Origin of the sequence: Pseudomonas sp. NFPP04 (assembly GCF_900113815.1) — a bacterium.
Classification (GTDB): Bacteria; Pseudomonadota; Gammaproteobacteria; order Pseudomonadales; family Pseudomonadaceae; genus Aquipseudomonas; species Aquipseudomonas extremorientalis.
The window spans coordinates 1-55663 of the sequence record NZ_FOQS01000010.1; the positions used below are offsets into that span (position 1 = coordinate 1).

The following is a 55663-nucleotide window of genomic DNA, read 5'->3' on the forward strand; positions in this document are numbered from 1 at the left end:
AGGAGTTCCTCGCCGGTGACCATCGACACCGGGCACCCATTGGTCGCGGTCTTGTCCGAAGATGCCGCCGCATCCCCATTCGGGTTGCGAGCAGAAACCGGCACGTCATCCACAGGCTCCTGCCGAACCAACACGGTTCGCTGGGACTTGTTGCGCACCACCGGCACCGCGTTGGAAACCACCTGATCCCCAGCCTTCAACGGCGCATTCGGAATCACCCGGATCGGCTTCGCGGAGCTACCCAGCAGCAACGGCCTGGCCGCCTCGACATGCGCCTCCAACCGAGGCCCGACCACCTGGTCCGCCAGCATTTGCAGCCATTTACGCACGCGCTCGGACTTGATGTGCCCCAGCACCTGCATACCCAAACGAAGCTGAACCCCCATGCCTCGCGTGGCCCAGATCAGAAACAGATTGATCAGCACCTCGCCGGTCATCTCGCCCAGCAGCTCGTACATCTGCGGCGGCGGCAGCATGCGTACCCAGGCAACCAGGGCCGACAGATAGATAAACATCAGCGGCTCATCGCTGAGCACGAGCAGGCCCTGGGCAATGGTGTCCCTGCCCAGTTTCAACAGTTCATCCAGTTCGGCCTGGGTGACGTACTGCAGCAGTTTCTGGCTATTGCTCTTGAGGTCCGCCAGCAGGTCGTACAGTTGTGTGAAGTTGTCCCATAGGTTGTAGAGCGCCTTGGCCATGCCGCTGGAAAACGCCATGCCTTGCATCGCACTGCGTTCCAAGGATATGGCGTTGGCAAAGTCGCTCCATTGTGGCTTGAAAGTCTTCGCCCACTCATCACGCAGGCCCATTTCCAGCCCCGCGATCACCGACTGATAAGACGCATACAGCGCCTTGATGTGATCCTTGGAAACGTCGGGATAAAAGGTGATCTGGTAGCGCTGATCGCGGGTGCAGTCGCTGACTTCAAGAATGCCGCTGGGGTCGATGGTGTGATGGATCGGCGGGCCCATCGGGCTGCCGTCCGCAGCAATGGCCTGCAGCATCACCGGCGTATTGCCGATAGGCACGAATTGCGTGCTCTCGAACATATGCACCAGGGTCAACGAACCCTGGGCCTTGCAGGTGGCAACCGTGCGATTCGGTTTCTTGGAGGACGCCGGAGCGACGAGGGAAACCTCGTCGCCGACCTTGAACACCTGCTCGACTTCCAGCGCCGAGCCGCTCCAGAAGCTTTCGGCCCACTCGTCAAACGTGTTGAGGCATTCACGCAAGTCACGCAGGACGCCTTCAACGTCCGGCGCCTTGGCATCCATGGGCGCCAGGATGAACCGGGCAATAACTGGAGTCATGAGGCAGCCCCATTGAGTGGGGCACGGCTGGAGAAGTGCATCGGCGGTCCCTCGCGCTGATTGAACAGGCGAGAGACTTTGAAGAGGTTGCCAGGGAAAAGAAGTCGGCGTTATTCGCCGGGAGGGTTAGGACGTTTCGCCAAAACCTCGGGCAAACCGAGGCTTTGTTGTAGGTATGGGATTACGGGTTGAACAGTCCTACAGCTTCAACTGCCCAATCGCCTTGCTCAGTTCACCGGCCAAGGTTGCCAGTTCATTACTGGTCGTCGCCGAATCCACGGTTTGCTGCACGGTGTTCTCGGTCACATCCCGAATGCTCACCACCGCACGGTTCATCTCTTCGGCGACGTGGCTTTGCTGCTCGGCAGCGACGGCGATCTGGGTGTTGCTTTCACGCATCTGCGCCACGGCACTGGTGATTTCGGCGAGGGCCGCGCCGGCTTCCTGGGCTTGCTGCACGCAGTCGTCAGCCTTGAACGAGCTTTCCTGCATGAAGTCCACCGCGTCGCGGGTGCCGGCCTGCAGCGCCGAGACCATGCGGGTGATTTCGTCGGTGGAGCTTTGTACGCGTTTGGCCAGGTTGCGCACTTCGTCGGCAACCACGGCAAAACCCCGGCCCATTTCCCCGGCGCGGGCGGCTTCGATGGCGGCGTTGAGGGCGAGCAGGTTGGTTTGCTCGGCGATGCTATGGATCACGCTGACCACGCCATTGATTTTCTGACTGTCCTCGGCGAGCTTCTGGATCATCTCGGCGGTCTGCTGCACGCCCGTGGAGAGGCCGGCAATCGAGCGTTGTACGCGGGTGACCACTTCCTGGCCGCTGCCCGCCAGGGTGTCGGCGGTCTGGGACAGGTCGCGGGTGGCGCCGGCGTGCTGGGCGATGTGGTAGACGGTGGCGGTCATTTCGTTGATGGCAGTGGCGGCCTGGTCGGTTTCGCTTTGCTGGCCGAGCATGCCGTGCTGCACGTCGTTCATGCTGCTGGCCAACCGTGCGGCGCCATCGTCGAGTTGCTGGGCGGTGCGTGCCACGGTGTTGACGACGCGCTGGTAGCCCGCTTGCATGGCGTTGAAGGCGCTGGCCATCTGGCCAACTTCATCCTTGCAGGCCAACGGCACGCGGGCCGACAGGTCGCCGGTTTTCTCTACGTGCAGCATCACGTCTTTCAGGGTGTTGAGTTGGCTGAGCAGGAAGCGGATCAGCAGTTGCGAGGCGCCGAGCATCGCCAGCATCAGGATCAAGACCGCCACTGCATAGTTGGCGAAGCGTTCTTCGAACACCTGGCTCAGGCTTGGCGCGTAGGCAAGCACGGCGACGTATTGACCGTCAGGGCGGGCGATGACTTCGGCACCCATCAGCGGGTTTTCGCCGAACCACGGCATGTGATTGAGTTCGACCCAGCCCAGGTTGCTGCCAAGGGCTGACAGATCCTGCTCCGCCAGTTGTGGGGCCTGGCCGCGCTTGAACGTCAGCCAGTGCTCGCCCTTGGGCAAAGCTTCGCCAGTCGGCCACGCATTGAACAAGTGTGCCTGCGCCGAAGCCGAAGCCCGGGATGCATCGCTGCGGGACTGTTGCTCAAGCTGCACGGCATAGAGCACCAGCAGCAGGGTGGTAATGAAGGCGACCGCATTGACGGCCCAGAATTTGTACTTCAGCGAGATATTGCTAAGCCAGGCACCCATGGAAGGTTTTCTCTGATAGCGGAAACAGCATTGGCAAGGTGCCATTATTGTGCCGCTATCCAGGAAAACGGTTTTGACATGGGTCAATGCGCCGCATCAATCCACGGCAGGCAGCCCAAAAAAGCGACGGGCGCAGGCCGTGCTGTGGCGTGCCAGATCTTCCACGCTCTCGTTGCGGTGCAGGGCGACTTCGCGCAGCACTTCGGGTAGATACGCGGGCTCGTTGCGACCGTTTTTCGGCTTCGGACGCAAGGTGCGCGGTAGCAGGTAGGGGGCGTCGCTTTCCAGCATCAGACGGCCACGGGGAATTTCCCTGACCAGGGGGTGCAGGTGTGTCCCACGGCGTTCGTCACAGATCCAGCCGGTGATGCCGATGTGCAAGTCGAGGTCGAGGTAGCTGAACAGCGCCTGTTGTTCGCCGGTGAAGCAGTGCACCACGGCGGCAGTGAGGTGGTCGCGGTAGTCCTTGAGGATATCCAACAGGCGCTGGTTGGCGTCACGTTCGTGGAGGAATACCGGCAGTTTCAGCTCGATGGCCAGTACCAGGTGTTCTTCGAGGACTTTTTCCTGCTGCGGGCGCGGTGAAAAATCCCGGTTGAAATCCAGCCCGCATTCTCCGACTGCGCGTACGCGGTTTTCTTTCAGCAACCCGCGCAAACGTGATGCGCTATCGCCGTTCCAGTCACTGGCGGAGTGGGGGTGGATACCCGCCGTGCTGAACAGGCGTTGGCTGCTTTCATCGAGTTTTTCGCACAGCGCCAGGGCCTGTTCGCTGCCCTCGATGCTGGTGCCGGTGAGTACTAATTGTTGCACGCCGGCAGCATAGGCACGCTCGAGCACGGCCTGGTGCTTCTCGTCGAAACTGGGGTTGGTCAGGTTGACGCCGATATCAATGAGTTGCATGGTGCTATCTCCGCCTGCGGCCGGAAAGCATATCAGAGCTGTAGATTTATAAGAAAAACGAAGAACTACAACGAGTTATAGCTGTCTTTGAACGTCGCAAGCGACATTGTGGTTGGCTCGCCGCCTTTCATCATGCCGCCGTTGCGTACCTTGCCAGCGCATAAAGCGCTCTGTTTCTGACCCCCACCGCCTCGTTTTTCGCGAGGGCGTTGGCCAGTATTCTTTCCGGAGAGCGGATGATCCGACCCTCGGCGTTGCTTATGTTGTGCCTGACGATGCTGCTGCCCATGGCGGCGGTTGCGCGTCTGGACGGGCCGCTGGAAGTGACCAAGCCCGGCAAGGTACGTGATTTGGCGGAGATTCGTTCAAGCCGCACGTTGCGCGTATTGGTCAACCAGAGCCGTAACAGCTCCGGTGAGGTGCAAGGCCAGGCCATCGGTGTTGAATACCATCGCCTGCGCGCCTTCGAGCAGTACCTCAATGGCCATGCCCGTGATGGCCAGGAGATCAACCTCAAGATCATTCCCAAGGCCAAGGATCAGTTGCTTGGCGCACTGGCCCGTGGCGAAGGTGATTTGGTGGCGCCCGGTGAACTGCTCGATGTAAAAGCGGCGCACAAGATCAGCACCAGCGACCCGATTGCCAGCGATGTGCCGTTGTGGCTGGTGGGGGTTAAGGGCGAGCGGCGGTTTACCAAGTTGGAACAATTGTCCGGCCGCACCCTGGCGTTGACCACCGGTAGCGCTGCGGCGGATGCCATCAACCAGGTCAATCAAAAACTCGCGCTGCACAAGCAGCCGCCGGTGAAAGTGGAGTGGGTGGACCCGACCCTGGCCGTGGAAGATGTGCTGGAGATGGTCCAGGCCGGTATTTTCCACCTGACTATTGTCGAAAAGCCGATTGCCGAGCGCTGGTCGAAGATCCTGCCCAAGTTGCGTTTCGATAAGCAGGTGGCGATCAGCGAGCCGGGCGACGAATACTGGTTCGTGCGCCAGGATGCCTCGATGCTGCGGGCCAGCATTGATCGATTCCTCAAGACCTATCGAACCCCGTCCGATCAGGATGTGGCATTCCAGCGTATCTACCGTCGCCTTTACCAAGTGCGCAACCCATTGGCCCGCGTCGACCGACAGCGCCTGGAAAAACTGCGCCCGGTCTTGCAGAAACACGCCCGCGAGCAGGGCATGGACTGGTTGAACCTCGCCGCACTGGCCTTCAAGGAATCGGCGCTTGACCCTGGCGCGCGCAACAGCGGCGGCCCTACCGGCTTGATGCAGATCACGCCATCGGCGGCGCAACGCGTGGGGGTCAACAACATCGAAAGTCTCGACAGCAACGTGCAGGCCGGCGCGCGGTACCTGGCAATGATCCGTCGCAAGTTCTTCGCCAGCCCCAAGCTCAACGAGCGCGAGCGCATGGCCTTTGTGCTGGCGGCTTACAACATGGGGCCGGAGCGGGTGCAGGGCATGCGTACTGAAGCTAAGCGGCGGGGGCTCAACCCCAACCAGTGGTTTTTCCAGGTTGAACGCATTGCCATGGAGCAGGTAGGGATGGGCGGCGTCAGCTATGTTAATAGCGTCAACAAGTATTTCTTGGCGTTCGATCGGGAGCGGGAGTCCCTGGAACCGCCAGCGCCGAAAATCGCTTCACGGAAGTAATCGATTTTATCGATATTAATCAGGCATTTTTTCGGCTTTTATCATTGTTTTAACTGATTAATATAGCGGCCAACCAACCCTACTTTGAAAAGGATCTGCACCATGAGCCCACTGATCAACCGTATTCTCTCCACTCGCGCCGGTTACGGCCTGACTATCCTGCGCATTGTGGTAGGCATCATCTTCGCCGCCCACGGTTCGCAAAAGCTTTTTGGCTGGTTTGGCGGCTACGGTCTGGCGGGCACTGCCCAGTGGATGGAAAGCATCGGCCTGGCGCCGGGTACGCTGATGGCGCTGCTGTCGGGCGGTACCGAGTTCTTTGCCGGCCTGGCGTTGATCATCGGTCTGCTGGTTCGCCCTGCGGCATTGGGCCTGACTTTCCTGTCGCTGGTGGCGATCTTCTCGGTGCACATCCATAACGGCCTGTTCATGGCCAACAACGGTTATGAGTTCGCCCTGGCCCTGCTCGGCGGCTCACTGGCGGTACTGCTGGAGGGTGCTGGCAAACTGTCCGCAGACCGCGCCATCGCCCACTGATTGGGCTGCAACACCTTGAATCGGCCCGCCCTGTGCGGGCCTTTTCGTTGCTCGGGATTCTTGACACCGCCCCACCGGCTTCTCTAGGATGCCGCTCATGCGCCGATTTAAACAGCTAATTGCGGGGCGCCATGGGTGATCGTCATCGGTCCCGACAGAAGCGTGTTCCATGCTTCGAAATTCCGCTAAAGCGCTGGTTCGGTGTTGCCTCTCACCTGCCCGCAGACTTTTGAGGCAGAGACACGACACGATGAATGCATTACGCCCCCTGATACGCCTGGCCCCGATCACTGCGGACCTCACTCAACGCAACCCGAAAATTCTTCTTGGCGGCAAGCACCAGCCCACGCTATTGCGTTACCTGGATGGTTGGCCGCGTCGCACTGGCCGACCTTCGGCGTTCCTGATCCAGTTTGTCGAAGATGGCGACTCACTTGCGCGTTTTGCCAGCAACAGCTTTGACCTTGCGGTTATCCAGGCCCCAAGCGCCGACAATGCCACCGAAGTCATCCGCCAGTTGACCCGTATTGCACGACAGGGACTGATAGCCCGTCGCTGAACATTCAGTGAATCATGCCGCCGGCTTGCAACCGGCGTCGGCGCTCTCCAAGAAAGACCATCCAGGCGATCAGGCATAACGTCAGCGGCATGGCAAAGATCGCCACCAGCGTTATCGCCAACTCCAGACGACGCACTTGGGCGTAGGCTTCGCGCTGCAGGGTATTCAGCTCCATGGGTAGGCGCAGTCGTTCCTTGTTGAGTGCTTGCAGCTGGGTATTGGTCTCCACTGCCTGGGTGCCGAGGGTGGTTGTCCATGGGCTCAGCCGTTGCCATTCCTGCTCTGTTCGTTGCAAGCGTCGCTCCAGTTCGCTGGCTTTCGAACGATAGGCCTGTCTTGCGACCTCGCGCATACCCTCCAGCACCGTCGGCATGTCCTGCGTTGCCCTTGGGCGAATCGCGACGAGCATGTCGGGGGCGGACAGGTTATCCAGTGTATTCAGAACAAACAGCGCGTTGCCATCGGGCGCCGCGTCGCTGACCTTATCGGTGAGCATGTCGGTGTCAGCGATGACCACAACATGAATCTGCGCGGCTGTTTGCAACCCGGGCGGCAGGCCCTTGATACCACCGGAAAAGACTGAGTAGCTCGGCCCTTCGATGCGTGCAGCAATGACATGGCGCCGTTCTCGGCTCGAAGCCTCTTCAATCACGGAATCGGACTTTGTTGCGCGAGGGGATTGGTTGGCCTCCAACAGCACGGATTGCTCGGAACTTTGCAGGATCGGAGTGAAGGTTGTGCGGCTTTTGTTCAACTGCACCAGCGCCCCACTGCTCGATACTGTCACCCTGTTGAGGTTCCAGGTGCTGATGTCGTTCAGGTTCATTGCCTGTCGTGGCAAGTTCAGCCTGACTCGATTGGGCATATCTGGCGTCTCCCAGGGCGTGTAGAGAGAGTCGACCATCAGCTTGTCCGTCGGCATCCGGATACCCCAGGCGGCAAGCACCTCGTCCAGTCGGCTATTGGCTGGGAATGGGGTTGAGCGTTGTTCGCTCAACGGGTCGATGAACATCATCAATCTACCGCCCCTCAAGACAAATTGCTCAATCCCATACAAGGTCCGTTCCGGCAGTATCCGTGGCTGTACAACCATCAGCGTTTTGATGTGTTCGGGGATTAGAGCGACATTCGGCTCCAGAGCGACCAGTTCGAATTCTCGCCGCACCGCCTGCAGGAGCCGACCTGCGGATTCGTCCATCGGCAGCCCCGACAGCAGCCCAACAACCGGTCGCTCCGGGTGCTGCAACTTGTAGAGCAGGTGGCTTATTTCATATTCGAGCAAGGGCTCGCGCTCGAGGCTGAAAGAACCGATACGGCGCACGCCATGACCGGGGCTCGTGCTGATGAGACCGAGAAACCCTGTGTTCTCGTCGAGCCCTGACAGCCGTGCCTTATAGGCGTCTTCCGAATAGGGAGCGGGTTCAATCACGTGCAGGTTGATCATGCCCCGAGCCTTCTTTTCGTACTCCTTGAGCAGGTCCTCTATACGTTTGCCATAGCGTTTCACGGCGTAGCTTCGCTTCGGGTCGTTATTTGAATTGAAGTAATACATGTCCACCGGGCTTTCCAGCGTTGCGAGCAGTGGGTATACGGGGGGCGATAAAGTGTGGATTTTTTGTTGAGAAAGATCCCAGCGTATATCAGGAAGTTTACCTATCCACACCAGGTTGAAAGCCAGGAAAAGCAAAAAGGTGACGCAAAGCGTCATACCGGTGCGCAGAGTGGACCGCATTAAGGGGTTCCCTTCTCATCTGTGTTTGTAGTTGAGTGTGACTGTCGTTGCGGTGAGAAAGGCGAGGATCATGCTAATAAAATAAAGTATGTCGCGCAGTGTGAGTTTTCCATCATCGATACTGCTGAATCGCCAGGTAGGGCTGAGGGATGTCAGGCTGTCGATCAGCCATATAGGGGTGTGGTGTTCAAGTGAGTCCAGTACATAAGAAAGGCCACTGGTTGTCAGTAACAAGCCCAGCGTCAATATGAAAATAACAGTGCGGTGATGGACCAGTGCGCAAATAAAACAGCCTGCGGATAAGTAACTGCCTGCCAGCAACCAACTCGCCAGAAATTGCGAGGCAATGACACCGTTGTCGGCGTTGCCCAGATAGTTCGCAATGATCACCAGGGGGAACATCAGAAACAGGGCGGTGCTGGCCACCAGCCAGGCGGCCAGGAATTTTCCGACAACCCATTCCAACGTCGTGATGGGCAGGGTTTTCATCAGGCTGAAAAAACCTGCGTTGGTTTCATCGGACCAAAGTTGAGTGGTCAGGGCGGGAATCAGCAATAAGTAAAGCGAAGGGTGGAACCGGAAAAATACCTGTAAGTCACTGCCGTTTTGTTCCCGCCACGGACTTACGTACAACCCTAATGTCACTGACAGTATGAGGAAAATGGCAATGTTGAGGTAAGTGCTGGGGTAGCGCGCATAGCTGGTGAGTTGACGCCTCAGAATGATGGGCAATAGTCTCAATGGGACGCCTCTTTGGTCAGGTGGTGGACCACATCATTCAGGCGACCTGGCTCCAGGTTCAGTGAGGTGATTTTCCAGCGCCGGCTGGCAATCAGCGTGTTGATATGGGGATATATGGTGTGTCCGGGCATGGCGAGAACCGTCACTGTGCCGGGCGCGTTTCGATGCTCTTCGATGCCTGCCACACCTGGAAGGACAGCCAGTGCCAACAGGTCCAGTGGCGTCTCGGCGGTAAGGGTGACTGCCTGGAAGTGACGCGAGTCGCGCTGTAGATCGGGCAGTGGCGTATCGGCCACCAGGCGACCGTTGGCAATTACCAGGGCGCGTGTACACAGTTCGGACAACTCTTCGCAGTGACGCGAGGCAATGATGACCGTCATTTCTTGCGTCAATGATTGGATAAGTGCCTTGAATGCGTGCTTCTGATCCTGCGCGAGTCCTTCGGTGGGTTCGTCCAGCAGTAACAGGGCAGGGCCATGCAGGATGGCCTGGGCAATCGCGACTTTGCGTTTCCAGGCGATAGAAAGGAGGTCGAGGGGGGCATCGAGCACCGGAAACAACTCCAGTCGTGCGACGGACTGTTCCAGGCGGTCACGTTTTTCGGTACCGCGAAAGCCACGAATGGCAGCAATGAAATCCAGGAACGCCTTGACCGACATCGTTGGATGGCCGAGGTCGTTGGACAGTTGATAGCCGACCAGTTGCCTGGCTTCGAACGGGTGGGTTTGTGTGTTGAAGCCCTGAATATTTATATGACCGCTGGACGGCTGTGTCGAACCGGCAATGACATCGAGCAGGACTGTTTTGGCCGTGTGATCCTGTCCGAACAACCCAAGGCATTCCTGTTGACCGGCACTGAATGAAAAGTCGCTGACAACAGTATTGTTACCCATGTGTTTTGTCAGATTGCTTATTTCGATCATTGTTTTACCGAATAAGTTTGGTATGACGTAGGGAGGTTGAAAAAAGGGTACGGGTTGCTCGCGGTTTTGGGAACGTCGGTCAGCATTAATAAGACAAGTCCTACGTGCAGGGCGGGCGGACCACTGAAACAATGTGTCGTGTTTTGGAGTGTCTAATTTTTGATTGTTTATTTTTTGTTTATATAAGCTTTCTTTCCGAATATTGAGGCCTGATTGCATGATGCTGCTACGTACCCTTGTTCTTGAACGCAATGGTCAAGATGCTCCGGTTAACGGTGCACTGCTCTGTGGGTTTGCTGTCGGTCAGACGGCCTCAAACTTCCTTGTGTATAGCCTGGATGAAGAGATAGAGCCTGGAAGTTCCAGGGTCTATATCGCGGCCTTGCGTAAGAAACTTGATCGTTATTTCCTGGGAAGCGTTGAATCCAAGGAAGACCTGCAGGTGGCATTGCATGTTTTCAAGCAAATACTGACATTAGCCGCTTCGGGCGTTAAACCCGGTAGTGTTACCGAAACCCAAGTGCCTTATCATTTTGTCGATTTGAAAGGTTGCAAGTTGCCACCGGCCAGGCCTGAGGATCATCATTCGGTGATCATCAAGAAAGCGCTGGTGATGAAAGTGATCACCCTGGGCATGTCTGCGCCGACGTTGCCAGCGATCGAAAGTGCTTCAGTGATTGTGCCGTCCATTCGGTTTTCGTCACAAATGATCTCTCCTCCCAAGAGCGCGAGCCCACCCGAGTCGGTCCGCCCTCCGCTGCATGAACAACCGGTTGAGGAGCCCCGGCAGGCACCCTTGAGCACGCCAGTGGACATGGCGCAGGCCGCACCTGCCATTCCACGTGAGCCTGATGCGCCGGTGCCAACGAAGTTCATGTCTTCAGGCGACAACAGTACATTGTTCGAAGTCGATAGCACGCTGACCAACCTTGCCCGTGTCGCTCAAGAATTGACCCAGCAAAAACTCGCTGCAATCGAGCGGGAGACTGCACTTGAGCAGTGGCAGGCGCGGCTGCAACAGGAACAAAACCAACTGGATGAGAAGGTTCGAGAGCTGGAACAGCGCACCACTCAACTGCATGATCAGTCGCTTGCCGTCAGCCAGAGGACCGAAGCCTTGAAGGTGATGACGTCACAGGTGTCGGGCTTGCGGCAAAGCCTGCGGGGCATGTTGCTGGAGCTGGATCGCACGCTCGATAGCTAGACCGGCCTGGCTACTTTCACGGGTTCATTTATCATCAACGCCAGCCGGCCGAACCCAGGGCATGAAACCCAGGCGTATCGGCACCTATGGACACTGCCTGGGGATGCAAGCGTTTGAGTACCAAGCTGATTACCAAAGAAGGCCATGAAGCGCTGAAAAAGGAGCTGGATTACCTGTGGCGCGAAAAGCGCCCGGACACCACGCGCAAAGTGACGTGGGCGGCTTCGCTGGGGGATCGCAGCGAAAACGCCGACTACCAGTACAACAAGAAACTGTTGCGTGAGATTGATCGTCGTGTGCGCTACCTGCGCAAACGCCTGGAAGACATGCGCGTGGTGGAGTACATGCCTGAGCAGGAGGGCAAGGTGTTTTTCGGCGCCTGGGTGGATATTGAAAACGAGCAGGGTGAAACCAAGCGTTTTCGTATTGTCGGTTATGACGAGATTTATGACCGGATGGACTACATCTCCATCGATTCGCCCATGGCCCGTGCGCTGTTGCGCAAGGAGGTGGATGACGAGGCTATCGTGCAGACCCCAAGCGGTGAGGTGTGCTGGTGGATCACCGGGATCGAATATGTGAAGTGAGCAAAATGGGCCCGTATTCTGTAGGGAATCCGGGCCCATCGCATTTCAACCTTCGCGCAACACCGTCAACGGGCTGGCATTCAGCGCGCGGCGGGTGCCAAACACACCGGCACCGCCGATCAGCACGGCACCGATCACCGGTAGCAGCAACAGCCACGGGTGAGGGTGCCAGGCCAGGTCAAATGCGTAGCGGTACAGCACGAACGTCACCAGCTCCGTGCCCAGCGCCGCCAGCAACCCACTGACGGCACCCAGCAAACCGAACTCGATACGCCTGGCCTTGACCAGCAGCTTGCGTTCGGCGCCTAACGCACGCAGCAGCGCGCCTTGGCGAATGCGTTCATCCAGGGTGGCTTGCAGGCCTGAGAACAACACCGCCATCCCTGCCGCCAGTACAAACAGCAACACGTACTCCACCGCCAGGGTCACTTGGGCGAGGATGCTGCGCAATTGCTCCAGCAACGCCTCGACTTGCAGGATGGTTACCGCCGGGAACGCTCGGGACAGGTCGACGATCTGCTGGTCATGCCCGGGCGCCAGATAGAAGCTGGTCAGGTAGGTGGCCGGCAGGTCCTTCAAGGTACCCGGTTGGAAGATCATGAAGAAGTTGGGCTGGAAGTTATCCCAGTTGATGGTGCGCAGGCTGGTGACCCGCGCTTCTCGATTCTCTCCGCCCACGGTGAAGACCAGGTGGTCGTCGAGCTTGAGTTTGAGGCTTTCCGCTACCTTGGCTTCGACGGAGACACCCGGGATTTCATCGGCAGGTTGCGCCGACCACCACGAGCCCGCCGTCAGGGCGTTGCCTGGTGGCAGGTCGGCGGCCCAGGTCAGGCTCAGGTCGCGTTGCACCGCACGGTCGCCGCTGGAGTCCTTGCTGACGATTTCCTGTACCGGTTCGCCATTGATACTGATCAGGCGCCCCGGCACCACCGGGTACAGCGGTGCGGATTGCGCCTGCAGTTCCAGCAGGCGGGCGCCAAAGGCATCCTTGTCGGCCGGCAGGATGTTCAAGGCGAAATAGTTCGGTGCGTCCTTGGGCAGCTGGTTTTGCCAGGTGTCGAGCAACTCGCCGCGCAACAGTGCGATCAAACCCATGGACAGCAGGATCAAGCCAAACGCCAGGGATTGACCGGCCGCCGCCAGTGGGTGACGCAGGAGTTGGCCCAGACCCAGGCGCCACGGCAGGGAGGCGCGGGCCAGCAGTCGCCGCAGGCTTTGCAGCAAGAGCAGGAGCAAGCCACCGAGTACCAGTGCCGCAACCACTCCGCCACCGAGCAGGGCGAAGGTCAGCACCAGGTCGAGGCTCAGGCGCCACATGATCAGGCCCAAGGCGAACAACGCTGCGCCATAGACCATCCAGGTGCTGGAAGGGATCGGCAGCAGGTCACGGCGCAATACCCGCAGCGGTGGCACTCGACCCAATGCGGCCAGCGGGGGCAGGGCGAAGCCCGCGAGGGCGACCAACCCGGTGCCGATCCCGGCAACCGCCGGTAGCAGCCCGCCAGGTGGAACGTCCGCGGGTAACAGGTCGTGGAGAAAGTAGAACAGGCCAAACTGCGCCAGCCAGCCAAGCAGGGCGCCGACCAGGCTGGCGAAAAGCCCCAGGACGCTCAGTTGCAGGCTGAACAGCAACATCGCTTCACGTCGTGACAAGCCCAGGCAGCGCAGCAATGCACTGGCGTCGAAACGTCGCGTGGCGAAGCGATTGGCCGACAACGCCACCGCCACACCCGCCAGCAATACGGCGACCAGGCTGGCCATGTTCAGGTAGCGTTCTGCCTTGCCAAGGGCGCCGCCGATCTGCTGGTTGCCGTCCCGTGAATCCTGCAGGCGCTGGTTGGCGGCGAGCCCCGGCTTGACCAGATCGCGATAGGTTTGCAGCACTGAGCTGCCCTGTGGCCCGCGCCACAGTTCGCGGTAGCTGACGCGGCTGCCGGGTTGCACCACACCGGTGGCGTCCAGGTCCGCCAGGTTGATCATCACCCTGGGCGTGAGGCTGTAGAAGTTGCCGGCGCGGTCCGGCTCATAGGTGAGCACACGGGCCAGGCGCAAGGTCTTCATGCCCACATCGATGCTGTCGCCGACCTTGAGGTCCAGCGCCGTCAGCAGCCGCGCCTCCACCCAGGCTTCACCGGGCTTCGGGCCGCCCCCAGGGGTTTCATCGCCAAAAGGCGCGGCTGCGCTTTTCAGTTCACCGCGCAGCGGGTACTGCTCGTTGACCGCCTTGATGCTGGAGAGCTGGATGCCGTTATCGGTGGCAATGACGCTGGAAAACTCCACGACGCGGGCGTGGTCCAGGCCCAGTTCGGTGCCGGACCGGATCTGCTCGGGGCGGGCTGGCGAGCTGCCTTCAAGCACCAGGTCGGCGCCGAGGAATTCGGTGGCGCGCAACAACATCGCACCGTTGAGGCGCGCGCCGAAGTAACCGATGGCGGTGCTGGCGGCCACGGCCACCAACAAGGCGAAGAACAATACGCGCAATTCACCGGCGCGGGCATCGCGCAGTAATTGACGCATTGCCAGGCTGAACAGGCGCAACAGCGGCAAACGTGCCATCAAGGCTCCAGGGGCGCGACCATCAGGCCGGCTTCAAGACGGATCAGGCGTCGGCAACGGTGGGCCAGGCGCTCATCGTGGGTGACCAGCACCAGGGTCGTGCCGCTCTCCTTATTGAGTTCGAACAGCAGGTCGCTGATGCGCTCGCCGGTGTGGCTGTCGAGGTTACCGGTGGGTTCATCGGCAAACAGCACGTCCGGTTCGGCGGCAAAGGCGCGGGCAATCGCCACCCGTTGCTGTTCGCCACCGGAGAGTTGGCGTGGCGAATGGGTCAGGCGTTGGCCCAGGCCTACGCGCTCGAGCAGGTGCCTGGCCCGTTCGCGAGCGTCTTTGCGGCCGTCCAGTTCCAGCGGCAGCATGACGTTTTCCAAGGCGTTGAGGCTGTCGAGCAATTGGAAGGACTGGAACACGAACCCTACGTGCTCGGCACGGATGCGCGCGCGCTGGTCTTCGTCGAGGGCACTGAGGGCTTGCCCGGCGAGGGTGACTTCGCCGCTGCTGGGCAGGTCGAGGCCGGCCAGCAGGCCGAGGAGGGTGGATTTGCCGGAGCCGGAGCTGCCGACGATAGCCAGGCTATCGCCCTTGTTCAGTTCCAGGCTCAGTTCGTGCAGGATAGTCAGTTCACCTTCCGCGCTGGGAACCACTTTGCTAAGGTTCCGCGCGGTGAGAATGCTTGCGCCCATGGAGAATCCGATGCGAATGTGGTTTTTGAGTGCTGGCCTGGCCTTGATGTGCATGGCCCAGAACGCAGCGGCGGGTACAGTCCTGATCGTTGGCGATAGTATCAGTGCCGGTTTCGGCCTGGATACCAGCAAAGGGTGGGTAGCCCTGCTGCAGCAACGGCTCAAGCAGGAAGGTTTCGACGATAAAGTGGTCAATGCCTCCATCAGTGGCGACACCAGCGCCGGAGGCCTGGCGCGGCTGCCGGCGGCGCTTGCAGAGCACAAGCCGGATGTGGTGGTTATTGAGTTGGGGGGCAATGATGGCCTGCGCGGGCAACCGCCTGCGCAATTGCAACAAAATCTTGCATCGATGATTGACCAGTCCAGGGCAGGTGGCGCCAAGGTGTTGTTGTTGGGGATGCAATTGCCCCCCAATTATGGCCCGCGATACACCACCGCGTTTGCCGAAGTCTATGGCGAGCTGGCCAAGCAAAAGAATGTCCCGCTGGTGCCGTTTTTCCTCGATGGTGTGGGCGGTCACCCGGAGCTGATGCAGGCCGATCAACTTCACCCGGCGGTCGGCGCCCAGGGCAAGTTGCTGGAAAATGTCTGGCCGACGTTAAAACCGCTGCTATGACGCTTTTCTACCGGCAGGCTTTCGGCTAAGGTGGCGCCCCCCCGATTTGGAGCCCCTGATGTCGCGTCCTGCCTGGTCCCTGTTTAACTACCAACTGATCGAGCCGGACGAGCAGCTGGATCTGTTCGCCTGCCAGGAAGTGCGGGTGCATCTGGTGGCACGTCAACTGGAACTGGGGGGCTCCATCGATCGCACGCTGTGCGGCACCCTGTTGCCGGCGCAACCGCGTTGGTCGCGAGTCGATCGTTCGATTTTCCAGGACCAGCGCCTTTGCCCGCTGTGCCGTGCCATCCTGGAGTCCCAGAAGCGCGGCACGCCGCCGATCTGGCCGGAGCTGCGTTTCGAGTTATAGGGGGCAGCTAGAAGCGCGCTTCACGTATACAATCGATGTTTACCTACCCGTCGTCTGCGAAGGATTTACCGGATGTTGTCGCGCCTTTCCGTCGTCACCTGCTGCCTGTCTCTCGCTGCGCTATGTGCGGCCGGTTCTGCGTCAGCTTTGCAGTTGCCATTGCCCCCACCGGGTGAAGACATCGTCGGCCAGGTCCAGGTGATCAAGGCCAAGTACGAAGACACCTTTGCCGACCTGGGCACCACCTATGACCTGGGCTATTCGGAGATGGTCGCGGCCAACCCAGGCGTGGATGCCTGGTTGCCGGGTGCGGGTACCGAGATCGTATTGCCGACGCGTTTCATCCTGCCGCCGGGGCCGCGCGAGGGCATCGTGATCAACCTGGCGGAATACCGGCTCTATTACTACCCCAAGGGTCAGAACGTGGTCTACACGTTCCCGTTGGGAATTGGTCGTGAAGGCTGGGGTTCACCCATTGCCCATACCAGCATCATCGCCAAGACGCCAAACCCGACCTGGACCCCGCCCGCCTCGATCAAGGCCGAGCACGCCGCCAACGGCGACCCGCTGCCCAACGTGGTGCCGGCCGGCCCGGACAACCCGCTGGGGCCGTTCAAGTTCACCCTGGGCACACCGGGTTACCTGATCCACGGTTCCAACATGAAATTTGGTATCGGCACGCGTACAAGCCACGGCTGCTTCCGCATGTTCAACAACAATGTGCTGGAGATGGCCGGCATGGTGCCGGTGGGGACATCGGTGCGCATCATCAACGATGCCTACAAGTTCGGCAGCAGTGGCGGCAAGGTGTACCTTGAAGCGCATACGCCGTTGAATGATGACGGTACGCCGTCGGTGGTCGACAAGCACACTGCGGTGATCAACGCCTTGCTCAAGCGTGAAGACCTGGCCAACAATTTGCGGGTCAATTGGGATCAGGTACGTGACGTGGTCGCGGCGGAAGATGGTTTGCCGACGGAAATCGGTGTGCCCGGCGCAGCGGCGGTCGCCGCCAGCGCGCCGATCGATCTGCAGCAATAAGGCACGACATCAAACGCCCGCCAAGGCCCTGCGCCACGGCGGGCTTTTTATTGCCCGTGATCCAGGCACAAATCCCAGGCAATAAAAAAGCCGACCCATAAATGGATCGGCTTGATAACAACCCCGAGGGATTATTACTTGCGGCTAGCTTTTTCAAGCATGCGCAGAGCGCGCTCGTTAGCTTCGTCAGCAGTCTGTTGTGCCTTTTGAGCAGCAGCCAGCGCTTCATCAGCTTTACGGTAGGCTTCGTCTGCACGGGCCTGGGAGCGAGCTGCTGCGTCTTCAGTCGCAGTCAGACGAGCTTCGGTTTCTTTGGAGACGCTGCTGCAACCGGTAGCCAGAACTGCGGCCAGAGCCAGAGCAGAGAATTTCAGAACGTTGTTCATCGTGTTCCCCTTCAAGGACTTTCTATTAGATGGCTAGTATCTCAGAGTGAGCCAATAGCCGGCGTACATACTACCCATTACTTGTAGTAAGTAAACTGACGTAGCGCAAGAAGCAAAAAAAATTCTCGTGCCGAATCTATTTTGGCTAATCTTTTTGAGGTTTGTATAAAAACTGTCCAATTTTTTTAACCGGGCGCAAATCGGATCCAGGCTGAAAGGGCCGGCCCGCATGTGTTAAGCCCTGTAAACAGATGAAATTTTATATATCCACGCTGACACTTACGTTCAGCATGGCTTCGCGCTGCAAGGTATCTTTTGCGCATGTAGAGGTGACTTTAAGAGCGCCTGTTCGTCTCAAGGTTCAACTGCCGGCAATGTTCAGGCTTTCGATCATCGGTAGATCGAAGCCCTTTCTATATCCACCCGTGGCAGGGGATGACGAGTGCGCCTTGAGCAATTGCAGGATTGGTGCCTACTATTCCCTACGTGCAGGTGTGAGCGCTCAAGGTTTTCTCGTTGTCGAAACCGGCACGGGGTGGCGTAGATGTTCCTTCGCCGGAAAAACATCGGTAAGGTAGGGGTCAGAAACCAAGACCCGCGAGGAGTAGTGATGAGCGAGGCGTTGTCCATCCACCATGACCAGGCTGGTCATCAGTTCGAGACCAATGTGGACGGTCATCGTGCCTATCTGACCTATATGGACCTCGGCAAACAGACCCTGGATATCTATCGGACCTTCGTGCCCAACGCACTGCGGGGCCGTGGTATTGCGGCGGCACTGACCGAGGAAGCCTTGAAGTTTGCCGAGGAGGCGGGCTACACGGTGATCCCGTCCTGCTCCTATGTCGAACGCTACATGGAGCGCCACCAGCGTCATGCCGCGAAGTTGTAAGGCATAAACAGCATGAAAAAAACGCCGGGCTCAGCCCGGCGTTTTTGTGTGCGCTCGATACAGACTCAGGTGCGCTTGCGCTTAGGCAACACGTCCTTGAGCTTGGCGTGCATGCTGCGCAGGGTGTTTTCGGTGGCGGCCCAGTCGATGCAGGCATCGGTGATCGACACACCGTACTGCAAGTCGGCCAGGTCTTTTGGAATCGCCTGGCAACCCCAGTTCAGGTGGCTTTCGACCATCAGGCCGATGATCGACTGGTTGCCTTCCAGGATCTGGTTGGCGACGTTTTCCATCACCAGCGGCTGCAGGGCCGGGTCCTTGTTGGAGTTGGCGTGGCTGCAGTCGACCATGATGTTCGGCTTGATCTTGGCCTTGTTCAGCGCTTGCTCGCACAGGGCAACACTGACCGAATCATAGTTGGGCTTGCCGTTGCCGCCGCGCAGTACTACGTGACCGTAGGCGTTGCCCTTGGTGGTGACGATGGACACGCCACCTTCCTGGTTGATACCCAGGAAACGGTGCGGGCTGGAAACCGATTGCAACGCGTTGATCGCCACAGTCAGGCCGCCGTCGGTGCCGTTCTTGAAGCCCACGGCCGAGGACAGGCCAGACGCCATTTCGCGGTGCGTCTGGGATTCAGTGGTGCGTGCGCCGATGGCCGACCAGCTGATCAGGTCCTGCAGGTACTGCGGGGAGATCGGGTCCAGGGCTTCGGTGGCGGTGGGCAGGCCCATCTCGGCCAAGTCCAGCAGTAACTTGCGACCAATGTGCAGGCCGTCCTGGATCTTGAACGAGTCGTCCAGGTACGGGTCGTTGATCAAGCCTTTCCAGCCGACCGTGGTGCGCGGTTTTTCGAAATAGACGCGCATCACCAGGTACAGGGTGTCGGACACTTCCGCCGCCAGCACCTTGAGGCGCTCGGCGTACTCGTGGGCAGCCTTGAGATCGTGGATCGAGCAAGGCCCGATGACGACGAACAGGCGGTGGTCGGTGCCATCGAGAATGTCACGGATGACTTCGCGGCCTTTGGTGACGGTCTGCAGGGCAGCGTCGCTCAAAGGGATTTCGCGCTTGAGCTGATCGGGCGTGATCAGGGTCTCGTTGGATTCAACGTTTAGGTCATTGATCGGTAAATCAGCCATCGTGTTACTCGTCAGGGTCACGGGTGCCGGCCGCCAGCCATCCCCGTGCGGCGGAGCACAGCATGATTTGAATGCAGGGGGGAGGAACCTTAGCGCGTAACACCGGCCCGCGACAATGGGCAAGGCCCGCTTTAATCCAGTGCTGGCGCCACAAATGCCTCATGGGAGAACTCGCTGGCATGGCGCGATACCCACTCGCGGGCCAGGGCTTCGAGTTGCTGGGGTGTCGGCTCGGCGTCTTCGTGCTGGCGGCAGTAGCGTTCTATCCGGCATGCTTGCTCACCCATGCGTGCACCGAACAACGCATGTTCATCGGTGAACGAGACAGCGACGCGGTAGCCGTTTTCCACCTTGCGACACCACGCCACATAGCCTGGATAACGCGCGCTGGCACCCAGGGACGGGATATGCAGATCAACCGCCGTGCCTTCGCGCCAGGCGCGCGGCCAATGGCAGGCGATGCCGCCCAGGCCGATCGTGTGCAGGCGTTGGCGGGGGATAGCGGGAGAGGGACGTTGGATTAACTCGACAGCGACATCATCAGGGTGAGGTAAAAAACGACCCATGTACACGGACTCCGAGCACCGTCCAATTGACGGCGGTGGCAGCAGTATAGTGAAGGAACTGGAATTGACCGACCTGGATATTGACCAGCAATTGCTGGGATTGCCAGGTATTTCTCTGGTGATCTTTACCAGCGCAGGGTGTTCCAGTTGCCGCTGGGCACGCCAGCAAATGCCGGGCTGGTCGTTACCGGTGGACCGGTTGTGCTGGGTGGACGCCGGGCACAACGGTGGTGCGGTCGAGCGCTACCAGATCTTTCATTTGCCGGCGCTGTTCGTGGTGTGCGAGGGTCAATTCCTCGGGCAAATACAGACACGTCTTACGCGTGATGACGTTTTCGATGCCGTAAAACAGGCACTCACCCGTTCACCTGAGGATTTGCCATGACAGCAGTTAACCTCCAGTCACCCCGCATCGGCATTATCGGCACCGGTGCCATTGGTGGTTTCTACGGACTGATGCTGGCGCGTGCCGGTTTCGATGTGCACTTTCTGTTGCGCAGTGAATACGCGGCGGTCAGCGAGCACGGCCTGCACTTGAACAGCACCGTGCACGGCGTATTGCATCTGCATCCCGTGCAGGCTTATGCCCGCGCTGCCGATATGCCGCCGTGCGACTGGCTGCTGGTGGGCACCAAGTCGACCGGTAACGTCGAATTGGCCCCGACCCTCGCCCAGGTGGCGGCGCCGGATGCCAAGGTAGTGTTGCTGCAAAACGGCCTCGATGTGGAAGATTGCCTGCGTGAACACTTGCCAGCATCGCTGCACTTGCTGGGTGGCCTGTGTTATATCGGCGTGCACCGTTCGGGTCCGGGCGTTATCGAGCACCAGGCGCTGGGGCGGGTCAACCTGGGGTATCACAGTGGTACGGCGGCCAACGATGACGCCCTCCAGAAAGCGATTGTCGAAGCGGGCGCCGCGTTGTTTCACCAGGCGGGTATCGAGTCCCAGGCCATGGCCAATGTGCATCTGGCGCGCTGGCACAAGCTGGTGTGGAACGTGCCCTATAACGGCCTGTCCGTGTTATTGGGCGCGGGGACCACGGCGATGATGGCGGACGAATCCAGCCGCGAACTGATCCAGGCGCTGATGGCCGAAGTGGTGCAGGGCGCCCACGCCTGTGGTCATGAGATTCCCAAAAGCTACGCCGAACAGATGTTTACCCTGACTGAAACCATGGACGATTACCTGCCGAGCATGTACCACGACCACGTGCACAAACGCCCGCTGGAACTGGCGGCGATCTACGCCCGCCCACTTGCTGCGGCCAGGGCTGCCGGCTGTGAGCTGCCACGGATGCAGGCGCTGTATCAGGCCTTGAGTTTTATTGATCGGCGTAACCGCTGAGCAGGGGGGGCATACCATGGCAAAGGGATTGGGCGACAAACTGGTGCTGGCGATTTCGTCGCGGGCACTGTTCGACCTGAGTGACAGCCACAAGATCTACCTCGCCCAAGGCGTCGAGGCGTACCGCAAGTACCAGATCGAGCACGAAGAAGAAATCCTCGAACCCGGCGATGCATTTCCGCTGGTCAAGAAACTGCTGAGCCTGAACGCCAGCCTGGGCCGTGCGCGGGTTGAGGTGGTGCTGGTGTCGCGTAACAGCGCTGACACCGGCTTGCGCGTGTTCAATTCGATCCAGCATTACGGCCTGGATATTTCCCGCGCCGCTTTCGTAGGCGGGCGTAGTCCTTATCCTTATCTGGCGGCGTTTGGCTGCCATCTGTTTCTTTCGACCCATGCCGAGGATGTACGCAGTGCCCTCGATGCGGGGTTCGCGGCGGCGACGATTCTGTCAGGCGGCCCGAACCGCGCTTCCAGCGAAGAACTGCGCATTGCCTTCGACGGCGACGCGGTGCTGTTTTCCGATGAGTCCGAGCGTGTGTACCAGGCCGGTGGCCTGGCCGCGTTCCAGGCCAATGAGCGGGAGGCGGCGCGCCAACCGTTGCACGGCGGTCCTTTCAAGGGATTTCTGGCGGCGCTCAACCTGTTGCAGCGTGAGTTTCCCGATGAGGCCTGCCCGATCCGCACCGCCTTGGTCACTGCCCGTTCGGCGCCGTCACACGAGCGGGTGATTCGCACCTTGCGTGAATGGGATATCCGCCTGGACGAGTCGTTGTTCCTTGGCGGCCTGGAGAAATCCGCATTCCTGGAAGCGTTTGCCGCCGACGTGTTTTTCGATGACCAGGCCGGGCATTGCGAGAAAGCCATGGAATTTGTCGCCACCGGGCACGTGCCCCATGGAATCAGTAATGAGGTGAAGATCTAGGGCGCTGCTAAGCTGATTTCATCTCCGCCATCCTGGCAGTCCAGGAGGTTCTATGATCCGTTCGATGCTGTACGCCACGGACCTCGGTCTGTACGCGCCTTATGTGATGCAACATGCGCTGGCGCTGGCCCGAACGTTCAAGGCGGACCTGTATGTGATTCATGTGGTCGAGCCCATCGGCCTGTTCGCCGAATCGGTGTTGCAGAGCTACCTTGATGAGAAGGCCCTGAGTGAATGGCAAAGCCAGGGGCTGACCACGGTCATGGCGACGATCGAACAGCGGGTGCTGGACAGTTTTCGCGAGGAATTGGAGGACGGGGAGCAAGACCTGAAGTTGATTCGCTCGGTACGGGTGATCCAGGGGGACCCCTGCGAGGTGATTCTCGACCAACTGCGCAAACTTTCCGTGGATCTGTTGATCGTAGGAAGTCATAGCCATGCAACCGCGGCGGCCACCCCGTTGGGTCGCACCGCTGCACGGGTGCTGCAGCTGTCTACGGTGCCGGTCTACCTGGTGCCTTCGTTGCAACGTCGACGCAGTGATGACGTGTGATGGATGAAAACGATAAAAAGTTCTAGATTTATCCATCAAACCTTTAATATAGTTATATACCGTCGCTGATACCCGTGGCGTCTATCTGCTTTGAGGGACACATATGAAGCTTCAACAACTGCGCTACATCTGGGAAGTGGCGCACCACGACCTCAACGTTTCCGCTACCGCTCAAAGCCTCTACACCTCGCAACCCGGTATCAGCAAGCAGATCCGCCTGCTCGAAGACGAGTTGGGCGTCGAAGTGTTCGCGCGCAGTGGCAAGCACCTCACCCGTGTCACCCCCGCCGGTGAGCGCATCATCACCACCGCCGGCGAGATCCTGCGCAAAGTCGAAAGCATCAAGCAGATCGCCCAGGAATTCTCCAACGAGAAGAAAGGCACCCTGTCCATCGCCACCACCCACACCCAGGCGCGTTACGCGTTGCCGCCGGTGATCCGTGATTTCATCAAGCAGTACCCGGATGTGGCCCTGCACATGCACCAGGGTTCGCCGATGCAGATCGCCGAGATGGCCGCTGACGGCACCGTCGATTTCGCCATTGCCACCGAGGCCCTGGAGCTGTTCGGCGACCTGGTGATGATGCCGTGCTACCGCTGGAACCGTTGCGTGGTCGTGCCGCAAGGTCACCCATTGGCCAAGCTGCCGAAGCTGACCCTGGAAGCCCTGGCCGAATACCCGATCGTGACCTACGTGTTCGGTTTCACCGGCCGTTCCAAGCTCGACGAAGCCTTCAGCCATCGTGGCCTCACGCCGAAAGTGGTGTTCACTGCCGCCGACGCCGACGTGATCAAGACTTATGTACGCCTGGGCCTGGGCGTGGGTATCGTCGCCAAGATGGCGGTCGACACGGCCCTCGACAAAGACCTGGTGGTGCTCGATGCCAGCGAGCTGTTCGAGTCCAGCGTGACCAAGATCGGCTTCCGTCGTGGCACCTTCCTGCGTGGCTTCATGTGCGATTTCATCGAGAAGTTTGCGCCGCACCTGACCCGCGAAGTCATGGCCAAGGCGATCCAGTGCCACAACAAGCAGGAGCTGGAAGAGCTGTTCGACGGCGTTGAATTGCCCGTCCATTAAGCCAGCGGTTTATTTGGCCTCGGTAACCGTAAAATGTTGCCGGGCGCCTGCCACCAGAATCTCCACCTCATCGCCTTCGAACTTGCCCAGCAGGCTTTTGCCCAGTGGTGAGCGCGGGGTGATGACGGTCACCGGTTGTCCAACCACGTCCACCTTTAAACCGGCCGCATCCGGTGCCAGGAACAGCCATTGCTGGCGACCGTTCTCGTCTTCCAGGCCCAGCAGGGCGCCGACTTCTATGCCGCGCTGATCATCGAAGGCACGTAATGGCATGTTCTGGCACAGCGCCAACGCCTGCCTGATATCCTCGACGCGCTTGGCTTGCCCGGCCGCCAGATAGGACGCCTCCAGCCCCAGGGTGTCGTATTTGTTTTCAGCGATGTTTTCTTCGTGGGTCGCGGTTTCGTAGGCGGTCTGCGCAGCGCGCTGTGCGATGTCGAGGTCGACGCCGAGCTTTTCCAGGATCAGCAGGTGGACGGCGTGTTTATTCATGGTCATCAATCGCAGAATTGCAGGACATTGGCCCGGGTCTTTTCGTTGGGGGCGTTCTGGTCCTGTTGCAGCCAGAACTGGCATTTGGGGTTGGACAGGTTGCGCGCGTTGTTGCGCGCCTGCTCCAGGCTCTGTTGCTGTTCCTGCTTCTGCAGGTTCTGCTGATATTGCTCGAACATGCGATTCGGCGGTTCAGGCTCCGCCACAGCAGGTTTGCCCAATTGCTGTACGGCCTGGGCCACTGGCGCCAGGCTCTGGGGAAACAGGTAGCGCGACGCCAGCCAGGTGGTCAGCACGATGGCGATAAACCCCAGCCATACGCCAGACGCAATAGCGGCACTGAGCTTGAACAGCGACAACGGACGATCAGACATGGTGCCCTCCTGGCAGGCATTGATGGCGTGGCTGCGATTGTCGCACAGCCACAGTGCAGAATAATCGCGATCAAGCCTTCTGCATCCGCGCATTTATGCGGACAATCGAACCTTTGAGCGTTGGAGCCCGGAATGAAAGCCCGCTGGGATATTTTTTGCAGCGTCGTCGACAACTTCGGCGACATCGGCGTGACCTGGCGCCTGGCCCGGCAATTGGTGGCGGAACATGCCTGTGTTGTGCGCTTGTGGGTCGACGACCTGCGCGCATTCGAGCGCATGTGCCCTGAGATTGATGTGCAACTCGACCAGCAATGGCAGGAAGGTGTCGAAGTGCGTCATTGGCCGACGGAGTGGGTGGGCGCGCCTGCAGCGGATGTCGTGATCGCCGCGTTTGCCTGCCAGTTGCCACCTGAGTATATGGAGGCCATGGCCGAGCGCGAACGCACGCCGGTGTGGATGAACCTGGATTATCTCAGCGCCGAGGAATGGGTCGTCGGTTGCCACCGGCTGCCATCGGTGAAGTTCAAGGGCGTGCAGAAGTACTTCTTCTTCCCCGGATTCCGGCCTGGCACCGGCGGCCTTTTGCGTGAGGCCGGGTTGCTGGAACAGCGTCGGGCTTTTCAGCAGGATGTGAACGTGCAACAAGACTTCCTGCAAACCTTGGGTGTGTTTCCCACAGCCGGTGCGCGGCTGATCTCACTGTTTGCCTATGAGAATGCCGGGCTCGCCAGTTGGCTGGACGTGTTATCGACGGACGGGCGTGCCACTCATCTATTGGTGCCGGAGGGGCGCATTCTTGGCGATGTGCAGCGTTGGTTGGGCTTGGAGCGGCTGGTGGCGGGGGATATCCAGCAGCGGGGATCGCTGACGGTGCAGGTGATTGCGTTCGTGCGCCAGGAGCAATACGACCGCCTGCTGTGGTGCTGTGACTTCAATGCCGTACGCGGTGAAGACTCGTTCGTGCGCGCCCAGTGGGCCGGGCGACCGCTGCTGTGGCATATCTATCGACAGGACGAAGATATTCACCTCGACAAACTCGATGCCTTCCTGGAGCTGTACACCGCAGGCTTATCACCCTCGGCAAGGGCGGCGCTGATCGGGCTCTGGCAAGCCTGGAACACGGAGGGCGATATGGCCCAGCCGTGGAAAATGCTGCTGGAACATTGGCCGGAGGTCAGCCAGCACGCCGAAACGTGGTGTCTGGAACAGGGCTTGCGGGCCGATCTTGCGACGGCGCTGGTGAAGTTTTATGAAAGTTGGATATGATACGCCACCTTGAATTTTGTAAATCCCATCCAAATTTCGGATATATGCAATGAAAACTGGTAAAGAACTGAAACCCGGTACAGTGATCCGTCTCGAAAACGACCCTTGGCTGGTTCAGAAAGCTGAGTTCACCAAGTCTGGTCGTAACAGCGCCATCATGAAGACCAAGCTGAAGAACCTGCTGACCGGTTACAAGACCGAGATCGTCTACAGCGCCGATGACAAACTGGACGACGTAATCCTCGACCGCAAAGAAGCGACCCTGTCCTTCATCAGCGGCGACACCTACACGTTCATGGACACCACCGACTACACCATGTACGAGCTGAACGCTGAAGATATCGAAGCTGTTCTGCCGTTCATCGAAGAAGGTATGGAAGACGTCTGCGAAGCTATTTTCTTCGAAGAGCGCCTGGTTTCCGTAGAGCTGCCGACCACCATCGTGCGTAAAGTGGCCTACACCGAAGGTTCCGCTCGCGGCGACACGTCGGGCAAGGTGATGAAGCCTGCCAAGCTGAGCAATGGTACCGAACTGCAAGTGGCCGATTTCATCGAAATCGACGACCTGATCGAGATCGATACCCGCGAAGGCGGTTCGTACAAAGGTCGCGCCAAGAAGTAATTCTGGCCCCGCCGATACGAAAAAAAGCCCGACCTTGAGTCGGGCTTTTTCGTGGGCGCTGCTTTTTACTTCAAGTGTTGCTTCAGCTCATCCGAGGCCTGGAGCAATGCGGAGCGGACTGCCGGGACTTGGCTGACCACGTTGAGCAGACCGTAGTCGTGAATCATGCCGTTGTAGCGCACGGCAGTCACCGGTACACCGGCTGCGTCCAGCTTGCGGGCGTAGGCTTCACCCTCATCCCGCAGCACATCGGCGCTGGCGGTCTGGATCAGCGCAGGCGGCAAGCCTTTGAGCTGGTCGGTGGTGGCCCGCAGCGGCGAGGCATAGACCTCGGCGCGCTGGTTGGCGTCGGTGGTGTAGTTGTCCCAGAACCACTTCATCATGTTGCGGGTCAGGAAGTGCCCTTCGGCGTACTGGTTGTAGGACGCGGTGTCGAAATTGGCGTCGGTCACCGGCCATAGCAACAATTGGAACTTGATCGCTGGCGTGCCCTTATCCTTGGCCATCAGGCTGACCACTGCCGCCATGTTGCCGCCGACGCTGTTGCCCGCGACCGCCAGGCGCTTGCCATCGACATTGATCTCTTTACCGTGCTCGGCCACCCATTTTGTGGCGCCGTAGGCCTGGTTGATCGCCACCGGGTAATGCGCTTCCGGTGAAGGCGTGTAGTTGACGAATACCGCCACCGCCCCCGAACCCACCACCAGATCCCGCACCAGGCGCTCATGGGTCGGGTAATCCCCCAGCACCCAGCCGCCACCGTGGAAGAACATGAACACAGGCAATGTGCCCTTGACCCCGGCTGGCCGCACGATGGTCAGGTCCAGCGGCTTGCCGTCGACCTGGATGGTCTTCTGGCTCACATCCGCCTTGGGCAAGGTCAGCTTCACACCGGCCTGGGCGCCGGTCAGTACGGCACGGGCGTCCTTGGGCGTCAGTTGTTCCATCGGTTTGCCGTTGCCTGCGTTCAACACATCCAGGAAGGCCTGGGTGTTGTGCTCGACTTCACCGGTCGCCGCAAAGGCGTGGGTGATGGACAAGGCGAGCAGGGTGCCGGTGAGCGCTTTACCAATTGTGTTCATTTCGTTCTCCAGGGGCGGCCGGTTTCATTTAGACGATCACGTGCAGGCGTACATCGACGTTGCCACGGGTGGCGTTGGAGTACGGGCAGACTTGGTGGGCGGCGTCGACCAGGCTTTGCGCGTCGTCCTGGGCCAGGCCGGGCAGGTTGATGTGCAGGTCGATGTCCAGGCCGAAACCGCCGGGGATCTGGCCGATGCCAACGTGGGCGGTGATCGAGGCGTCATCCGGGATTTTGCGTTTGGTCTGGCTGGCGACGAATTTCAGGGCACCGATGAAGCAGGCCGAGTAGCCGGCAGCGAACAGTTGTTCAGGGTTGGTGGCCTGGCCGCCGGCACCGCCCAGTTCTTTGGGGGTGGAGAGTTTGACGTCGAGGATGTTGTCGCTGGAAACAGCACGACCATCACGGCCGCCGGTGGCGGTAGCTACTGCGGTGTAGAGCGTTTGCATGGTGTTTTCCTCTTGGCCGTTAGCGCTAAATGTTTGCGCGCTAAGTAGTTGGTGAGGCAAATGTATAGCGCTAATGTTTAGTGCGCAAGATAAATTTATAAAATATTGTCGTGTAGCCAAAACCGATGTGGGAGGGGCGTTCTAAATTGCGTTCTGCAAGTTGCTGCGCAGTGCAATCAAATCAGCTTGTAGCTTGCGTAGTTGGTCCAATTCCAGGCCGCTGGCGCCCAGGATGCACTGCGGTATCCCCAGGGCCTTGTCCTGCAGTGCCCGCCCGGCCTCGGTCAGTTCTACAACCACGACGCGTTCATCCTCGCGGCTGCGGGTACGGCTGAGCACACCTTCGGCTTCCAGGCGCTTGAGCAGTGGGGTAAGCGAGCCCGGATCGGTCAGCAGGCGACTGCTGATTTCGCCGACGGTCAAACCATCCTCTTCCCACAACACCATCATGGCCAGGTACTGCGGGTAGGTCAGGCCAAGTGCTTGCAGCAATGGCTTGTAGACCTTGGTCATCAGCAGCGAGGTGGAGTGCAAGGCGAAGCACAGCTGGTTGTCCAGCATCAGGGATTCGCACGGATCAGGGTTCTTGCTCATGGCGGTACCTCGAAAAAGCATGTCTGGGCTGGAATCTAGCGGGCAAATCTTTAATGCGCCAGGTAATTCTGACCGAATGGTTAGACCAGGCCACTCTGCAGCGCCAGATCCCAAGGCGGCACCGGGCTGAACCGGGACTTCAGATACTCCAGCAGCAATCGGCTGCGGGCATTGGGTTGCTGTTCCAGGCGCAGCGCGTAGATCCCGGTGGTCTCGGGGCTGGGCAGGCCGTCTTCGCAGAACAAGGGCAGCAGTTCGCCGCGCACCAGGTATTCGCTGGCCAGCCACGTGGGCAGGTGAGCGATACCCAGTCCTGCCAAAGCACCAGACAACAAGGCTTCAGCGTTATTGGCACTCATGCGGATGCGTTGCGGGCGATAGGTGGCGCGGCGCCCATCCAGCTCGAAGCGCCAGGCGAACGTGGGCGCCAGGCCATCCCAGTCCAACCCATCGTGTTCGCTCAGTTCCCGAGGGTGGATCGGCGTGCCGCGGCTTTTCAGATAGGCCGGGCTGGCGCACGCGATGCGCACGATGCTCGCCAAGGGCGTGGCGATCAACCGCGTGTCGACGAGATGCCCGGCGCGCAGCACCAGGTCCACTTTGCCCAGGTGTGCGCCCTGCATATCCACAAAGCTGTCGATCAAATGCAGGTGCACATCCAGCCCCGGGTAGACATTCAGAAAGTCCGCAATCACCGGCGCCAGATGCCGTCGCCCAAACGCTGCCGGCGCATCTACCCGGATCAGGCCTTCCGGCGCGTGGCTGAGGGACACCGCTTCGGCACGCGCCAGTTGCAGCTCGCTGACGATCCGCCGTGCCCGCTCGGCGAAGGCCAGGCCGGCCGGGGTCGGCACCACGGCATGGGTGCTGCGCTGGAACAAGCGGCTGCCCACCGAGCTTTCCAGGCTGTCGATCCGCCGTGCTACCGCCGACGGCGTCAGCGGATGGCGGCGTGCGGCGGCGGAGAAACTGCCGGTCTCCAGTACATCGAGAAACAGGCTCAGTTGATCGGTCAGAGGATTGGGGTTCATCGTAAAGTCGCTTATGCGAGATTGGCACAGCCATTGTGCGTTGCTGTGCGTTTCCGCGCCAGAGCCGACTGCGTAGCATGCAAGGCCTGGGATTGCGGAGTAACAAGCGGTGTTGGATTTAGTGATGTACCTGATCTTGGGCGCGGCCCTCGGCACGGTGGGCGGCCTGTTTGGCATTGGCGGTGGGTTGATTGCCATCCCGGTGCTGGGCGTGTTGTTCGGCCTGGACCAGCAATTGGCCCAAGGCACCGCCTTGGTGATGGTGGTGCCCAACGTGATGCTGGCGCTGTGGCGCTATCACCAGCGCAACCGTATCGAGCTGCGCCATGCGCTGCCGCTCGGCGTCATGGGGTTCACGTTTGCCTGGCTGGGTTCGATCTGGGCGGTGGGGCTGGACGCGGGTGCAATGCGCATCGGTTTTATCGCTTTTTTGCTGGCACTGTCTGCCTACAACCTGCTGCGCATGTTCACCCGCAACGCACCGCCTACGGCGCAGATGCGCTATTCCTGGCCATGGCTTGGAGTGCTCGGTGCCGTTTCCGGGTCCATGGGCGGTTTGTTTGGCGTCGGCGGCGCCGTGGTCGCTACGCCGGTGCTGACCAGTGTGTTTGGCACGAGCCAGGTGGTTGCCCAAGGGTTATCCCTGGCCTTGGCCTTGCCGAGCACGGGGGTGACATTGGTCACTTACGCCTGGCATCAGGAAGTTGACTGGATGATCGGTGTGCCGTTGGCCGTGGGCGGTTTGCTCAGCATCAGTTGGGGCGTGAAGGTGGCCCATGCACTGCCGGAACGTGTGCTGCGCGGTCTGTTCTGCGGCTTCCTGGTGGTGTGCGCGGTGATGTTGACCTTTAAAGTCTGAAACCTTCGAGGATGTATTCCGCCAGGCAGTCGGTGATGGGCGAATTCATCTGCGGGTTACGCAGCAAATGCAGATTCATTGACGGCAGCGGCGGGAAACCCTCGTCGCGGCCGAGTACGCGCAGGTCTTCGGTCACCAGGCTCTCCATGCTGACCATCACCGCCAGGCCTGCATTGACAACCGCCTGGATCGCCGACACGTTGGAGCTGTGGTAGGCCAGGCGATAATCGCGCCCGGCCGCGTCCAGTGCCGAGCGTGCCCACTGGGTATAAAGGCAATCGGCGCCGGACATCGCCAGCGGCAGGGCGTCGTGCTCGTCGGCGCAGAAGCACGGCGCCGCTGCCCACACCATGCGCTCCGTGCGCAACAGTTCACCGATCTCATTGCCCGGCTCACGACTGACAACGGTCAGTGCCAAATCCCGACGCTGCATCAATACCGTCGACGCCTCGCAGTGCATCTCGATCTGGATCAGCGGGTACGCCTTGGAGAACTGCTTGAGAATGCCCGGCAGGAACCGCATCACGTAGTCGTCCGGCGTGCCGATGCGCACCAACCCGACCATGTGCGGCTCGCGCAGGGTGTTGAACACCTCGCTGTGCAGTTTCAGGATACGCCGCGCATAGCCCAGCAATACCTGGCCCTCAGGCGTCAGCCGCACCTGCCGGCCATCGCGCTCGAACAGCTTGCGCTGCAATACGTCCTCTTCCAGGCGCTTCATCTGCATGCTCACCGCCGATTGAGTGCGGTTGACCAGCTCGCCGGCGCGGGTAAAGCCGCCCTGGTCGGCGATGGCGACGAAGGTGCGCAGCACCTCAGTGTCGATGCTTGGGTAGCCGGACAATTGATCAATCTCCGAGATGTATTGCATGAGAAACATTCGTTGGATTGATCTTAAGCCCACGCACACACTTGCGCCATCCCCACTGGAGGGCGAGAAGATGAAAGGTCAAAGAGGTTTTGTATTACTGGCGAAACGTCCGTTTACCGGGCTGCTTCACAAGATTGTCCGTTGGCAGACGCTGCATGAGGAGCGCCAGATGCTGGCGACCTTGAGCGATGATGCGCTCAAGGACATCGGCCTCAATCGCGGCGACGTGGAGCAGGAGCTCCACCTGCATTTCTGGCAAGATCCGCTGCGAAAATGATCGCGGATGCAGTAGGGTAGTCGGCGAGCCCCCACGGAGAAACCCATGCCCGCCGACCAGTCGTTTTCACTCAAGCAAGCTCGACGCATGGCGCTGGCGGCCCAGGGTTTTTCCGGGCGCCAGGCGCCTGCACTGATCAAGGCTGCGCACCTCAACCGTATGATCGAGCGCCTGGGCGTGCTGCAGATCGATTCGGTCAATGCGGTGGTGCGCTCCCATTACCTGCCGCTGTTTTCCCGTCTGGGTCACTATTCCCCGTTGTTGCTCGAACAGGCTGCCTGGAGCGAGGGGCGGCGGCGTTCTCTGTTCGAATACTGGGGGCATGAGGCGTCGCTCCTGCCGATGGCATTGTTCCCGTTGATGCGCTGGCGCATGGAGCGGGCCAGGCAAGGGCAGGGCATTTATTCGCAGATGGCGCGTTTTGGGCGTGAGCAACAGGCCACGATTCAACGTGTACTGCACACTGTTGAGCAGCAGGGCGCGCTGGGTGCCGGCAGCTTGTCGACCCGCGAGGAACGCGCCGGCCCATGGTGGGACTGGAGCGACGAAAAGCACGCGTTGGAATGGCTGTTTGCTGCTGGTTTGGTCACAGTCGCCGGTCGGCGCGGGTTTGAGCGGCTCTATGATTTGCCGGAGCGGGTCATTCCCGGCGATATCCTTCAAACCACTGTGACCGAAGCCGAGGCCCAGCGTGGTTTGTTGCTGCACAGCGCCACCGCGTTGGGTGTCGGTACTGAAAAAGACCTGCGCGATTACTTCCGTCTCGATCCGGCCGACAGCCGCCATCGCCTTGCTGAACTGGTGGAGGACGGTCAACTGGTGACGTGCCAGGTGCAAGGCTGGAAACAGGCGGCGTACTGCCTGCCCGATCCCAAAGTGCCGCGCAAAGTGCCGGCCAGCGCCTTGTTGTCACCGTTTGATTCGCTGGTCTGGGAGCGCAGTCGCACCGAGCGGCTGTTCGACTTCCGTTACCGGCTGGAGATCTACACCCCGCAGGACAAGCGGGTGTACGGTTACTACGTGCTGCCGTTCCTGCACAACGAGCGGATCGCCGCGCGCGTCGACCTGCGCGCCGAACGCGCCAATGGGCGCCTGGCGGTGCATGCGGTGCACGAAGAAGAGCCGGGGCTGGATGAGCAAGGGATGTTGGCGCTGGCGCAAAACCTGCGGCAAATGGCCGGCTGGCTGGGGCTGGAGCAGGTGCAACTCAATTGCCAAAGGCCGAGTGCCGAGCGGTTGCGGGCTGCGATGATCAGCATGGGGGTTGGTCTTCAGGGTCTCATCGGGGGCGAGCCCCCTCCCACATTTTGATCTGTGAATACATTCAAGTGTGGGAGGGGGGCTTGCCCCCGATGAGGCCCTGAAGGCAACTGAAAACTCAGCGTTTGACCTGCTTCAAGGTCTCGGCAATCAGAAACGCCAGTTCCAGCGACTGATCGGCATTCATCCGTGGGTCGCAGTGGGTGTGATAGCGGTCCGACAAGCCATCCTCGGTGATCGGCCGTGCGCCGCCGATGCACTCGGTGACGTTCTGCCCGGTCATCTCGATGTGAATCCCGCCGGCATAGCTGCCTTCGGCCTGGTGCACCTGGAAAAACTCCTTCACCTCGCCGAGGATCTGCGCAAAGTCGCGGGTTTTGTAGCCGCTGCTGGCCTTGATGGTGTTGCCATGCATCGGGTCCGAGCTCCACAGCACCTGCTTGCCCTCGCGCTGCACGGCACGAATCAGGTGGGGCAGGTGATCGCCGACCTTGCCCGCGCCCATGCGCGCGATCAGGTTGAGGCGGCCGGGGTCGTTGTCCGGGTTGAGGATATCGATCAGGCGGATCAGGTCATCCGGGTTCATGCTCGGCCCGACCTTGACCCCGATCGGGTTGTTCACCCCGCGCAGGAACTCGACGTGAGCGCCGTCCAGTTGGCGAGTGCGATCGCCGATCCACAGCATATGGGCCGAGCAGTCGTAGTAGTCGTTGGTCAGGCTGTCACGGCGTACGAAGGCTTGTTCGTAGTTGAGCAGCAGCGCTTCGTGGGCGGTGAAGAAGCTGGTCTCGCGCAGTTGCGGCGAGCTGTCCATGCCGCAGGCGCGCATGAAAGCCAGGGTTTCGTCGATACGGTCGGCCAGTTGGCTGTATTTTTCGGCCAGCGCAGAGTTGGCGATAAAGTCCAGGTTCCACTTGTGCACCTGGTGCAGGTCGGCAAAACCGCCCTGGGCAAAGGCGCGCAGCAGGTTCAGGGTAGCGGTGGACTGGTGGTAGGACTGCAGCAGGCGGTCCGGGTCCGGCACGCGGCTTTTCTCGTCGAAACCGATGCCATTGACGATGTCGCCACGGTAGGCGGGCAGGGTGACACCGTCGATGGTTTCATCATTGGCCGAACGCGGCTTGGCGAACTGGCCCGCCATGCGCCCGACCTTGACCACCGGGCAGCCGGCGGCGAAGGTCATCACGATAGCCATTTGCAGCAGCACTTTGAACGTGTCGCGGATTTTCGCGGCGGAGAACTCGGCAAAACTCTCGGCGCAATCGCCGCCTTGCAGCAGGAACGCACGGCCCTGGGTCACCTCGGCAAACTGGCGGCGCAGTTCGCGAGCTTCTCCGGCAAACACCAGTGGCGGGTAGCTGGCCAGGTTCTGCTCCACTTGCAGCAAGTGTGCAGCGTCCGGGTACCGGGGTTGTTGCTGGATCGGCAGGGCGCGCCAGCTGTCGGGGCTCCATGGTTGGCTCATCATGAACTCGATTGGCTGATTGACGGTGGGGCGCCAATGTTATCAGCAATTAGTGCGTGACCTGTTGCCGCCGGTTGGCCGACAATCGCGCCTTTGCCGTGCAGCAAACCCGTTAGGAGTTGTGATGACCGAGGAGCGTGTCGAGCGCCTGCTCGCCGAAGTCCATGATGAATTCGGCATGATCCGTGTGCTCGAAGTGGCCGATTACCGTTTTCTCGAGTTTGGCGATGCCATCGAGCAGAGCTGCGTGTTCACCGCTGACCCGAGCTGGCTGGAGTATGACTACACACGTGCGATGCTGATCGGTGCGTTGTGTCATGAACAGCCTGAGAGCGCGCTGTTCCTTGGCCTGGGTGCCGGGACGTTGACGCAGGCGTGCCTCAGGTTCCTGCCGCTGGAAGATGTGGAAGCCATCGAGTTGCGCCCCGACGTGCCGCGCCTGGCCATCGAATACCTGGGGCTGGATGACGACCCGCGGTTGTATATCCGCATTGGTGATGCCCTCCAATTGCTGGAAACCGCCGAATCGGCAGACTTGATCTTCGTGGACCTCTATACGGACGTCGGTCCCGGCGTCGGGCACCTGGCCTGGACCTTCCTGGAAAACTGCCAGAAGAAACTCAATCCCGGCGGCTGGCTGGTGATCAACCAATGGGCCACCGATGACGGCAAGCCGTTGGGCGCGGCATTGTTGCGCGGGTTGTATCACCGGCATTACTGGGAGCTGCCGGTGAAGGAGGGCAACGTGATCTTGCTGGTGCCTTCGGAGTTGGATCAGGAGCTGGATATGCAAGCGTTGACGGCGCGTGCCGAGGCATTGGTGCCACGCCTGGGGTATTCGTTGCAGGCGTTGATCAAGGCGATCCGGCCGGCTACTTGATTGCCTGAACTGGCCCTTTCGCGGGCAAGCCCGCTCCCACATTTGGACTGCATTCCCCTGTTGAAATGCATTCCCCTGTGGGAGCGGGCTTGCCCGCGAAGAGGCCATCACTGACGACGACTAAATACCTTTGAACACCCCTGGCCGCTTCTCCACCATCGCCAGCACCCCTTCGTTGGCATCCTCACTGTTGAGCAATTTGTCCACCATCGGCGGCAACGCCTCAGCCGCCACGGCTTCGCCTTCCATGCGCGCCAGCCGTGCCGACATCAACGTGGCCTGCACGCCCAGCGGTGCCTGGCGCGCAATGCGGTTGGCCAGTTCGACGGCGCGGGGCAGCAAGTCCTCGCTGGCCATCACTTCCTGCACCAGGCCCAGGCGCAGGGCTTCATGGGCATCGAATTCGTCGCCGGTGAGCAGCCAGCGCATCGCGTTGCCCCAGCCGGCGATCTGATGAAGGCGCAGTGTCGCGCCGCCGAACGGAAAGATCCCACGCTGCACTTCCATCTGCGCAAAGCGCGTGTTGCTCGCGCACAAGTTGATATCGGCGGCCAGCATCAATTCGATACCGATGGTCAGACAGTAGCCCTGGGCTGCGACGATCACCGGTTTGCTCACGCGCGGGCCGGCAAATACGCCCCACGGATCACAACCGCCCAGAGGCGGCTGCCAGCCACCGGCCATTACGCCGCTGACATTGGCCAGGTCCAGCCCGGCGGTAAAGTGGTCGCCATGGGCAAACACCACGGCCACCCGAGCGTCATCATTTCGATCAAATTCGCCATACGCCAGGCTCAGCTCATTGAGCAGGTCGAGGTCGAACGCGTTGCGTTTGGCCACCCGGTCCAGACCCAAAAGCAAGACATGACCCTGGAGTTCACGGCTGACGCGGCTGCTGCTGGCTTGATTCATCGGGTGTGCCCTCGGGCGCGGGGAAAGGTTTCGGACCAAAGGGCCGCAACGCTCAGGTGAACCGTTTAAGCGTTATGACCAGCAGGGCCGGGCCTCTGGAAAATAGACCCTGCCGGCGTTATCTGCAAAGACTGTGACATAGCGCGGTTTATCGGTACATGGCGATAAAAAAAGCTCCCTTTTTCAGCTATTTCCGGTATAGTGCGCGCCGGCCTTTAACCGGGCCGCGTTTAGGTAGCGCAATTCCCCGAAGTCAGCTTCGGCTGCACGTCCGCACAGCGGACTCTCCCTTGACGAATCTTTTTCATTCATTCGTTTTCGCAAATCCCCGCCGACAAAGCAGCCAGGGCGACTCTTGAGTCTCAACACGGCATGCGCAGCTTTGGAGCATGGGTCTTTGCGGATGCACTTAGAGGCAGACCCATGACCCAGGAAACCGGCGGCTTCGCCGCTTTTAATCTCAACCCGAATATTCTTGCAGCCGTCGCAGCGACCGGCTACGAAGAGCCTTCGGCGATTCAGCAGCAATCGATCCCGATCATCATGGCCGGCCAGGACATGATTGGCCAGGCGCAAACCGGTACCGGTAAAACCGCCGCGTTCGCCCTGCCTATCCTGCACTGCATCGATCCTGCCAAGCGCGAACCGCAAGCCCTGATCCTGGCGCCAACTCGTGAGTTGGCGCTGCAAGTAGCAACCGCTTTTGAAACCTACGCCAAGCAAATGCCAGGCGTAACCGTTGTGGCCGTTTACGGCGGCGCGCCTATGGGCCCGCAACTCAAGGCAATCCGCAATGGCGCACAGATCGTTGTCGCCACCCCGGGCCGCCTGTGCGACCACCTGCGTCGTGACGAGAAAGTCCTGTCGACCGTGAACCACCTGGTTCTGGACGAAGCTGACGAAATGTTGAAGCTGGGCTTCATGGATGACCTGGAAGTCATCTTCAAGGCACTGCCACCAACCCGTCAGACCGTACTGTTCTCGGCCACCCTGCCACAGTCGATCCGTGCCATTGCCGAACGCCACTTGCGCGATCCGCAACACGTGAAGATCCAGACCAAGACCCAGACCGTTACCGCGATCGAACAGGCTCACCTGTTGGTTCACGCTGACCAGAAGACCTCGGCTGTATTGAGCCTGCTGGAAGTCGAAGACTTCGACGCCCTGATCATGTTCGTGCGCACCAAGCAAGCGACCCTGGACCTGGCCAGTGCCCTGGAAGCCAAAGGCTACAAAGCCGCTGCGCTGAACGGTGACATCGCCCAGAACCAGCGTGAGCGCGTGATCGACTCCCTCAAGGATGGCCGCCTGGACATCGTTGTAGCGACCGACGTTGCTGCCCGTGGCCTCGACGTTCCACGTATCACCCACGTGTTCAACGTTGACATGCCGTACGACCCGGAGTCCTACGTGCACCGTATCGGCCGTACCGGCCGTGCCGGTCGCGAAGGTCGTGCACTGCTGCTGGTGACGCCGCGTGAGCGCCGCATGCTGCAAGTGATCGAGCGTGTGACCGGTCAGAAAGTCGCTGAAGTGCGCCTGCCGGATGCCCAGGCAGTCCTCGATGCCCGCATCAAGAAACTGACCAACAGCCTGGCGCCGCTGGTGGCTGACGCTGAATCGACCCACGGCGACCTGCTGGACCGCCTGACCGCCGACATCGGTTGCACCCCGCGTGCCCTGGCCGCAGCCCTGCTGCGCAAGGCAACCAACGGTCAGGCCCTGACCCTGGCGGCCATCGAGAAAGAACGTCCACTGGTGCCGAACAGCGCACCACGCGGTGATCGTCCGGAGCGTTCCGGCGACCGTCCAGACCGTGGTGATCGTGAGCGTCGCGCTCCGGTTCCATTGGCTGAAGGCCGTGCGCGTTGCCGTACCGCGCTGGGCGCGCGTGATGGCATCGCTGCCAAGAACCTGCTGGGCGCTATCCTCAATGAGGGTGGCCTGGCACGTGAAGCCATCGGTCGCATCCAGGTCCGTGACAGCTTCTCCCTGGTGGAACTGCCGGAAGACGGTCTGGAAAAACTGCTGACCAAGCTCAAAGACACTCGCGTTGCCGGTAAGCAGCTCAAACTGCGTCGCTACCGCGAAGATTGATCCGCCCTTGGGCTGATTGATCGCACAAAAAAAATCCCCGACTGGTTCGGGGATTTTTTTGCCTGAAATTTACTTTAGCCGAAGCGGTAGATGTCCATCCCCAGCGCGCCCATGGTGAATCCCTGGTGCGCCACGCTGAATTCGCCACCGGCGCCACGGGCGAAGTACAGGGGCAGCAAGTGTTCATCACTGGGGTGGCTACGCACGGCATTCGGTGCCTGGCGGCGATAGTCGTGCAGCGCGGTTTCATCGTTGGCTGCCAGCTTGTCCACCACCCAGTCCCGGAAATTCCGCGCCCATGGCTCGATGCTCTCCGGGCCTGCATGCCAGTCCAACTCGCCCAGGTTGTGGGTGATGCTGCCGGAGCCGATCAACAACACGCCTTGCTCACGCAGGCCCGCAAGAGCATGCCCGACGCGGGTCTGCAGGGCTGGGCCCATGCGGCTCGGCAAAGACACCTGCACCACCGGGATATCCGCCGCCGGGTACATCAGCGACAGCGGGACCCAGGTGCCATGGTCAAAGGGGCGACGGTCATCGATGCGCGCATTCAGGCCATCGGCGTGCAGCAGCTCGACAATCTTGCCGGCCAACTGCGGGTCGCCCGGGGCCGGGTATTGCACGGCAAACAGCTCGCGGGGAAAGCCGCCGAAGTCATGCCAGGTTTCCGGCGCGGCGCTGCCGCTGACCAGAAGTTCAGGGCTTTCCCAGTGCGCCGACACCACCACGATGGCCTTCGGTCGGGGCAGCTCGGCCGCTAGCTGTTGCAGCGCCGGGCCGCTGGCGCCGGGTTGCAGGGCGAGCATGGGCGACCCGTGGGAGATAAACAGGCTGGGCAACATAAGGAGGGTCCTGAGCATTAACATGGGCCCATCTTCAATCAGATCATTGATCTAAATCTAATATAAGTTTTAGTGCCTTTTGATCGAATTTTCGGGGTGATCTATGGAGCCTAAATTTTGGCAGGACCGCTGGGCAAGCAACCAGATCGGCTTTCACCAACCCAAGGTCAATCCGTATCTACAACGACATTGGCCGCAACTGGGCCTGGCCGAGGGCGCGCAGGTGTTGGTGCCCTTGTGTGGCAAAAGCCTGGACTTGATGTGGCTGGCCAGCCAGGGGCTGCGAGTATTGGGTGTGGAGCTGTCGGAGCAGGCGGTCGAGGCGTTTTTCGACGAACAGGGCCTTGTGCCTCGTATCGCGCAACGGGGCACCTTTGCGGTGTATCAGGCGGGCTTGATCGAGGTGTGGTGTGGCGACTTCTTCACCCTTGATGCTGAGGCGCTGGCCGATTGCGCTGCGCTTTATGACCGCGCCGCCCTCATCGCCTTGCCGCCGCTGATGCGTGTGCGGTATGCCGAGCATCTGAACAGTCTGTTGCGTCCAGGTTGCGAGGGGCTGTTGATCACCCTCGATTACGACCAGACGCAAAAAGCCGGACCACCGTTTGCAGTAACGGATGACGAGGTGAAGGTGTTGCTGGGTGCGCACTGGGCCTTGGAGGTGCTGGAAGAACAAGACATCCTGGGCGAGAGCTGGAAGTTCGTGCAGGACGGCGTCACGCGGCTGGATGAACGGGTGTATCAGTTGACCAGGCGCTGAATTTTCCATCGCTATCGGGGGCAAGCCCCCTCCCACATTTTGATCTGTGAAAACCTTTAAGTGTGGGAGGGGGCTTGCCCCCGATGAGGCCTTCAGACCTGCAAAAAAGGGCGATCAGATCGCCCTTTTTTGTGTTGCCTGTCAGCCCCGACGACGCAACGCGTCGATCCGCTCTTCCAGCGGCGGGTGGCTCATGAACAGGCGAGCCATGCCTTGCTTGATACCGCCGTTGATGCCGAAGGCGGTCAGGCTGTCCGGCATATGCACCGGCAGGCCTTGTTCGGAACGCAGGTGTTGCAGCGCTGCGATCATTGCCCCGGTACCGGCCAGGCGTGCACCGGCTTCGTCTGCACGGAACTCCCGTTTGCGCGAAAACCACATGGTGATTGCGCTGGCCAGGAAACCCAGCACCAGCTCGGCAAAGATGGTCGCCACGAAGTAGGCAATGCCGCGGCCGCCTTCGTTCTTGAAGATCACCTTGTCGACAAAGTTGCCGATGATCCGCGCGAAGAACATCACGAAGGTGTTCACCACGCCCTGGACCAGCGCCAGGGTGACCATGTCGCCATTGGCTACGTGGCCGATTTCGTGGGCCAGCACGGCTTTCACTTCGTCGTAGGAGAAGCGTTCCAGCATGCCCTGGCTGACTGCAACGAGTGCGTCGTTCTTGTTCCAGCCGGTGGCAAAGGCGTTGGCTTCATAGGCCGGGAAGATCCCGACTTCAGGCATCTTGATGCCGGCCTCGCGGGACAACTCCTCGACGGTCTGCAGCAACCATTGCTCATGCCGGGTACGTGGCTGGGTGATGACCTGGGTGCTGGTGCTCATCTTCGCCATCCACTTGGAGATGAACAGCGAGAACAGCGAGCCGGCGAAACCAAAGACCGCACAGAAAACCAGCAGCTGATTGAGGTTCAGGTCAACCCCGTTGGCCGCCATGAACCCGTTGAAGCCGAAAAGGCTCAAGGTGATGCTGGCAATCAGCACGACCGCAAGGTTAGTGGCCAAGAACAGCAGGATGCGCATCATGGTTGTAGAGTTCTCCTCATGCTTAATATGTCGCGTACTGCGGGGTATATAAGGTGCCGCATAGGGTGATTCAACCGAGCGACTATTTCAAACTGTGTCCTACAGCCGGAATGTAGAGGTTTGAAGGGAATTTCCGATGGGGAAAAGGTCGTTTGATCGGTTCATCGTTGCCTTGAAGCCCTTTGATTTAGGGGGCGAGTGGTTTTTGCGGCGTCGGTGAAATGGCAGGGCAGGGGAGAGGAAGAGAAGTGTTGCCAGATACTCGCCGTACGACCGATTGTCGGTCGTACGGCGCCGTTTCTCTTACTGGCGATAGGACTTGAGGAAGTTGCCGATACGACCGATGGCCATGTCCAGGTCATCCACGCGCGGCAACGTCACCACACGGAAGTGATCCGGCCACGGCCAGTTGAACGCGGTGCCTTGCACCACCAGCAGTTTTTCCGACAGCAACAGGTCGAGCACGAACTTTTCGTCGTTGAGGATCGGGCATACCTTTGGGTCGATCCGCGGGAATGCGTACAACGCCCCCATGGGTTTCACGCAGCTGACGCCCGGGATTGCATTGAGTAGCTCCCAGGTACGGTTGCGCTGCTCCAGCAGGCGGCCTTGGGGCAATACCAGATCATTGATGCTCTGGTAGCCGCCCAGGGCGGTCTGGATGGCGTGCTGGCTCGGCACGTTGGCACACAGGCGCATGTTGGCCAGCATGTCGATGCCTTCGATATAACTCTGGGCGTTGTGCTTGGGACCGGAGATGGCGATCCAGCCGGAACGGAAACCCGCCACGCGGTAAGACTTGGACAGGCCGTTGAAGGTCAGGCACAGCAGGTCTGGTGCCAGCGAGGCGGTGCACACGTGTACGGCGTCATCGTAGAGGATCTTGTCGTAGATCTCGTCGGAGAACACCACCAGGTTGTGCTGGCGTGCCAGTTCGAGCATGCCCAGCAGCACTTCCTTGGAATACACGGCGCCGGTCGGGTTGTTCGGGTTGATGATCACCAGGGCCTTGGTGTTCGGGGTGATCTTGGCCTTGATGTCGGCCAGGTCCGGGAACCAGTCGGCGCCTTCGTCACACAGGTAGTGCACCGGGTGGCCACCGGCCAGGGTCACGGCGGCGGTCCACAATGGGTAGTCCGGCGCCGGTACCAGTACTTCGTCGCCATTGTTGAGCAGGGCCTGCATGGACATCACGATCAGCTCGGACACGCCATTGCCCAGGTAGATGTCTTCGATGCCGACACCTTCGACCTGCTTCTGCTGGTAGTACTGCATCACGGCCTTGCGCGCACTGAACAGGCCTTTGGAGTCGCTGTAGCCCTGGGCGGTGGGCAGGTTGCGGATCACGTCCTGGAGGATTTCGTCCGGCGCTTCGAAACCAAAGGGCGCCGGGTTGCCAATGTTCAGCTTGAGGATGCGATGGCCTTCCTCTTCCAGGCGTTTGGCGTGCTTGAGCACTGGGCCGCGAATGTCGTAGCAGACGTTGGCGAGCTTGTTCGATTTGCTGACCTGCATGGCGATGTGATCCTGAAAATGAACGATCCAGACGGTGTGGGCACTACCGTACTGTGAATCCTGCGAAGGCCGCACCCATAAATACGTTTGAATGCCGGTAGCGCGGGTGCCAGACTGGCGTTTTGAAGAGGCGCAATCATACGTGCCGCCTGATCCATGGAAAAGACACAGATCAGGCTTTTTCAGTTGCCGAGGTGTACCGATGGAAAAGTTGGATAAAACGCTGGAGGAATGGCGGGAGATGCTCGACCCCGCGCAATATCAGGTCTGTCGACTGAAGGGCACTGAGCGCCCGTTCTCCGGCAAGTACAACGCCACCACCACGGATGGCGTGTACCACTGCATTTGCTGCAACGAACCGCTGTTCGATTCCAGCACCAAGTTCGATGCGGGCTGTGGCTGGCCTAGCTTCTACGAGCCGATTGCCGAGAGCGCGATGATCGAGATCCGCGACGTCAGCCACGGCATGATCCGCACCGAAGTCACCTGCGCCAAATGCGATGCGCACCTGGGGCACGTGTTCCCGGACGGCCCGCCGCCGACCGGCTTGCGTTACTGCATCAACTCGGTGTGCCTGGACCTCGTTCCGCGTTGAATTGAAACGGCGCGGCACCCTGCAGGAGCCCGGCAAGACGGGCTCCTGCAGGGGAGGGGTAATAGCGAGGTATCAATTTCGCCAATTAAATTGCACGCAATTTAATTGGCGACTATCTTTTTCCTTCTTTCCCCGCTATCCGAGGCACTGCCATGAGCAACAACCTGCTGAGTATTCCTTGCACCACCATCAAGGGTGAGCAAAAGACCTTGGCCGATTTCGCCGGCAAGGCCATCCTCGTGGTCAACACCGCCAGCAAGTGCGGCTTCACCCCGCAGTACAAAGGCCTGGAGCAACTCTGGCAGCAGTACAAGGACCAGGGTTTGGTGGTATTGGGTTTTCCTTGCAACCAGTTCGGCAAGCAAGAGCCCGGTAACGAAGGCGCGATTTCCGAATTCTGCGAGCTGAATTTTGGTGTCAGCTTCCCGCTGTTCAAAAAGATCGACGTGAATGGCAGCGACGCCCACCCTTTGTTCGTACAGCTGAAAAAGCAGGCACCGGGTCTGCTGGGTTCCAAGGGGATCAAGTGGAACTTCACCAAGTTCCTGATCGGTCGTGACGGCCAGGTGGTCAAGCGTTTTGCCCCGACCACCAAGCCCCAGGACCTCACCCAAGAGATCGAAGCCCTGCTCAAATGACTGTCTCCCTGGCGCTCGACCATCAACTGTGTTTCAAGCTCTACGCAGCTTCCCGGGCGGTGACCCGAGCCTACAAGCCGATGCTCGATCAACTGGGCCTGACCTACCCGCAGTACCTGGTGATGCTGGTGCTATGGGAGTGGCACGCCGCAACGCCGGCGCTACCCACGGTCAAGGCCTTGGGCGAGCGCCTGATGCTCGACTCTGGCACGCTCACGCCACTGCTCAAGCGCCTTGAGCAGCTTGGCTGGGTCAGGCGTCAACGCAGCGCCAGGGATGAGCGCGAAGTGCACCTGAGCCTGAGCGAAAGCGGTGTGCAATTGCGCGACCAGGCCCATGGCCTGAAAACCCGGCTGCTGTGCGACAGCGGCATCGACCTGAACCAGGCCGACACGTTGCGCGATGGCCTGGACCAGTTGCTCCGGCAGATCAAAGACTTGTCGCCTTCGGCACCCATAGATCCAGCAAGCCGCTGAGCTCCTCGCGGCGAAATGGCTTGGCCAGGTAGTCATTCATGCCTGCAGCCCGGCAACGCTCGCGTTCTTCCGACAGGGCGTTGGCGGTCAGTGCGACAATCGGCAGGTCCGGCCAGCGCCCGCTGCGACGGATCTGTCGGCTGGCCTCGTAACCATCCATCACTGGCATATTGCAGTCCATCAGCACCATGTCGAAGGGTTGTTCCTCAAGAAACCTGAGTGCTTCGCCACCGTGGGCGGCCACGATCACCTCACACCCCAGTTTGCTGAGCATGCCCTTGGCCACCAGTTGGTTGACCGGGTTGTCCTCCACCAGCAGGATGCGCGCCCGGTGCATCAGGGGCGCGGCGTCCATCTGGATCGGGTCGAGGATCAGTTGCGCTTCGCTGCGCAGGTTGCGTTGCAGGATCTGATACAGCGCGTTGCGGCTCAATGGGCGCGCCTGTTGCTGCAACGGCGCCAGTGCCGCGACTTCTTCGCTGGGCATGAAATTGCCATAGGCGGTCACCAGCAGGATCGGCGCGCTAATGGCGGGGCGCAGGCGGAACAGGCATTCGGGGCAGTCGGTGATCAGCAGGTCCGGGGCTTGTCCGCTCAAGTCATCGTCTTGCGTGTAGCAGTGCGGTGTCAGCCCCCAGTGGGGCAGCAGGGTGGTGAGCAGCTCTGTGAGGCCACTGCCGGCACTGGTAATGGCGATGACTTCCCCCTTGAGCGGTGTCGGTTGCACCGCAGGCAAATGGGTCGGCAATGGCAGGTCGGCGCAGAACTGGCTGCCGAAGCCCACCTCCGAGCTGATGCTCAAGCGGCCCTGCATCGCTTCACACAGGTTGTGCGTCAACGCCAGGCCCAGGCCCGTGCCGCCAAACTGGCGGGTGATGCCGGCGCCGGCCTGGGTGAAGGGTTGGAAGATCTTCACCTGAGCTTCCTGCGCAATGCCGATGCCGGTATCACACACCTCGATGCGTACCCGGCCCTCCTGCGCGCTGAGGCGAACATCCACACGGCCGAAGCGGGTGAATTTCAAGGCGTTGGACAGCAGGTTACTGACGATTTGCCGCACGCGGGTCGGGTCGCCCAAGACCTGGGCGGGAAACTGCGGGTCGATCAGGCAGGTCAGTTCGACGCTCGGCGCCGCGTTCTGCGACAACAGGTTGGCGGTGTCTTCCACCAGTGAGCCCAAATCGAACGGGATGCGCTCCAGCTCCAACTGGCCGGCGTCGAACTTGGAGAGGTCGAGGATATCGTTGAGCAGCTCCACCAGCACTTTGCCAGAGTCATGGGCAATGGACAGTTGCTGGCGTTGCTCGGCGTTGAGTGGGCTGTCCAGCGACAGCGCGATCATCCCCAGCAGGCCATTGAGCGGGGTGCGAATCTCATGGCTCATGTTGGCCAGGAAGGCCGCCCGCGCCTGGGCCATGCCCAGTGCATGCATCTTTGCGGCTTCCAGTTCGTCGTTGGACTGGCTCAGTCGCTGGTTGCTGGCCTTGAGCTCCAGGGTGCGGGCAGAGACGATATCTTCCAGTTGCCCCAGGTATTCGGTCAGCCGATCTTCAGCGTGACGGCGTTGCTGGATCTCTGTCTCCATGTTTTCGAACTGCTGGTTGGCGACGTTCACCAGCACGCCGATTTCGTCGTGCTCGTGGCCCGGTGGGCAGTCCAGGCGGGCCTGCCGGCGATTGCTCAGCTCGCGGATAATGCGCACCAGAGGCTGGGTCAACATCACGTAGAACAAGCCCAGCAGGATGCCGGTCAGCAACAGGCTGCGGGCGAAGCCGTTGAGTAGCGTGATCTCGGCACGGCGCAGAAAGCGGCTGCCAAAGGCGTAGGTATCCACATCCAGGCGCAGCACGCCAAGGGATTCGTTGGGCATGTGGCTGAGGAACAGGCGGTCCTCAAACTGACGGTTGGCACCGAACAGGAAGTCGCTGATAGGGCGGTAGGTGCTTTCTTTGCGCGGTCGGTCGACATCGGCCAGCACCACGCCGTTGTTGTCGATCAACTGGGCGTGAACGATGGCGGGGGAGTGCAAAAGGCCCAGGGTCAGTTCCTGGGCCAGTTCGGCGTCGATGTTGTAGGCGATGCGTGACGCGGGGTTGTGGCTGATTTCGATCAGCGAGCGAATTTCACGGTTGATGGATGCGTCTTCGCTGGCATAATCAATACCGATCTGGATCAGGCTGAGCAAGGTTCCCAAGACGAAACCGACCAGCACAGTCAATCTGGCTTGTTTATAAGACAAGCGGTGGGCGAACTTGATATCCATCGAGTGTTGAACCACTTCACGTTTCCCTTCGCCCGGCAAGCATAGCTGAACATCCACAAGCTCTGGCTTACCCGGCATGAATCGTTTTTTACGCAGCCTCGTGCGGTCTGCCGCAGGGTTGCCAATACGCCATCTTTTGCAAGAACTTGCCAGAGGAATAATCGTGGACTCTCGATTGAATGCCTTTCTTGAACGGGCTGAAACCGTGCTCGCCCGCCTGGAGCCATTGTTGCCCGCGCCGCGCCAGGCCATCGATTGGAACCAGTGCCTGGCGGCGCGCTGGCAGCGCGAAGGCCGCAGTGGTTTCCTGTTGCCGCTGGACGTGAGCCTGGACATGCGCCTGTCCGACCTGATTGGCGTGGACAAGCAACGTGAAACACTGGCGCGCAATACCCAGCAATTTATCGATGGCCTGCCCGCCAACCATGCACTGCTGTGGGGTTCGCGCGGCACGGGTAAATCGTCCATGGTGCGCGCGTTGCTGGCCCAGCACGCCAAGGCGGGCCTGCGCCTGATCGAAATCGAGCGTGATCATCTCGCTGATCTGCCGCGTGTGGTCGAGCAACTGATCAAGTTGCCGCAGCGCTTTATCCTGTTCTGTGATGACCTGTCGTTCGAGGCCGGCGAAGGCGATTACCGCGTGCTGAAAAGCGTGCTGGACGGCTCCCTCGAACAGGCTCCGGAAAACGTACTGCTGTACGCGACTTCCAACCGCCGTCACCTGGTCCCGGAGAACCAAAGCGACAATGACAACTGGAAACGCGTGGATGGCGAGCTGCACCCCAGCGAAGCGGTGGAAGACAAAATTGCCTTGTCCGACCGTTTTGGCCTGTGGCTGTCGTTCTATCCGTTTACCCAGGAGCATTTCCTGGATGTGGTGGAGCACTGGATCGGCGAGCTGGCGAGCAAGGCTGGTTTGCAATGGCAGCGCGATGAAGCCCTCGACATCCTCGCCGTGCGCTGGGCGACCGGACGCGGTAACCGCAACGGCCGTTGCGCGTACCAATTTGCCCGTTACTGGGTAGGCCTTAAATTGTTGGAGCTTCAACCATGATCAATCTACACAGCGCTGGCACCGACCTGGATGGCTATCCGATGCTCTGCGCGCAACTGGAGTCGCTGCTGGCCGATGAGCGCGACTTCATCGCCAACAGTGCGCAGTTTTCTGCGTTTCTGTTCAATCAGCTGGGCGACTTGAACTGGGCCGGCTTCTATCTCAACCGCAACGAAGAACTGGTGCTCGGACCGTTCCAGGGCCAGATCGCCTGTGTGCGCATTCCCTTCGGTCGCGGGGTCTGCGGGGCGGCGGCCGTAACGCGGCAAACCCAGCGGGTGGAGGATGTGCATGCGTTTCCCGGGCACATTGCCTGCGACAGCGCATCGAACAGTGAGCTGGTGGTGCCTTTGGTCAAGGACGGCAAGCTGGTTGGCGTTCTTGACCTCGACAGCCCGTCGCTTGCACGCTTTACGCTCCAGGACCAGGCGGGCATTGAACAGCTGGCGGCGATTTTCCTGCGTCTGACCGACTGCTGATCACGCAAGGGGCAGCAATGCCCCTTACTGACCCTCTAGGCTGTGGAGCTGCACTTGCAGCAACCTTTCCAGTTCCAACATGAACTTTTCCAGGGTTTTCGCACCCGCCTCGATTAACGTCCAGTCATCGCCACGGGCACACGCCTGTTCGAGGGCTTCACACTGCCCGGCCAATGAGGCCGCCTGAACAATACGGGCGGCACCCTTGATCTTGTGGGCCTGCTCAATGATCTCCTGAAGCGGGGCGTGTGCGGTTATCAGTGCGGTCAGTGCCTGGCGATCGTTCCGGCTGCTGCTCAACAGCTCCTCCAGCAGTCGCCTATTCAGCTGTGGGTCGCCGCCGGTCAAGGCCTCGAAGTTGCCAAGGTCCAGGTGCAACTCCACTGTTTGAGGGGCGATCTGCGCCAGTTGTCGCTCCAGAGTCGTGAGGCTGATGGGTTTGAACAGGCAATCGTTCATACCGGCCTGAGCACAGCGTTGTTTCTCTTCAGGCTGTGCATTGGCGGTAAACCCAAGCACCACGCACGGTGGCAGTTGCTCGCGCTGTTCGTATTCGCGGATCGAACGACTCAACTCGTAGCCATTCATGATAGGCATGTTGCAGTCGGCGATGACCAGGTCGAAGCGTTCCTGGCGCCAGGCCTGGAAACCGGCTGCGCCATTCTGGGCTGCCGTGAACTGGTGGCCCAGGTAGCCCAGTTGCTGGCACATCAGCAAGCGGTTGGCGGGATGGTCGTCCACCACCAGCACATTGAGTACCGGCGTGGTTGCGGGCTTCTCGGGTTTCTGTTCATCGGCTGCCTGTTCCGGCAGCAGTCGCGGCATTCGCAGGTTGACATGCACCTGGGTGCCCACCATGGGCACGCTGCTCAGGCTCAGTTCTCCCCCCATCATTGCGCACAGGCTGCGGCAGATCACTAGCCCCAGGCCCGCGCCGCTCCTGGCGAGCTGCCCGGAATTGTCGGCCTGGGCAAAGGGTTCGAACAGGCGTTTCTGATCGTCGCGGCTGATACCTATCCCGGTATCCTCCACCACCAGCTTCATCTCGACCTGTTGCGCCAGTTCGGTGCGCAATACTTCGACGCGGATTTTTACCTGGCCACGTTCGGTGAACTTGATGGCATTGCTGATCAGGTTCGACAGCACCTGCTTGAAGCGCAGCGGGTCGATCAGGACTTCGGTGTCGTCCTGGTCGGGCTTGAACTCTAGGGACAGGCTGAGGGTTTTCTGGCGCGCCAGGCCGTCGAAGACACGCACCACCGACTCGATCACCTCGCGCAGGTTGACCCGTTCCGGCGCCAGGCTCAGGCGGCCGGATTCGATACGTGCGATGTCCAGGATATCGCCGATCAGCTCCAGCAGATCCTTGGCCGAGTTGTAGGCAACTTCGATGGCCGGGCGATCCAGGTGGCCATGGTCGGCGCGTTTGAGGGTCAGCTCCAGCATGCCGATCACCGCGTTCATCGGCGTGCGTATTTCATGGCTCATGGTAGCGAGGAACGTGCTCTTGGCCCGATTGGCTTCGTCGGCGCGCTCTTTGGCCGCGCGGATCTCATCGAACAATTGGCGGCGCTCGCTGATGTCAATCCAGCCACCGATGATTCCCTGCACCTCCCCGGTAGAGTCGCGGTAGGGCAGAATCCAATGATAGATCGTCAGTTTCTTCCCGCGAATATGCAGGGTGCGGTCCAGGATCAGCGGGTTACCTTCGGCCATTACCCGCTGGTAGTCGGCATGGTACTGCTCCGCGTCCGTCTCGAGGGCTTCGCTCATCTGCAGGGCACTTTTGCCGATCACGTCCTCCCGTTTGACTTCGAACACTTGCAGGTAGCTGTCATTGCATGTCTGCAGCAGGCCTTTACGATCGCGCACATAGATGGGGTGCGGGGTTTCATTGACCAGCGCGCGCATGAATTCGAACTGATCGTTGAGGGCACGCTCGGCCATCTTGCGGTGCTTGATCTGACGGCGCATGTAGGCGTTCCAGGCCAGGGAGATCAGCAGTAGCAGCCCGGTGCCGATGATGATACGGGCTATCAGTTGGTGGTAGTTGCGCCAATAACTGTCGGAGGCGGCGGTGTAGCCCCGCCAGCGGCTGTTGATCACCCCCAGTTCATCCGGAGCGATGCTCAACAAGGCCTTGTCGAGAATCGAGCTGAGTTCGGTGGCGCTACGGGATGTGGCCAGGGCAAACGTGGCCGGGAAGGTGCCGATGCTCGTGCTCATCTGCAGCTTGTCCTGGAACACCTGGGACGACAGGAAGTAGTTGGCGACTACCAGAGAGTTCACCGCGCCTTCCACGTGTCCCTGGGCCAACAGTTCCGAAGCCTTGAAGGTGTCGCTGGCTTTGACCAGTTGGACCTGGGGAAAATCGCGACGAAGAATAGCCTCCAGAGGATTGCCTGGCGTGATTGCCAGGCGTTTGCCGGCCATCTGCTCCAGGTTCGAGGGTGCATTGGGTTCTTTGCGTGTCAGCAGGACATAGGAGTTTTCCAGGTAGGGGCGGCTGAAGTTCAGTTGCGCCTCCCGCTCGGCGCTGGGCACGATGGCACCGATGATGTCGGCCTTGCCGGTGTCCACCTGCTCGATCATTGCGTTGACGTCGCGTTCGCGCTGGATCTCGAAGCGCAGCCCGGTGCGCAGGCGGACCAATTCCAGCAGGTCGGCGGTGATGCCGCGGAAGTTGCCATCGGCATCGAAAAAGGTCAGTGGTGCGAAGGTTTCATTCACGACCACCTTGACTACCGGATGGTCTTTCAACCAGCGCTCTTCACGTTGGGTCAGTTGCAGCTTCTGGTCGGACAGCAAGATGTCGCTGCCGGCACTCCAGCGCTTGGCGATCATTTCCCGTTCGTTCATGGGCACGGTGGTCAGAACCGCGTCGACAATACTCAAGAGGGTGCGTTGATGTTGGGACATGGCGAAGCTGAACCCGTAGGCTTCGTGTTTACCGAAGTTGGCCATGCGGATGTTCTTCAGGTAGCCCTTGTTGATCATGTAATGGGTGGAAATGGTATCGCCAAGGAAGACGTCTGCCTGGTCGAACGCCACCGCATTCAGGGCATTTTGATAAGAGGGGTAGGCACGGATGATTGCCTTGGGGTACAGCTTTTCCACTTCCGCCAAGGGCAGGTAGTGGTAGACCAGGGCCAGGCGCATGCCGGCCAGGCCATCGTTCAGGCTGCGGGTTTCACCTTCGCGGGTGACCAGCACCGGTTGGTCGACGGCATAGGGTTCGGACAGCGTGAGATTCGGGTTCGCCGCCTCGAAGCCGTTGGAAGAGCCCAGTAAATCGATATCCCCGATTTCAAGCGCACGGATGGCCGCTTCACGGGAAGGGTAGCGCAGTACCTTCACTGGCAAGGCCAGCGCCTTGGCCAACAGGCCGGCGTAATCAGCGGTAAGTCCTTCGTAGTCGCGACCGCTGGACGTGAGGTCGAATGGAGGATAGTCAGGGGCCGCAGTGCCCAACACCAGTTCGCGCTTGTTTTGCAGCCATTGGCGCTGGGTCTTGTTAAGGTTTGTTTCCAGTTGAACGGAGCCTGCACGGCTCAACAAGGTGAAATGTTCCGGGCCCGTTTGATGGTTCGCGAGCACGGCGGCGCTGAAGCACAAACCGGCACTCAATATAATCAGATAGTCCTTTATACGCCTGGGCATCCGCTTTCTCACACTAGCGCGTTTCGTTTTGCCATCTCGATAAGTTCTACCAAGGATTTGGCTTGAAGTTTTTGCATCAGCCTCTTTTTGTAAGTGCTTACTGTTTTGTTGCTCAGAAACATACCTTTTGCAATTTCCTTGTTGGTGCGGCCTTGTGCAAAAAGTTGCAAAACCATAAGTTCGCGGTCGTTGACGTTCTTGAACAGTTCAAGTTCCTGGGACTCGACGCCGTCTGCACCGCTGCTGTTCAGCGCCTGGCTGGGGAAGTAGTTGTAGCCGGACAACACCGCGCGGATGGCACTCAGCAATTCGCTCAGGTCGCCTTCCTTGCACACGTAGCCGTCGGCGCCCGAGCGCATGCAGCGTGTGGCGAACAAGGTGGGGGACTGGGCCGTCAGGATCAGGGTTTTCATCTGCGTGTTCATGGCATTGAACCGGCAGAGCACCTCGAGCCCGTCGAGCTTGGGGATGCTGATATCGAGGATGATGAGGTCAGGCAAGCATTCGCGGACCATTTGTATGGCATCGCATCCGTTGTCTGTTTCTCCCACCACTTTGTAACCTTCGTGTTCCAACAACATTCGGATGGCAAGCCGTATAACCGGGTGGTCATCGATAATAAAAACTGAGTTCATGATCACATTCCGTGCAAGTGCAAATAAAGCGGGCACATTAGCTCAGAAGGGGAGGCAGGAGCATGAGCTCAGGGGGGAGTAGATATAAAACAGGAAAGTTCCTACATTAAAAAAGGTAAATACCTACACGTTGCTCAGGCTGTGCGAAGTGATATGCCAGCGCTTGTGAGGTGAATGAATTAAATGGTGCCGCTATAGAATTAGCTGGCTCGGTACAGAGCTTTTTCTTCGGGCCCTGACGTTTAAAATCCTACATGTGCGATCTGAGTAATGGGCAGATCAAACGTGCCAGCTCATCTTTGTTCAGCGGCTTTGACAAATAGCCGAGCAATGGCAGGCCACGGTCCACCGCTTGGGCGATCAGGGCGGAAAGTTCTGTCGCGGGCAGTCCGCTCAGGAGGATGGCAGTTGTGGTAAAGCGTCGGCGACTGGCGATTTCAATCAGCTCGAGTCCCGGCAGGTCGGGCAGGCATTGATCGCACAGGATGATGTCGAAGGGTATCTCGGCCCGCGACATCAAACAGATAGCCTGTTCGGCGTTCTCGGCCGGGGTTACTCGTGCGAAGCCGAAGCTTCTGAGCAGGCACTGGGTGGCGAGGAGTTGAAAGGGATGATCCTCCACCAGCAGGATACGAAGCGGATAACTGGGCATTGGGGGCACACGGTGAGTCAAGCGTCGATGGAGGGCGCGTAGGAACTGTTCGCCTGGGTCGCCCGGAGCGTGCGTGATTATTCAGCAGGTGCCTGTGCGAATTCGATCAGGCCGCTCTGTTCCCTTCGTAGGTCGATTCCTCTCGGATAACAGGCGGCTTGATCGTACTCGTCATTGGGGGCTGGAGCGCCCGGTCATTTCACGGGCCATTTCGGTGGCATAGCTGTCGGTCATGCCGGCGATGAAGTCGATCATGCGCAGGAACGAGGCGTGCAAAGGCCATTGGGGATTTGGCGCGTTGTTACCCAGCAGGTCGAGAATGCGCCGATTCTTGAACGACGGCGTACGCCCGCCATGCTGCTCCAGGGCTGCACCGCAAAAGGCGTTCAGCAGAATTTCCAAGGTGGTGTAGGCGCCGATTTCATGCAATGTCTTGCGCTTGTCCTGGAAGATCTTCTTGCGCGCCATGTCCTTGGCGTCCAGCACGCAACGCTTGGCCGGGCCGTGCATGTGCTCCACCAGGTCGCCGGGCAGGGTACCGGCGAGCAAGGCATCCTGTTGTTCGACAAAGGCCCGCGCGGCCGCGTTGGTCAGGTGTTCGATAGCCTTGCCCCGCAGGATCGCCAGCTTGCGCCGCCGGGAGTCCTGCGCGCCGAGTTGGCGATAGGTCTGCGGCAGGTCATCGCCTACCAGGTCCAGCAGCAGCGACTCGACCTCGGTGTACTCCAGCAACTCCATTTCCAGGCCGTCTTCCAGGTCGATCAGGGCGTAGCAGATGTCATCTGCTGCCTCCATCAGATACACCAGCGGATGCCGGGCCCAGCGCTGTTCTTCGAGTTGCGGCAGGCCGAGCTTGTGGGCGATCTGCTCGAGGATCGGCAGTTCGCTCTGGTAACAACCGAACTTGTGTTTCTTGTAGCCCAGGGAGTCGGCGTGGCGGGCGGTCCAAGGGTATTTCAGGTAAGTGCCCAGGGTGGCGTAGGTCAACCGCGTGCCACCGTCGAACTGGTGATATTCAAGCTGGGTGAGCACGCGGAAGCCTTGGGCGTTGCCTTCGAAATTGAGGAAGTCATTACGCTCGGCGCTGCTCATGTCATCCAGCCAACCGCGGCCTGCGGCCTGCTGGAACCAATGGCGGATGGCGTCTTCGCCGGAGTGCCCGAACGGGGGGTTGCCGATGTCATGGGCCAGGCAGGCCGATTGCACCACCATGCCCAGGTCGCTCGGGTCGCACCAGTCGGGCAGGGCGCTGCGCAACGTTTCGCCGACGCGCATGCCGAGGGAGCGACCTACGCAGCTCACCTCCAGGGAATGGGTCAGGCGGGTGTGAATGTGGTCGTTGCTGGAGACCGGGTGCACTTGGGTCTTGCGGCCCAGGCGGCGAAATGCGCCAGAGAAGATAATACGGTCATGGTCTTTGTGGAACGGGCTACGGCCCAGTTCTTCCGGGCTGTGCAGCGGTTTGCCTAGACGTTCGCGAGTCAGCAGGGTGGGCCAATCCAAGGCGGGTACTCTCCGTGCGGTGAATGACCCTCCCAGCTTCCCGGTTCAGCGCGGGCTGGGCAAGCGAAAATCTACAGCCCGGCCGCGTCGATATCGATTAACAGCAAACGCTGACCGTTATCAAAGAACTGTCCGGCGGTGAGGCAATACTGGTTGGTGGTCGCGTCGCGGTAGGTCGAGGAGAGGGTCAGACGACGCTCGTCCCACCCTTCGGCCAACAGGTGATAGAAATACGGGCGCCACGACCAGTTATGGCCCAGATAAAGGCTGTCGGCCTGCCAGGCGTCCTGGCGCCATTCGAAATTGGGCGTCAGCTGAGTGCCGTGTCGGTCGCATTGGTAGAAGCGCAGCAACCAGGGGAACGCCGGCAGTTGGGGTAATTGGCTCAGCGGCGCCTGTGCCTGGGCCCAGGTTTGCAGGATTTTCATCAGCTCGGCCAATTGCTGGCGCAATTGCATGATGCGCCCGCGTTCCGCCAGTTTTTGCTGAACGTAGGCGGTGCGCAACTCTGCAAAACGCGGCACGAAGGCGTCGGCGGCAAACCAGTCCAACTGTGCCTGGGCAAACAGATAGCCCTGCACATAACGCGAGCCGCACTCCAGGGCGAAGCTCAACTGTGCTTCGGTTTCCACGCCTTCGGCAATGATCCAGCAGCCGGTTTTCTCGGCCATCTGCGCCAGCGCCCGCACCACTTCGCTGCTCGGCCCGCCGCGGGCGGCTTCCTGGAACAGGCGCATGTCCAGCTTGAGAATGTCTGGTTGCAATGCCAGCACCCGGTCGAGCTGAGAATAGCCGGCGCCGAAGTCATCGATGGCGATACGCGCACCGGCCTCGCGGTAACGCGCGACCACGTCAGCCAGGCGCTGGATGTCGCCACCCAGTTCGGTGATCTCGAACACGATCCGTCGCGGGTCGACGCCATGGCTGTGAATCTGTTTCAGGCTCGGCAGGGCTTGGCCCGGACGCAGGCGGTTGATCCAGCGCGGCGAGATGTTCAGGCTCAGGAACCAGTCGGCGGGTGCTTCATGCAAGCGGCTCAGGGCATTGTCGCGAATCTGCCGGTCGAG

55 protein-coding genes and 1 pseudogene (1 of these 56 cut by a window edge) are annotated in these 55663 nt (G+C 60.1%); 27 read left to right on the plus strand and 29 right to left on the minus strand.

Going from position 1 to position 55663, the window contains the following annotated elements; genetic code table 11:
* From BM017_RS20135 to BM017_RS20145, 3 genes and pseudogenes are all read right to left on the minus strand, one after another.
* Positions 1–1310: pseudogene (locus tag BM017_RS20135) on the minus strand (type IV secretion protein Rhs); the annotation flags it as partial.
* A 198-nt stretch (positions 1311–1508) separates the two neighbouring features.
* Positions 1509–2990: a methyl-accepting chemotaxis protein gene (locus BM017_RS20140; RefSeq protein WP_092247657.1), complete on the minus strand. Its 1482-nt coding sequence runs from the start codon at positions 2988–2990 to the stop codon at positions 1509–1511.
* 96 nt (positions 2991–3086) lie between these two features.
* The gene (locus tag BM017_RS20145) at positions 3087–3893 is read right to left on the minus strand and encodes a TatD family hydrolase (RefSeq protein WP_071488541.1); all 807 of its coding nucleotides are present in this window, start codon (positions 3891–3893) and stop codon (positions 3087–3089) included.
* Between the two features lie 236 nt (positions 3894–4129).
* On the opposite strand from BM017_RS20145, the gene BM017_RS20150 reads away from it, so the two are divergent.
* The 3 genes from BM017_RS20150 (at position 4130) to BM017_RS20160 (ending at position 6647) form a co-directional block, all read left to right on the plus strand.
* Positions 4130–5551, plus strand: a complete 1422-nt coding sequence (locus BM017_RS20150; RefSeq protein WP_058427986.1) for an MltF family protein — start codon at positions 4130–4132, stop codon at positions 5549–5551.
* A gap of 102 nt (positions 5552–5653) precedes the next feature.
* Positions 5654–6088 (plus strand): DoxX family protein, encoded by a 435-nt coding sequence (locus BM017_RS20155; protein WP_071488540.1) that lies wholly within the window; start codon positions 5654–5656, stop codon positions 6086–6088.
* 250 nt (positions 6089–6338) lie between these two features.
* Positions 6339–6647, plus strand: coding sequence for a hypothetical protein (locus BM017_RS20160; protein ID WP_092247660.1), 309 nt, complete (start codon positions 6339–6341; stop codon positions 6645–6647).
* 4 nt (positions 6648–6651) lie between these two features.
* On the opposite strand, the gene BM017_RS20165 is transcribed toward BM017_RS20160, so the two are convergent.
* Genes BM017_RS20165 through BM017_RS20175 form a run of 3 tightly spaced genes read right to left on the minus strand, consistent with a single transcriptional unit; the run spans position 6652 to position 10043 of the window.
* The gene (locus BM017_RS20165; RefSeq protein WP_092247663.1) at positions 6652–8379 is read right to left on the minus strand and encodes a Gldg family protein; all 1728 of its coding nucleotides are present in this window, start codon (positions 8377–8379) and stop codon (positions 6652–6654) included.
* Between the two features lie 15 nt (positions 8380–8394).
* Positions 8395–9120: an ABC transporter permease gene (locus BM017_RS20170; protein ID WP_092247666.1), complete on the minus strand. Its 726-nt coding sequence runs from the start codon at positions 9118–9120 to the stop codon at positions 8395–8397.
* Positions 9117–10043 (minus strand): ATP-binding cassette domain-containing protein, encoded by a 927-nt coding sequence (locus BM017_RS20175; protein WP_092247669.1) that lies wholly within the window; start codon positions 10041–10043, stop codon positions 9117–9119. Before BM017_RS20175 ends, BM017_RS20170 begins: the two co-directional genes overlap by 4 nt.
* Before the next feature lie 217 nt (positions 10044–10260).
* On the opposite strand from BM017_RS20175, the gene BM017_RS20180 reads away from it, so the two are divergent.
* Entirely contained in the window at positions 10261–11247 is a 987-nt protein-coding gene (locus tag BM017_RS20180) for a hypothetical protein (protein ID WP_092247672.1), read from the plus strand.
* Positions 11248–11360: 113 nt separating this feature from the next.
* On the plus strand, positions 11361–11834 hold the full coding sequence (greB, locus tag BM017_RS20185) for a transcription elongation factor GreB (protein ID WP_092248076.1): 474 nt from the start codon (positions 11361–11363) through the stop codon (positions 11832–11834).
* 45 nt (positions 11835–11879) lie between these two features.
* Here the strand turns inward: greB and BM017_RS20190 are convergent, their stop codons facing one another.
* Both BM017_RS20190 and BM017_RS20195 read right to left on the minus strand, forming a co-directional pair.
* Positions 11880–14390: an ABC transporter permease gene (locus BM017_RS20190; protein ID WP_092247675.1), complete on the minus strand. Its 2511-nt coding sequence runs from the start codon at positions 14388–14390 to the stop codon at positions 11880–11882.
* Positions 14390–15073, minus strand: a complete 684-nt coding sequence (locus BM017_RS20195) for an ABC transporter ATP-binding protein (RefSeq protein WP_059397119.1) — start codon at positions 15071–15073, stop codon at positions 14390–14392. Before BM017_RS20195 ends, BM017_RS20190 begins: the two co-directional genes overlap by 1 nt.
* A gap of 10 nt (positions 15074–15083) precedes the next feature.
* Here BM017_RS20195 and BM017_RS20200 point away from each other — a divergent pair, with 10 nt between their 5' ends.
* The 3 genes from BM017_RS20200 to BM017_RS20210 all read left to right on the plus strand — a co-directional run bounded on the left by BM017_RS20200 (position 15084) and on the right by BM017_RS20210 (position 17082).
* A complete protein-coding gene (locus BM017_RS20200) occupies positions 15084–15689 on the plus strand; it encodes an arylesterase (protein ID WP_092247678.1) in 606 nt (201 codons plus the stop codon).
* Positions 15690–15747: 58 nt separating this feature from the next.
* The gene (locus BM017_RS20205) at positions 15748–16041 is read left to right on the plus strand and encodes a hypothetical protein (protein WP_010211879.1); all 294 of its coding nucleotides are present in this window, start codon (positions 15748–15750) and stop codon (positions 16039–16041) included.
* Positions 16042–16113: 72 nt separating this feature from the next.
* Positions 16114–17082 carry a L,D-transpeptidase family protein gene (locus tag BM017_RS20210; RefSeq protein ID WP_092247681.1) on the plus strand — a complete coding sequence of 323 codons (969 nt, stop codon included), beginning with the start codon at positions 16114–16116 and terminating at the stop codon, positions 17080–17082.
* A 134-nt stretch (positions 17083–17216) separates the two neighbouring features.
* Here the strand turns inward: BM017_RS20210 and oprI are convergent, their stop codons facing one another.
* Positions 17217–17468: an outer membrane lipoprotei OprI gene (gene oprI, locus BM017_RS20215; protein ID WP_003172710.1), complete on the minus strand. Its 252-nt coding sequence runs from the start codon at positions 17466–17468 to the stop codon at positions 17217–17219.
* A 610-nt stretch (positions 17469–18078) separates the two neighbouring features.
* On the opposite strand from oprI, the gene BM017_RS20220 reads away from it, so the two are divergent.
* The gene (locus tag BM017_RS20220; RefSeq protein ID WP_003189869.1) at positions 18079–18360 is read left to right on the plus strand and encodes a GNAT family N-acetyltransferase; all 282 of its coding nucleotides are present in this window, start codon (positions 18079–18081) and stop codon (positions 18358–18360) included.
* Positions 18361–18425: 65 nt separating this feature from the next.
* Here BM017_RS20220 and BM017_RS20225 read toward each other — a convergent pair whose 3' ends face one another.
* Together BM017_RS20225 and BM017_RS20230 are read right to left on the minus strand one after the other, a co-directional pair.
* A complete protein-coding gene (locus BM017_RS20225) occupies positions 18426–19502 on the minus strand; it encodes a 3-deoxy-7-phosphoheptulonate synthase (protein WP_058427976.1) in 1077 nt (358 codons plus the stop codon).
* Positions 19503–19633: 131 nt separating this feature from the next.
* Positions 19634–20068, minus strand: coding sequence for a PilZ domain-containing protein (locus BM017_RS20230; RefSeq protein ID WP_092247684.1), 435 nt, complete (start codon positions 20066–20068; stop codon positions 19634–19636).
* On the opposite strand from BM017_RS20230, the gene BM017_RS20235 reads away from it, so the two are divergent.
* The 5 genes from BM017_RS20235 to cysB all read left to right on the plus strand — a co-directional run bounded on the left by BM017_RS20235 (position 20067) and on the right by cysB (position 23965).
* Positions 20067–20453 (plus strand): YbbN family protein, encoded by a 387-nt coding sequence (locus BM017_RS20235; protein WP_092247687.1) that lies wholly within the window; start codon positions 20067–20069, stop codon positions 20451–20453. The two genes, BM017_RS20230 and BM017_RS20235, sit on opposite strands and share 2 nt — an antisense overlap.
* Positions 20450–21412 carry a putative 2-dehydropantoate 2-reductase gene (locus BM017_RS20240; protein ID WP_092247690.1) on the plus strand — a complete coding sequence of 321 codons (963 nt, stop codon included), beginning with the start codon at positions 20450–20452 and terminating at the stop codon, positions 21410–21412. Before BM017_RS20235 ends, BM017_RS20240 begins: the two co-directional genes overlap by 4 nt.
* A 16-nt stretch (positions 21413–21428) precedes the next feature.
* Positions 21429–22334 carry a 5'-nucleotidase gene (locus BM017_RS20245; protein WP_071488528.1) on the plus strand — a complete coding sequence of 302 codons (906 nt, stop codon included), beginning with the start codon at positions 21429–21431 and terminating at the stop codon, positions 22332–22334.
* Between the two features lie 52 nt (positions 22335–22386).
* The gene (locus BM017_RS20250) at positions 22387–22887 is read left to right on the plus strand and encodes a universal stress protein (protein WP_071488527.1); all 501 of its coding nucleotides are present in this window, start codon (positions 22387–22389) and stop codon (positions 22885–22887) included.
* Between the two features lie 103 nt (positions 22888–22990).
* Positions 22991–23965: an HTH-type transcriptional regulator CysB gene (gene cysB / locus BM017_RS20255; RefSeq protein WP_012722988.1), complete on the plus strand. Its 975-nt coding sequence runs from the start codon at positions 22991–22993 to the stop codon at positions 23963–23965.
* Positions 23966–23974: 9 nt separating this feature from the next.
* On the opposite strand, the gene BM017_RS20260 is transcribed toward cysB, so the two are convergent.
* Positions 23975–24457 (minus strand): GreA/GreB family elongation factor, encoded by a 483-nt coding sequence (locus BM017_RS20260; RefSeq protein ID WP_092248079.1) that lies wholly within the window; start codon positions 24455–24457, stop codon positions 23975–23977.
* Positions 24458–24462: 5 nt separating this feature from the next.
* A complete protein-coding gene (locus tag BM017_RS20265) occupies positions 24463–24831 on the minus strand; it encodes a hypothetical protein (RefSeq protein ID WP_092247693.1) in 369 nt (122 codons plus the stop codon).
* Positions 24832–24963: 132 nt separating this feature from the next.
* On the opposite strand from BM017_RS20265, the gene earP reads away from it, so the two are divergent.
* A complete protein-coding gene (earP, locus tag BM017_RS20270) occupies positions 24964–26097 on the plus strand; it encodes an elongation factor P maturation arginine rhamnosyltransferase EarP (protein WP_092247696.1) in 1134 nt (377 codons plus the stop codon).
* Positions 26098–26146: 49 nt separating this feature from the next.
* A complete protein-coding gene (locus BM017_RS20275) occupies positions 26147–26719 on the plus strand; it encodes an elongation factor P (RefSeq protein ID WP_003172723.1) in 573 nt (190 codons plus the stop codon).
* 65 nt (positions 26720–26784) lie between these two features.
* Here the strand turns inward: BM017_RS20275 and BM017_RS20280 are convergent, their stop codons facing one another.
* The 4 genes from BM017_RS20280 to BM017_RS20295 form a co-directional block, all read right to left on the minus strand.
* A complete protein-coding gene (locus BM017_RS20280) occupies positions 26785–27801 on the minus strand; it encodes an alpha/beta hydrolase (RefSeq protein ID WP_092247699.1) in 1017 nt (338 codons plus the stop codon).
* 28 nt (positions 27802–27829) lie between these two features.
* Positions 27830–28249, minus strand: a complete 420-nt coding sequence (locus BM017_RS20285) for an organic hydroperoxide resistance protein (RefSeq protein WP_092247702.1) — start codon at positions 28247–28249, stop codon at positions 27830–27832.
* 141 nt (positions 28250–28390) lie between these two features.
* Entirely contained in the window at positions 28391–28843 is a 453-nt protein-coding gene (locus tag BM017_RS20290; protein ID WP_071488522.1) for a MarR family winged helix-turn-helix transcriptional regulator, read from the minus strand.
* Between the two features lie 80 nt (positions 28844–28923).
* The gene (locus BM017_RS20295; RefSeq protein WP_071488521.1) at positions 28924–29874 is read right to left on the minus strand and encodes a LysR family transcriptional regulator; all 951 of its coding nucleotides are present in this window, start codon (positions 29872–29874) and stop codon (positions 28924–28926) included.
* 109 nt (positions 29875–29983) lie between these two features.
* Between BM017_RS20295 and BM017_RS20300 the strand changes: the two genes are divergently transcribed.
* Positions 29984–30733, plus strand: coding sequence for a sulfite exporter TauE/SafE family protein (locus BM017_RS20300; RefSeq protein ID WP_092247705.1), 750 nt, complete (start codon positions 29984–29986; stop codon positions 30731–30733).
* Here the strand turns inward: BM017_RS20300 and BM017_RS20305 are convergent.
* The gene (locus BM017_RS20305; RefSeq protein ID WP_071488519.1) at positions 30723–31604 is read right to left on the minus strand and encodes a LysR substrate-binding domain-containing protein; all 882 of its coding nucleotides are present in this window, start codon (positions 31602–31604) and stop codon (positions 30723–30725) included. The two genes, BM017_RS20300 and BM017_RS20305, sit on opposite strands and share 11 nt — an antisense overlap.
* Positions 31605–31674: 70 nt before the next feature.
* On the opposite strand from BM017_RS20305, the gene BM017_RS20310 reads away from it, so the two are divergent.
* Together BM017_RS20310 and BM017_RS20315 are read left to right on the plus strand one after the other, a co-directional pair.
* Entirely contained in the window at positions 31675–31881 is a 207-nt protein-coding gene (locus BM017_RS20310) for a DUF1127 domain-containing protein (RefSeq protein ID WP_256572969.1), read from the plus strand.
* A 45-nt stretch (positions 31882–31926) separates the two neighbouring features.
* Positions 31927–33192, plus strand: a complete 1266-nt coding sequence (locus tag BM017_RS20315) for a winged helix-turn-helix domain-containing protein (protein ID WP_092247708.1) — start codon at positions 31927–31929, stop codon at positions 33190–33192.
* 67 nt (positions 33193–33259) lie between these two features.
* On the opposite strand, the gene BM017_RS20320 is transcribed toward BM017_RS20315, so the two are convergent.
* On the minus strand, positions 33260–34606 hold the full coding sequence (locus tag BM017_RS20320; protein ID WP_071488516.1) for a class II 3-deoxy-7-phosphoheptulonate synthase: 1347 nt from the start codon (positions 34604–34606) through the stop codon (positions 33260–33262).
* 124 nt (positions 34607–34730) lie between these two features.
* Here BM017_RS20320 and BM017_RS20325 point away from each other — a divergent pair, with 124 nt between their 5' ends.
* Complete coding sequence (locus BM017_RS20325; protein WP_092247711.1) at positions 34731–35486, plus strand: spermidine synthase; 756 nt, start codon at positions 34731–34733, stop codon at positions 35484–35486.
* 120 nt (positions 35487–35606) lie between these two features.
* Here BM017_RS20325 and BM017_RS20330 read toward each other — a convergent pair whose 3' ends face one another.
* Entirely contained in the window at positions 35607–36398 is a 792-nt protein-coding gene (locus BM017_RS20330) for a crotonase/enoyl-CoA hydratase family protein (RefSeq protein ID WP_092247714.1), read from the minus strand.
* A gap of 423 nt (positions 36399–36821) precedes the next feature.
* On the opposite strand from BM017_RS20330, the gene BM017_RS20335 reads away from it, so the two are divergent.
* Positions 36822–38495: a DEAD/DEAH box helicase gene (locus tag BM017_RS20335; protein WP_058427958.1), complete on the plus strand. Its 1674-nt coding sequence runs from the start codon at positions 36822–36824 to the stop codon at positions 38493–38495.
* 74 nt (positions 38496–38569) lie between these two features.
* On the opposite strand, the gene BM017_RS20340 is transcribed toward BM017_RS20335, so the two are convergent.
* Entirely contained in the window at positions 38570–39337 is a 768-nt protein-coding gene (locus BM017_RS20340) for a DODA-type extradiol aromatic ring-opening family dioxygenase (RefSeq protein WP_092247717.1), read from the minus strand.
* A gap of 103 nt (positions 39338–39440) precedes the next feature.
* Here BM017_RS20340 and BM017_RS20345 point away from each other — a divergent pair, with 103 nt between their 5' ends.
* Positions 39441–40097 carry a thiopurine S-methyltransferase gene (locus tag BM017_RS20345; protein ID WP_092247720.1) on the plus strand — a complete coding sequence of 219 codons (657 nt, stop codon included), beginning with the start codon at positions 39441–39443 and terminating at the stop codon, positions 40095–40097.
* 141 nt (positions 40098–40238) lie between these two features.
* Here the strand turns inward: BM017_RS20345 and htpX are convergent, their stop codons facing one another.
* Complete coding sequence (gene htpX / locus BM017_RS20350; RefSeq protein ID WP_058427954.1) at positions 40239–41126, minus strand: protease HtpX; 888 nt, start codon at positions 41124–41126, stop codon at positions 40239–40241.
* Positions 41127–41429: 303 nt separating this feature from the next.
* Positions 41430–42641: a pyridoxal phosphate-dependent aminotransferase gene (locus tag BM017_RS20355; RefSeq protein ID WP_016978462.1), complete on the minus strand. Its 1212-nt coding sequence runs from the start codon at positions 42639–42641 to the stop codon at positions 41430–41432.
* 202 nt (positions 42642–42843) lie between these two features.
* Here BM017_RS20355 and msrB point away from each other — a divergent pair, with 202 nt between their 5' ends.
* The 3 genes from msrB (at position 42844) to BM017_RS20370 (ending at position 44350) form a co-directional block, all read left to right on the plus strand.
* Positions 42844–43236, plus strand: coding sequence for a peptide-methionine (R)-S-oxide reductase MsrB (msrB, locus tag BM017_RS20360; RefSeq protein WP_071488511.1), 393 nt, complete (start codon positions 42844–42846; stop codon positions 43234–43236).
* Positions 43237–43388: 152 nt separating this feature from the next.
* Positions 43389–43874: a glutathione peroxidase gene (locus tag BM017_RS20365; RefSeq protein WP_058427952.1), complete on the plus strand. Its 486-nt coding sequence runs from the start codon at positions 43389–43391 to the stop codon at positions 43872–43874.
* Complete coding sequence (locus tag BM017_RS20370; RefSeq protein ID WP_092247723.1) at positions 43871–44350, plus strand: MarR family winged helix-turn-helix transcriptional regulator; 480 nt, start codon at positions 43871–43873, stop codon at positions 44348–44350. The genes BM017_RS20365 and BM017_RS20370 overlap by 4 nt, the downstream gene beginning before the upstream one ends.
* On the opposite strand, the gene BM017_RS20375 is transcribed toward BM017_RS20370, so the two are convergent.
* Complete coding sequence (locus BM017_RS20375; protein ID WP_071488508.1) at positions 44304–46613, minus strand: hybrid sensor histidine kinase/response regulator; 2310 nt, start codon at positions 46611–46613, stop codon at positions 44304–44306. The genes BM017_RS20370 and BM017_RS20375 overlap by 47 nt on opposite strands.
* 163 nt (positions 46614–46776) lie before the next feature.
* On the opposite strand from BM017_RS20375, the gene BM017_RS20380 reads away from it, so the two are divergent.
* Both BM017_RS20380 and BM017_RS20385 read left to right on the plus strand, forming a co-directional pair.
* The gene (locus BM017_RS20380) at positions 46777–47667 is read left to right on the plus strand and encodes an ATP-binding protein (protein ID WP_071488507.1); all 891 of its coding nucleotides are present in this window, start codon (positions 46777–46779) and stop codon (positions 47665–47667) included.
* Complete coding sequence (locus BM017_RS20385; protein ID WP_092247726.1) at positions 47664–48146, plus strand: GAF domain-containing protein; 483 nt, start codon at positions 47664–47666, stop codon at positions 48144–48146. Before BM017_RS20380 ends, BM017_RS20385 begins: the two co-directional genes overlap by 4 nt.
* 24 nt (positions 48147–48170) lie before the next feature.
* Here BM017_RS20385 and BM017_RS20390 read toward each other — a convergent pair whose 3' ends face one another.
* The 5 genes from BM017_RS20390 to BM017_RS20410 all read right to left on the minus strand — a co-directional run.
* The gene (locus BM017_RS20390) at positions 48171–51806 is read right to left on the minus strand and encodes a transporter substrate-binding domain-containing protein (RefSeq protein WP_092247729.1); all 3636 of its coding nucleotides are present in this window, start codon (positions 51804–51806) and stop codon (positions 48171–48173) included.
* An 8-nt stretch (positions 51807–51814) separates the two neighbouring features.
* Positions 51815–52441 (minus strand): response regulator transcription factor, encoded by a 627-nt coding sequence (locus BM017_RS20395; protein ID WP_092247732.1) that lies wholly within the window; start codon positions 52439–52441, stop codon positions 51815–51817.
* Positions 52442–52691: 250 nt separating this feature from the next.
* Entirely contained in the window at positions 52692–53093 is a 402-nt protein-coding gene (locus tag BM017_RS20400; RefSeq protein WP_092247735.1) for a response regulator, read from the minus strand.
* Positions 53094–53264: 171 nt separating this feature from the next.
* Entirely contained in the window at positions 53265–54596 is a 1332-nt protein-coding gene (locus BM017_RS20405; RefSeq protein WP_058427944.1) for a deoxyguanosinetriphosphate triphosphohydrolase, read from the minus strand.
* Between the two features lie 71 nt (positions 54597–54667).
* On the minus strand, positions 54668–55663 hold the 3' portion of the coding sequence (locus tag BM017_RS20410; RefSeq protein ID WP_071488502.1) for an EAL domain-containing protein. 168 nt of this gene lie beyond the right edge of the window; only the last 996 of its 1164 coding nucleotides appear in the window; its start codon lies beyond the right edge, outside the window; it ends in the stop codon at positions 54668–54670.

Coding starts and splice junctions, on each gene's coding strand:
- BM017_RS20140 (WP_092247657.1), bottom strand. CDS start 2,990: ATGGGTGCCTGGCTTAGCAATATCTCGCTGAAGTACAAATTCTGGGCC.
- BM017_RS20145 (WP_071488541.1), bottom strand. CDS start 3,893: ATGCAACTCATTGATATCGGCGTCAACCTGACCAACCCCAGTTTCGAC.
- BM017_RS20150 (WP_058427986.1), top strand. CDS start 4,130: ATGATCCGACCCTCGGCGTTGCTTATGTTGTGCCTGACGATGCTGCTG.
- BM017_RS20155 (WP_071488540.1), top strand. CDS start 5,654: ATGAGCCCACTGATCAACCGTATTCTCTCCACTCGCGCCGGTTACGGC.
- BM017_RS20160 (WP_092247660.1), top strand. CDS start 6,339: ATGAATGCATTACGCCCCCTGATACGCCTGGCCCCGATCACTGCGGAC.
- BM017_RS20165 (WP_092247663.1), bottom strand. CDS start 8,379: ATGCGGTCCACTCTGCGCACCGGTATGACGCTTTGCGTCACCTTTTTG.
- BM017_RS20175 (WP_092247669.1), bottom strand. CDS start 10,043: ATGATCGAAATAAGCAATCTGACAAAACACATGGGTAACAATACTGTT.
- BM017_RS20180 (WP_092247672.1), top strand. CDS start 10,261: ATGATGCTGCTACGTACCCTTGTTCTTGAACGCAATGGTCAAGATGCT.
- BM017_RS20190 (WP_092247675.1), bottom strand. CDS start 14,390: ATGGCACGTTTGCCGCTGTTGCGCCTGTTCAGCCTGGCAATGCGTCAA.
- BM017_RS20195 (WP_059397119.1), bottom strand. CDS start 15,073: ATGGGCGCAAGCATTCTCACCGCGCGGAACCTTAGCAAAGTGGTTCCC.
- BM017_RS20200 (WP_092247678.1), top strand. CDS start 15,084: ATGCGAATGTGGTTTTTGAGTGCTGGCCTGGCCTTGATGTGCATGGCC.
- BM017_RS20205 (WP_010211879.1), top strand. CDS start 15,748: ATGTCGCGTCCTGCCTGGTCCCTGTTTAACTACCAACTGATCGAGCCG.
- BM017_RS20210 (WP_092247681.1), top strand. CDS start 16,114: ATGTTGTCGCGCCTTTCCGTCGTCACCTGCTGCCTGTCTCTCGCTGCG.
- oprI (WP_003172710.1), bottom strand. CDS start 17,468: ATGAACAACGTTCTGAAATTCTCTGCTCTGGCTCTGGCCGCAGTTCTG.
- BM017_RS20220 (WP_003189869.1), top strand. CDS start 18,079: ATGAGCGAGGCGTTGTCCATCCACCATGACCAGGCTGGTCATCAGTTC.
- BM017_RS20225 (WP_058427976.1), bottom strand. CDS start 19,502: ATGGCTGATTTACCGATCAATGACCTAAACGTTGAATCCAACGAGACC.
- BM017_RS20235 (WP_092247687.1), top strand. CDS start 20,067: ATGTACACGGACTCCGAGCACCGTCCAATTGACGGCGGTGGCAGCAGT.
- BM017_RS20230 (WP_092247684.1), bottom strand. CDS start 20,068: ATGGGTCGTTTTTTACCTCACCCTGATGATGTCGCTGTCGAGTTAATC.
- BM017_RS20240 (WP_092247690.1), top strand. CDS start 20,450: ATGACAGCAGTTAACCTCCAGTCACCCCGCATCGGCATTATCGGCACC.
- BM017_RS20245 (WP_071488528.1), top strand. CDS start 21,429: ATGGCAAAGGGATTGGGCGACAAACTGGTGCTGGCGATTTCGTCGCGG.
- BM017_RS20250 (WP_071488527.1), top strand. CDS start 22,387: ATGATCCGTTCGATGCTGTACGCCACGGACCTCGGTCTGTACGCGCCT.
- cysB (WP_012722988.1), top strand. CDS start 22,991: ATGAAGCTTCAACAACTGCGCTACATCTGGGAAGTGGCGCACCACGAC.
- BM017_RS20260 (WP_092248079.1), bottom strand. CDS start 24,457: ATGAATAAACACGCCGTCCACCTGCTGATCCTGGAAAAGCTCGGCGTC.
- BM017_RS20265 (WP_092247693.1), bottom strand. CDS start 24,831: ATGTCTGATCGTCCGTTGTCGCTGTTCAAGCTCAGTGCCGCTATTGCG.
- earP (WP_092247696.1), top strand. CDS start 24,964: ATGAAAGCCCGCTGGGATATTTTTTGCAGCGTCGTCGACAACTTCGGC.
- BM017_RS20275 (WP_003172723.1), top strand. CDS start 26,147: ATGAAAACTGGTAAAGAACTGAAACCCGGTACAGTGATCCGTCTCGAA.
- BM017_RS20280 (WP_092247699.1), bottom strand. CDS start 27,801: ATGAACACAATTGGTAAAGCGCTCACCGGCACCCTGCTCGCCTTGTCC.
- BM017_RS20285 (WP_092247702.1), bottom strand. CDS start 28,249: ATGCAAACGCTCTACACCGCAGTAGCTACCGCCACCGGCGGCCGTGAT.
- BM017_RS20290 (WP_071488522.1), bottom strand. CDS start 28,843: ATGAGCAAGAACCCTGATCCGTGCGAATCCCTGATGCTGGACAACCAG.
- BM017_RS20295 (WP_071488521.1), bottom strand. CDS start 29,874: ATGAACCCCAATCCTCTGACCGATCAACTGAGCCTGTTTCTCGATGTA.
- BM017_RS20305 (WP_071488519.1), bottom strand. CDS start 31,604: ATGCAATACATCTCGGAGATTGATCAATTGTCCGGCTACCCAAGCATC.
- BM017_RS20310 (WP_256572969.1), top strand. CDS start 31,675: ATGAAAGGTCAAAGAGGTTTTGTATTACTGGCGAAACGTCCGTTTACC.
- BM017_RS20315 (WP_092247708.1), top strand. CDS start 31,927: ATGCCCGCCGACCAGTCGTTTTCACTCAAGCAAGCTCGACGCATGGCG.
- BM017_RS20320 (WP_071488516.1), bottom strand. CDS start 34,606: ATGAGCCAACCATGGAGCCCCGACAGCTGGCGCGCCCTGCCGATCCAG.
- BM017_RS20325 (WP_092247711.1), top strand. CDS start 34,731: ATGACCGAGGAGCGTGTCGAGCGCCTGCTCGCCGAAGTCCATGATGAA.
- BM017_RS20330 (WP_092247714.1), bottom strand. CDS start 36,398: ATGAATCAAGCCAGCAGCAGCCGCGTCAGCCGTGAACTCCAGGGTCAT.
- BM017_RS20335 (WP_058427958.1), top strand. CDS start 36,822: ATGACCCAGGAAACCGGCGGCTTCGCCGCTTTTAATCTCAACCCGAAT.
- BM017_RS20340 (WP_092247717.1), bottom strand. CDS start 39,337: ATGTTGCCCAGCCTGTTTATCTCCCACGGGTCGCCCATGCTCGCCCTG.
- BM017_RS20345 (WP_092247720.1), top strand. CDS start 39,441: ATGGAGCCTAAATTTTGGCAGGACCGCTGGGCAAGCAACCAGATCGGC.
- htpX (WP_058427954.1), bottom strand. CDS start 41,126: ATGATGCGCATCCTGCTGTTCTTGGCCACTAACCTTGCGGTCGTGCTG.
- BM017_RS20355 (WP_016978462.1), bottom strand. CDS start 42,641: ATGCAGGTCAGCAAATCGAACAAGCTCGCCAACGTCTGCTACGACATT.
- msrB (WP_071488511.1), top strand. CDS start 42,844: ATGGAAAAGTTGGATAAAACGCTGGAGGAATGGCGGGAGATGCTCGAC.
- BM017_RS20365 (WP_058427952.1), top strand. CDS start 43,389: ATGAGCAACAACCTGCTGAGTATTCCTTGCACCACCATCAAGGGTGAG.
- BM017_RS20370 (WP_092247723.1), top strand. CDS start 43,871: ATGACTGTCTCCCTGGCGCTCGACCATCAACTGTGTTTCAAGCTCTAC.
- BM017_RS20375 (WP_071488508.1), bottom strand. CDS start 46,613: ATGGATATCAAGTTCGCCCACCGCTTGTCTTATAAACAAGCCAGATTG.
- BM017_RS20385 (WP_092247726.1), top strand. CDS start 47,664: ATGATCAATCTACACAGCGCTGGCACCGACCTGGATGGCTATCCGATG.
- BM017_RS20390 (WP_092247729.1), bottom strand. CDS start 51,806: ATGCCCAGGCGTATAAAGGACTATCTGATTATATTGAGTGCCGGTTTG.
- BM017_RS20395 (WP_092247732.1), bottom strand. CDS start 52,441: ATGAACTCAGTTTTTATTATCGATGACCACCCGGTTATACGGCTTGCC.
- BM017_RS20400 (WP_092247735.1), bottom strand. CDS start 53,093: ATGCCCAGTTATCCGCTTCGTATCCTGCTGGTGGAGGATCATCCCTTT.